General features: G+C 61.0%; 48 protein-coding genes, 1 pseudogene and 1 riboswitch (2 of these 50 only partly in view). Of the genes and pseudogenes, 36 read left to right on the top strand and 13 right to left on the bottom strand.

Translation table 11 applies throughout. The features are described from left to right. The 13 genes from FBX99_RS05575 to FBX99_RS05515 form a co-directional block, all read left to right on the top strand. Nucleotides 1–790: the 3' portion of a glycosyltransferase family 4 protein gene (locus FBX99_RS05575; RefSeq protein ID WP_145130867.1), read on the top strand. The gene continues 332 nt to the left of window position 1, outside the view; 790 of the gene's 1,122 nt are visible here — the last part of the coding sequence; the start codon falls outside the window, past its left edge; the stop codon is at nt 788–790. Then, the gene (rfaP, locus tag FBX99_RS05570) at nt 790–1,596 is read left to right on the top strand and encodes a lipopolysaccharide core heptose(I) kinase RfaP (RefSeq protein WP_144928059.1); all 807 of its coding nucleotides are present in this window, start codon (nt 790–792) and stop codon (nt 1,594–1,596) included. The genes FBX99_RS05575 and rfaP overlap by 1 nt, the downstream gene beginning before the upstream one ends. Then, nucleotides 1,596–2,330 (top strand): lipopolysaccharide kinase InaA family protein, encoded by a 735-nt coding sequence (locus FBX99_RS05565; RefSeq protein ID WP_145130865.1) that lies wholly within the window; start codon nt 1,596–1,598, stop codon nt 2,328–2,330. The genes rfaP and FBX99_RS05565 overlap by 1 nt, the downstream gene beginning before the upstream one ends. After that, the gene (locus FBX99_RS05560; protein ID WP_144928065.1) at nt 2,327–3,079 is read left to right on the top strand and encodes a lipopolysaccharide kinase InaA family protein; all 753 of its coding nucleotides are present in this window, start codon (nt 2,327–2,329) and stop codon (nt 3,077–3,079) included. Before FBX99_RS05565 ends, FBX99_RS05560 begins: the two co-directional genes overlap by 4 nt. After that, entirely contained in the window at nt 3,079–4,530 is a 1,452-nt protein-coding gene (locus FBX99_RS05555) for a lipopolysaccharide kinase InaA family protein (protein WP_145130863.1), read from the top strand. Before FBX99_RS05560 ends, FBX99_RS05555 begins: the two co-directional genes overlap by 1 nt. An 86-nt stretch (nt 4,531–4,616) precedes the next feature. Beyond that, on the top strand, nt 4,617–5,489 hold the full coding sequence (locus tag FBX99_RS05550; RefSeq protein WP_144928071.1) for a DUF3800 domain-containing protein: 873 nt from the start codon (nt 4,617–4,619) through the stop codon (nt 5,487–5,489). 246 nt (nt 5,490–5,735) lie between these two features. Next, nucleotides 5,736–7,493 carry a carbamoyltransferase gene (locus FBX99_RS05545; protein WP_144928074.1) on the top strand — a complete coding sequence of 586 codons (1,758 nt, stop codon included), beginning with the start codon at nt 5,736–5,738 and terminating at the stop codon, nt 7,491–7,493. Then, on the top strand, nt 7,477–8,607 hold the full coding sequence (locus tag FBX99_RS05540; protein WP_144928076.1) for a glycosyltransferase: 1,131 nt from the start codon (nt 7,477–7,479) through the stop codon (nt 8,605–8,607). Before FBX99_RS05545 ends, FBX99_RS05540 begins: the two co-directional genes overlap by 17 nt. Further along, nucleotides 8,607–9,503, top strand: a complete 897-nt coding sequence (locus FBX99_RS05535; RefSeq protein ID WP_144928079.1) for an antimicrobial resistance protein Mig-14 — start codon at nt 8,607–8,609, stop codon at nt 9,501–9,503. The genes FBX99_RS05540 and FBX99_RS05535 overlap by 1 nt, the downstream gene beginning before the upstream one ends. Before the next feature lie 8 nt (nt 9,504–9,511). Continuing rightward, nucleotides 9,512–10,945 carry a PIG-L deacetylase family protein gene (locus FBX99_RS05530; RefSeq protein WP_145130975.1) on the top strand — a complete coding sequence of 478 codons (1,434 nt, stop codon included), beginning with the start codon at nt 9,512–9,514 and terminating at the stop codon, nt 10,943–10,945. A 45-nt stretch (nt 10,946–10,990) separates the two neighbouring features. Next, the gene (locus tag FBX99_RS05525) at nt 10,991–11,875 is read left to right on the top strand and encodes a DUF6625 family protein (RefSeq protein ID WP_144928171.1); all 885 of its coding nucleotides are present in this window, start codon (nt 10,991–10,993) and stop codon (nt 11,873–11,875) included. Continuing rightward, nucleotides 11,872–13,026 carry a glycosyltransferase gene (locus FBX99_RS05520; RefSeq protein ID WP_144928085.1) on the top strand — a complete coding sequence of 385 codons (1,155 nt, stop codon included), beginning with the start codon at nt 11,872–11,874 and terminating at the stop codon, nt 13,024–13,026. Before FBX99_RS05525 ends, FBX99_RS05520 begins: the two co-directional genes overlap by 4 nt. After that, complete coding sequence (locus FBX99_RS05515) at nt 13,023–13,907, top strand: glycosyltransferase (RefSeq protein WP_144928088.1); 885 nt, start codon at nt 13,023–13,025, stop codon at nt 13,905–13,907. Before FBX99_RS05520 ends, FBX99_RS05515 begins: the two co-directional genes overlap by 4 nt. A 64-nt stretch (nt 13,908–13,971) precedes the next feature. Here the strand turns inward: FBX99_RS05515 and FBX99_RS05510 are convergent, their stop codons facing one another. After that, on the bottom strand, nt 13,972–15,828 hold the full coding sequence (locus tag FBX99_RS05510; protein ID WP_144928173.1) for an O-antigen ligase family protein: 1,857 nt from the start codon (nt 15,826–15,828) through the stop codon (nt 13,972–13,974). Nucleotides 15,829–15,983: 155 nt separating this feature from the next. On the opposite strand from FBX99_RS05510, the gene msbA reads away from it, so the two are divergent. From msbA to FBX99_RS05475, 6 genes and pseudogenes are all read left to right on the top strand, one after another. Beyond that, complete coding sequence (gene msbA / locus FBX99_RS05505) at nt 15,984–17,786, top strand: lipid A export permease/ATP-binding protein MsbA (RefSeq protein ID WP_144928091.1); 1,803 nt, start codon at nt 15,984–15,986, stop codon at nt 17,784–17,786. Between the two features lie 276 nt (nt 17,787–18,062). Beyond that, a pseudogene (cysC, locus tag FBX99_RS05500) lies at nt 18,063–18,620 on the top strand (adenylyl-sulfate kinase); the annotation flags it as partial. 144 nt (nt 18,621–18,764) lie between these two features. Continuing rightward, nucleotides 18,765–20,186, top strand: a complete 1,422-nt coding sequence (gene hldE / locus FBX99_RS05490; RefSeq protein ID WP_144928100.1) for a bifunctional D-glycero-beta-D-manno-heptose-7-phosphate kinase/D-glycero-beta-D-manno-heptose 1-phosphate adenylyltransferase HldE — start codon at nt 18,765–18,767, stop codon at nt 20,184–20,186. A gap of 100 nt (nt 20,187–20,286) precedes the next feature. Continuing rightward, complete coding sequence (locus FBX99_RS05485) at nt 20,287–21,261, top strand: glycosyltransferase (protein ID WP_144928103.1); 975 nt, start codon at nt 20,287–20,289, stop codon at nt 21,259–21,261. 5 nt (nt 21,262–21,266) lie between these two features. Next, nucleotides 21,267–21,968, top strand: coding sequence for a hypothetical protein (locus FBX99_RS05480; protein WP_144928106.1), 702 nt, complete (start codon nt 21,267–21,269; stop codon nt 21,966–21,968). A gap of 75 nt (nt 21,969–22,043) precedes the next feature. After that, a complete protein-coding gene (locus FBX99_RS05475; protein ID WP_144928175.1) occupies nt 22,044–22,850 on the top strand; it encodes a hypothetical protein in 807 nt (268 codons plus the stop codon). A 2-nt stretch (nt 22,851–22,852) separates the two neighbouring features. Here the strand turns inward: FBX99_RS05475 and FBX99_RS05470 are convergent, their stop codons facing one another. The 4 genes from FBX99_RS05470 to FBX99_RS05455 all read right to left on the bottom strand — a co-directional run bounded on the left by FBX99_RS05470 (nt 22,853) and on the right by FBX99_RS05455 (nt 26,289). Next, on the bottom strand, nt 22,853–23,818 hold the full coding sequence (locus FBX99_RS05470; RefSeq protein WP_144928109.1) for a metal ABC transporter ATPase: 966 nt from the start codon (nt 23,816–23,818) through the stop codon (nt 22,853–22,855). A 33-nt stretch (nt 23,819–23,851) separates the two neighbouring features. Beyond that, entirely contained in the window at nt 23,852–24,664 is an 813-nt protein-coding gene (locus FBX99_RS05465; protein ID WP_144928112.1) for an aldo/keto reductase, read from the bottom strand. Further along, nucleotides 24,661–25,836 (bottom strand): FAD-binding oxidoreductase, encoded by a 1,176-nt coding sequence (locus FBX99_RS05460; protein ID WP_144928115.1) that lies wholly within the window; start codon nt 25,834–25,836, stop codon nt 24,661–24,663. Before FBX99_RS05460 ends, FBX99_RS05465 begins: the two co-directional genes overlap by 4 nt. Before the next feature lie 120 nt (nt 25,837–25,956). Continuing rightward, on the bottom strand, nt 25,957–26,289 hold the full coding sequence (locus FBX99_RS05455) for a multidrug efflux SMR transporter (protein WP_144928118.1): 333 nt from the start codon (nt 26,287–26,289) through the stop codon (nt 25,957–25,959). Between the two features lie 103 nt (nt 26,290–26,392). Here FBX99_RS05455 and FBX99_RS05450 point away from each other — a divergent pair, with 103 nt between their 5' ends. Together FBX99_RS05450 and waaA are read left to right on the top strand one after the other, a co-directional pair. Beyond that, complete coding sequence (locus tag FBX99_RS05450; protein WP_144928120.1) at nt 26,393–27,283, top strand: LysR family transcriptional regulator; 891 nt, start codon at nt 26,393–26,395, stop codon at nt 27,281–27,283. A 22-nt stretch (nt 27,284–27,305) separates the two neighbouring features. Further along, nucleotides 27,306–28,580 (top strand): lipid IV(A) 3-deoxy-D-manno-octulosonic acid transferase, encoded by a 1,275-nt coding sequence (gene waaA, locus FBX99_RS05445; RefSeq protein WP_145130861.1) that lies wholly within the window; start codon nt 27,306–27,308, stop codon nt 28,578–28,580. 219 nt (nt 28,581–28,799) lie between these two features. Here the strand turns inward: waaA and FBX99_RS05440 are convergent, their stop codons facing one another. Further along, entirely contained in the window at nt 28,800–30,239 is a 1,440-nt protein-coding gene (locus FBX99_RS05440; RefSeq protein WP_144928127.1) for a TolC family outer membrane protein, read from the bottom strand. A 154-nt stretch (nt 30,240–30,393) separates the two neighbouring features. Further along, nucleotides 30,394–30,499: riboswitch (TPP riboswitch) on the top strand. 159 nt (nt 30,500–30,658) lie between these two features. Between FBX99_RS05440 and thiC the strand changes: the two genes are divergently transcribed. Both thiC and cytX read left to right on the top strand, forming a co-directional pair. Next, complete coding sequence (gene thiC / locus FBX99_RS05435; protein ID WP_144928130.1) at nt 30,659–32,548, top strand: phosphomethylpyrimidine synthase ThiC; 1,890 nt, start codon at nt 30,659–30,661, stop codon at nt 32,546–32,548. Nucleotides 32,549–32,719: 171 nt separating this feature from the next. After that, entirely contained in the window at nt 32,720–34,012 is a 1,293-nt protein-coding gene (gene cytX, locus FBX99_RS05430; protein ID WP_145130859.1) for a putative hydroxymethylpyrimidine transporter CytX, read from the top strand. On the opposite strand, the gene FBX99_RS05425 is transcribed toward cytX, so the two are convergent. Further along, a complete protein-coding gene (locus tag FBX99_RS05425; protein ID WP_145130857.1) occupies nt 33,981–34,727 on the bottom strand; it encodes a DUF3298 domain-containing protein in 747 nt (248 codons plus the stop codon). The genes cytX and FBX99_RS05425 overlap by 32 nt on opposite strands. Before the next feature lie 213 nt (nt 34,728–34,940). On the opposite strand from FBX99_RS05425, the gene FBX99_RS05420 reads away from it, so the two are divergent. The 9 genes from FBX99_RS05420 to FBX99_RS05375 all read left to right on the top strand — a co-directional run bounded on the left by FBX99_RS05420 (nt 34,941) and on the right by FBX99_RS05375 (nt 45,464). Next, nucleotides 34,941–35,558 carry an NUDIX domain-containing protein gene (locus FBX99_RS05420; protein WP_144928139.1) on the top strand — a complete coding sequence of 206 codons (618 nt, stop codon included), beginning with the start codon at nt 34,941–34,943 and terminating at the stop codon, nt 35,556–35,558. Then, nucleotides 35,549–36,001: a DUF1249 domain-containing protein gene (locus FBX99_RS05415; RefSeq protein WP_024781420.1), complete on the top strand. Its 453-nt coding sequence runs from the start codon at nt 35,549–35,551 to the stop codon at nt 35,999–36,001. Before FBX99_RS05420 ends, FBX99_RS05415 begins: the two co-directional genes overlap by 10 nt. A 111-nt stretch (nt 36,002–36,112) precedes the next feature. After that, on the top strand, nt 36,113–36,928 hold the full coding sequence (gene cpdA / locus FBX99_RS05410) for a 3',5'-cyclic-AMP phosphodiesterase (protein ID WP_145130855.1): 816 nt from the start codon (nt 36,113–36,115) through the stop codon (nt 36,926–36,928). 881 nt (nt 36,929–37,809) lie between these two features. Further along, the gene (locus tag FBX99_RS05400; RefSeq protein ID WP_144928148.1) at nt 37,810–38,166 is read left to right on the top strand and encodes a DUF6124 family protein; all 357 of its coding nucleotides are present in this window, start codon (nt 37,810–37,812) and stop codon (nt 38,164–38,166) included. A gap of 518 nt (nt 38,167–38,684) precedes the next feature. Next, nucleotides 38,685–39,293 (top strand): YqiA/YcfP family alpha/beta fold hydrolase, encoded by a 609-nt coding sequence (locus FBX99_RS05395; RefSeq protein ID WP_144928151.1) that lies wholly within the window; start codon nt 38,685–38,687, stop codon nt 39,291–39,293. Nucleotides 39,294–39,334: 41 nt separating this feature from the next. After that, entirely contained in the window at nt 39,335–41,239 is a 1,905-nt protein-coding gene (gene parE / locus FBX99_RS05390) for a DNA topoisomerase IV subunit B (protein ID WP_144928155.1), read from the top strand. Continuing rightward, entirely contained in the window at nt 41,239–42,225 is a 987-nt protein-coding gene (locus FBX99_RS05385; RefSeq protein ID WP_145130851.1) for an esterase-like activity of phytase family protein, read from the top strand. Before parE ends, FBX99_RS05385 begins: the two co-directional genes overlap by 1 nt. 84 nt (nt 42,226–42,309) lie before the next feature. After that, nucleotides 42,310–44,574, top strand: a complete 2,265-nt coding sequence (gene parC / locus FBX99_RS05380) for a DNA topoisomerase IV subunit A (RefSeq protein ID WP_145130849.1) — start codon at nt 42,310–42,312, stop codon at nt 44,572–44,574. Between the two features lie 179 nt (nt 44,575–44,753). Next, nucleotides 44,754–45,464, top strand: coding sequence for a membrane integrity-associated transporter subunit PqiC (locus tag FBX99_RS05375; RefSeq protein ID WP_144928161.1), 711 nt, complete (start codon nt 44,754–44,756; stop codon nt 45,462–45,464). Nucleotides 45,465–45,692: 228 nt separating this feature from the next. Here FBX99_RS05375 and FBX99_RS05370 read toward each other — a convergent pair whose 3' ends face one another. Beyond that, nucleotides 45,693–47,207, bottom strand: coding sequence for an AhpA/YtjB family protein (locus FBX99_RS05370; RefSeq protein WP_144928375.1), 1,515 nt, complete (start codon nt 47,205–47,207; stop codon nt 45,693–45,695). Between the two features lie 133 nt (nt 47,208–47,340). On the opposite strand from FBX99_RS05370, the gene serB reads away from it, so the two are divergent. Beyond that, nucleotides 47,341–48,555: a phosphoserine phosphatase SerB gene (serB, locus tag FBX99_RS05365; protein ID WP_144928377.1), complete on the top strand. Its 1,215-nt coding sequence runs from the start codon at nt 47,341–47,343 to the stop codon at nt 48,553–48,555. A gap of 240 nt (nt 48,556–48,795) precedes the next feature. On the opposite strand, the gene FBX99_RS05360 is transcribed toward serB, so the two are convergent. The 4 genes from FBX99_RS05360 to FBX99_RS05345 all read right to left on the bottom strand — a co-directional run bounded on the left by FBX99_RS05360 (nt 48,796) and on the right by FBX99_RS05345 (nt 53,969). Then, nucleotides 48,796–50,556 (bottom strand): molecular chaperone, encoded by a 1,761-nt coding sequence (locus tag FBX99_RS05360; protein WP_145130847.1) that lies wholly within the window; start codon nt 50,554–50,556, stop codon nt 48,796–48,798. A 136-nt stretch (nt 50,557–50,692) separates the two neighbouring features. Beyond that, on the bottom strand, nt 50,693–51,553 hold the full coding sequence (asd, locus tag FBX99_RS05355; protein ID WP_145130845.1) for an archaetidylserine decarboxylase: 861 nt from the start codon (nt 51,551–51,553) through the stop codon (nt 50,693–50,695). Nucleotides 51,554–51,572: 19 nt separating this feature from the next. After that, a complete protein-coding gene (rhdA, locus tag FBX99_RS05350) occupies nt 51,573–52,388 on the bottom strand; it encodes a thiosulfate sulfurtransferase (protein WP_144928383.1) in 816 nt (271 codons plus the stop codon). 42 nt (nt 52,389–52,430) lie between these two features. Then, nucleotides 52,431–53,969: an HDOD domain-containing protein gene (locus tag FBX99_RS05345; RefSeq protein WP_145130843.1), complete on the bottom strand. Its 1,539-nt coding sequence runs from the start codon at nt 53,967–53,969 to the stop codon at nt 52,431–52,433. A gap of 154 nt (nt 53,970–54,123) precedes the next feature. Between FBX99_RS05345 and motA the strand changes: the two genes are divergently transcribed. Next, nucleotides 54,124–54,975, top strand: a complete 852-nt coding sequence (motA, locus tag FBX99_RS05340; protein WP_024780812.1) for a flagellar motor stator protein MotA — start codon at nt 54,124–54,126, stop codon at nt 54,973–54,975. 3 nt (nt 54,976–54,978) lie between these two features. Further along, nucleotides 54,979–56,019, top strand: a complete 1,041-nt coding sequence (motB, locus tag FBX99_RS05335) for a flagellar motor protein MotB (protein ID WP_144928387.1) — start codon at nt 54,979–54,981, stop codon at nt 56,017–56,019. A gap of 73 nt (nt 56,020–56,092) precedes the next feature. On the opposite strand, the gene rsgA is transcribed toward motB, so the two are convergent. Further along, nucleotides 56,093–57,124, bottom strand: coding sequence for a small ribosomal subunit biogenesis GTPase RsgA (rsgA, locus tag FBX99_RS05330; RefSeq protein ID WP_041020802.1), 1,032 nt, complete (start codon nt 57,122–57,124; stop codon nt 56,093–56,095). A 107-nt stretch (nt 57,125–57,231) separates the two neighbouring features. Here rsgA and orn point away from each other — a divergent pair, with 107 nt between their 5' ends. Beyond that, nucleotides 57,232–57,671, top strand: the 5' portion of a protein-coding gene (gene orn / locus FBX99_RS05325; RefSeq protein ID WP_047227302.1) for an oligoribonuclease. 103 nt of this gene lie beyond the right edge of the window; the window shows 440 of its 543 coding nt (coding positions 1–440); it begins with the start codon at nt 57,232–57,234; its stop codon lies off the right edge, out of view.

Here is a 57,671-nt window from a genome sequence, read left to right as displayed (position 1 = left end):
CAATTCCCTGTATCGGCGCTGGGGTCGCTACCGGCATTTCGCCGAGTACGAGCGAGCGGTGTTCGCCAGGGATGCCAAGACCGACGTGCTGATGATTTCCGAAGTCCAGCAGCCGCTGTTCATCAAGCATTACGGCACGCCGCTGGAGCGCTTCCACCTGTTGCCGCCGGGCATCGCCCAGGACCGTCGCCGACCCGCCGATGCCGATGCGATCCGTGCCGCGTTCCGTGCCGAGTTCGAGCTGGCCGATGACGATCTGTTATTGGTGCAGATCGGCTCCGGGTTCAAGACCAAGGGCGTGGATCGCAGCCTGAAGGCGCTCGCCGCACTGCCTGCCGAACTGAAGAAACGTACCCGGCTGTTTGTAATCGGTCAGGATGACCCCAAGGTATTCCAATTGCAGAGCGCCGCGTTGGGGCTCGGTGACAACGTGCGGTTCCTCAAGGGGCGCAGCGATATCCCGCGGTTCCTCCTGGGCGCCGACCTGTTGATCCATCCGGCGTACAACGAGAATACCGGCACCGTGCTGCTCGAAGCGCTGGTGGCCGGGCTGCCGGTCCTGGTCAGCGCGGTGTGCGGGTACGCTCATTACATTGCCGAGGCTGACAGTGGGCTGGTGCTGGACGAACCGTTCGAACAGGCGCAGCTCACCGAGTACCTGGAGCGAATGCTGGGGGATGCCGATGCGCGGGCGGCCTGGAGCCGCAATGGTCTGGCCTTCGCTGAAGCGGCCGACCTCTACAGCATGCCGCAGCACGCGGCCGATGTGATATTGGCGGAGCACCCGTAATGAAATTGATGCTGGCCGAACCGTTCAAGAGCCTTTGGGCCGGGCGCGATGCGTTCGCTGAAGTCGAAGCGCTCAAGGGCGAGGTCTATCGTGAACTGGAAGCCCGGCGCACCTTGCGCACGGAGGTGGACGGGCGCGGCTTTTTCGTGAAGATCCACCGGGGCATCGGTTGGGGCGAGATCGTCAAGAACCTGGTCACCGCCAAGCTGCCTGTCCTCGGTGCGGGGCAGGAGTGGAAAGCCATCCAGCGCCTGCAGGAAGTCGGCGTGCCGACCATGACCGCCGTTGCGTATGGCGAAAAGGGCCAGAATCCGGCGGACCAGCATTCTTTCATCGTCACCGAAGAACTGGCGCCGACCATCAGCCTTGAAGACTTCAGCATCGACTGGGTCAAGCATCCGCCGCAACCGGCACTCAAGCGGGCTCTGATCGCCGAAGTAGCACGCATGACCGGCATGATGCACCGCGCCGGGGTCAACCATCGCGACTGCTACATCTGCCATTTTCTGCTGCACACCGACAAACCGGTGACCCCAGAGGATTTCAAGCTCTCGGTGATCGACCTGCACCGCGCCCAGACCCGTCCGGCCATCACCACCCGCTGGCGCAACAAAGACTTGGCTGCGCTGTATTTCTCGGCACTGGATATCGGTCTGACCCGTCGCGACAAGCTGCGCTTCCTGAAGGGCTATTTCCAGCAGCCGCTGCGCCGGATCCTGGTGCAGGAGGCCACCTTGTTGAGCTGGCTCGAAGCCAAGGCCAACAAGCTCTATGCCCGCAAACAACGATACGGGGATGCGCTCTGATGTCGGGCTGGACACTGGAACCGGCCTACGCCGAGCTGGCGCAGGATTTCGGCAGTCTCGACGCGGTGTTTGCCCTGCAAGGGGAGCGCCTGACCCGTGACCCATTGTCGGAGGTGATCCGGGTACAGCGCAATGGTGTGAACTATTACGTCAAGCGCTACGTCGGGGCTGGCAAAGGCTTGCGCCGTTACCTGGGCAAGCCGCGGGTCAAGTCCGAATGGCAGAACCTCAAGCGTTTCGCCAAGTGGGGCATTCCCACGGCCGAGGTCGTGGCATGGGGCCTGGAACGTCACGGCGCGGCCTATGCACGGGGAGCGTTGATCACCCGCGAACTGCCCCATACCGAAGACCTCTCGGCCCTGGCCGAGCATCACGACCTGCGGCTGGCTGACCGCGCCTGGGTCGATGGAGTGAGTCGGCAACTGGCCGGCTATACCCGGACCATGCACGAACACCGTTTCACCCATAACGACCTGAAATGGCGAAATCTACTGGTCGACGACCAGTCGCGGCTGTTCCTGATCGACTGCCCGAACGGTGATTTCTGGCGTGGCCTCTGGCTCAAGTACCGCATCACCAAGGACCTGGCGTGCCTGGACAAAGTCGCCAAGTATCACTTGTCGGCCACCCAGCGCCTGCGTTTCTACCTGCAATACCGCCAGCGCGACCGACTCGATACGTGCGACAAGAAACGCATTCGTCACGTGGTGAGATTTTTCGAGGGACGTGAATGACTGATTTCCTGGCCGCTGAAGACCGGCCATTGCTGGAGCGCCACGGGCTGGACAGTTTCGACGCCTTGTGGGCTCGGCAACTGGACGCGGTGGACGAACCCAATACCTCGGGAGACGGCTGGAGCAGCGTGTTCCGGCTGGAACTGGAAGGGCGGGGCTATTACCTCAAGCGCCAGAGCAATTACCTGACGCGAACCTTATCCCACCCCTTCGGTGAGCCGAGTTTTTCCCGGGAGTTTCGCAACATCAGCCGTTATCGCCAGTTGGGGATTCCGGCCCTGCAAGCGGTGTTCTACGGCCAGCGCAAGATCGACGGCGAAGTGCGGGCGATCCTGCTGACGCGGGCCCTGGATGGCTGGGATGACCTGGACTCGCTGTTGCAAGACTGGCCGCAGCTGACGGTGGCACAGCGTTCTACCGTCCTGGAAGCCTGCGGTCTATTGGCGCGGCGCCTGCACGGCATGCATCAGGTTCATGGTTGCTTTTACCCCAAGCACATCTTTCTGCAAGCAACTGCCAAGGGTTATCAGGCGCAGTTGATCGACCTGGAGAAGACCCGCCCGCTGCTGTTCGGTCAGCGCGACAGGGTCAAGGATCTTGAGCCTTTGCTGCGTCGCGCGTCAGTCTGGAATGAAAGCGAGGTTCGCCAGTTGCTGGCTATCTATCTGGACCAGCCACCGGACGCCGTTCTGGTCGATCGCTGGTTGACCCGCCTGGTCGCCCGGCGCAGTCACAAGGAAGCTCGTTGATGCATTTGTCCGAATTGAAAAATGCCGGCCGAAGCCCCAGCCTGCCATTGAGCCTGGAGCTGGCCGACGCCGCCGGCCCGGCGCAATTGCAGTTGCTGTCGCTGTTACGGGTGTTGCCGGGGCAGCGCTATGTCGGGGCGGGCATCTGGCGTGGTCGGCCGGTGCTGGCCAAATTGCTGGTCGGTAGCAAGGCAGCCCGGCATTTCCAGCGCGAGCTGCAAGGCGTGCGCCTGCTGGCGGAGCAGGGTTTGACGACGCCGATGTTGTTGGCCGACGGCCTGAAAGATGGCGAGGGCGGCTGGTTGCTGTTCGAGTTTCTCGAAGGCGCCGAAAGCCTGGGAGATGCCTGGAAACAGGTTGAGCACCTGCCTCTGCTGGCCGATGAGCAAACGGCGGTGCTGGCCGAGGCCTTGGGGGCCGTCGCGCAACTGCATGGCAAAGGCTTGTGGCAGGAAGACTTGCACTTGGACAACCTGCTTCGCCACGACGGTGAACTCTATTTGATCGACGGTGCCGGCATCCGTGCCGAGACGCCGGGGCAACCATTGTCGCGACAGAAAGTGCTGGAAAATCTTGGGGTGTTTTTCGCCCAGTTACCCAAGTCCATAGCCCCGTTCACCGAAGAGTTGCTGGTGCATTATCTGCTGGCCAACTCCGAGCACGCGCTGCCCATGGAGGCGCTGCAAAAGCAGATCGACAAGGTGCACACCTGGCGTTTGAAGGACTTCATGGAGAAGGTCGGGCGCGAATGCAGCCTGTTCAGTGTGCAACGTGGGCCGTTCGGCTTGCGGGCGATCCGGCGTGACGAAGAAGCGGCCATGGTGCCGGTGCTGGCGCGAGCGGATGCCTTGCTGGACCACGGCCACTTGTACAAGACCGGTGGCGCGGCGAGTGTCGGCAAAGTCGAGGTGGACGACCGTACCCTGGTCATCAAACGCTACAACATCAAAAACATCGCCCATTGGCTCAAGCGCTTCTGGCGTCCCAGTCGTGCCTGGCATTCCTGGCGCGAAGGTCATCGCCTGGCGTTTCTCGGCATTGCCACCCCCAAGCCCCTGGCGTTGCTGGAAAAGCGTTTCCTGTGGCTGCGTCGGGGTGCCTACCTGGTGACCGAGCATCTGTCGGGCCCCGACATCATCGAGCGCTTCGCCCCTTACGTGGAAAGCGGCGAGGCGCCCGAACCCGAGTTACTGGCGTTGGAGCGATTGTTCGCCGACCTGCTCCGCGAGCGCATCAGCCACGGCGATTTGAAGGGCCACAACCTGTTCTGGCAGCACGACCGCTGGGCGCTGATCGATCTGGACGCCATGTGCCAGCACCGCACCCATGCCAGCTTCGCCCCGGCCTACGTCCGTGATCGCGCGCGGTTCATGCGCAATTGGCCGCAGGACAGTGCGTTGTATCGGGTGATTGATCAGCGGCTGCCTAAAGAGGTCCGGGCATCAGCGTGATGCCTATGCGACACGTCTTTTAACGGATCAAAATGTAGGTGTTCTGATTCTTGTGTTCAGTACGCCTCGAGAGGGAGTCGTGGCCCATGCCAGATCATTCAGTGCCTGCTCAGCAATTTTCACTTTTTGAGATTGAGGCTGAAAAGCCCAGCAGCGAGGATAAACCTGCCATCCCGGGCGGGAAATTTAGCGATTTCATCGTGTACGTGGATGAGAGTGGCGATCATGGAATGCAGACGCTGGATCCCAACTATCCCATGTTTGTACTGGCTTTTTGCGTTTTTCATAAGCGCCACTACTGTGAGAAGGTCATCCCTGCATTGCAGAAGTTCAAGTTCAATCATATGGGGCATGATCTAATCGGGCTGCATGCGCTGGAAATCCGTAAGGAGAAAGGCGCTTTTACCAGTCTGTTTGTATCCAGGCAGCACAAACACGCCTTTCTTGATGAGCTGACCAGCATCATTGAGGCGAGCAATTTTATTCTAATCAGTTGCGTTATAGATAAGACGAGGCTGCGTGAGAGGCAAGGCGGTGCGGATAATCCGTACCACGTCGCTTTGGGTTTCTGTCTGGAAACGCTTTACGAGTTTCTGAAGGAGAAGGCCCAGCACGATGCGTTGACTCATGTGATCGTCGAACGAAGAGGGAAAAAAGAAGATAACGAACTTGAACTGGAGTTCCGCCGGATGTGTGACGGTGCTAATCGTATGGGGATTCAACTTCCGTTTGATGTTGTCTTTGCGACTAAGCAGGTTAACTCTACTGGCTTGCAGCTAGCAGATCTCGTTGCGAGACCTATTGGTATGAGTGTCTTGCGTGCCGGTCAGGAAAACCGGGCTTTTGATGTGCTCAAGCGCAAATTCTATTGCAGCGGCGGGCGTGACAAAGCCGGAGAAGGTTTTGAAAACTGGGGATTGAAAATATTCCCGCTTCCAGAAAGCGAAAAGCCCCGGTGAAACTCACCGAGGCTTAGACGCCGACCGGGATCCCCCAGTCCATTTGCGCGAAGTCTATGTTGGTAGCCATCAGCTGTCAATGGACATGGTAGTCGATAACTCGCCACAAGCTTGCCGCTTGTCGCTAGAGGCTTAAGACCGCTTTTAAGCTATAATCCCGCCCTTTCTGCCCCGCGCCCCGGCGAGCGGCACATCAATTTTTCGCGGCGCTTGTCGCCCGTACACAGACATAAGAGGCTAGACCCTGTGGCATTGACGATTCTTGGCCTGTCCGGCGCCCTTAGCCATGATCCTTCCGCAGCGCTGTACATAGACGGCAAGCTGATCGCGGCGGCCGAGGAAGAGCGCTTCGTACGCGATAAACATGCAAAGAACCGCATGCCCTACGAGTCGGCGAAGTTCTGTCTGGAACAGGCCGGCATCAAGCCGTCCGACGTCGATGTGGTGGCGATCCCGTTCGCACCGATCAGCCTGTTCGGTGAGGCTCGCTGGCACTACGCCAAACGCTACTGGTACGCCCCGGACCGTGCCCTCGACGCGATCCTGATGGGCAACCGTCGTTACAAGCGCTATCGCCGCAAGATCGTCTGGTGCCTGGAACAACTGGGCTTCGATCCTAAAAAGATCAAAATCGAGCCGGTCGAGCACCACCTGGCCCACGCTTCCAGTGCGTATCACTGCTCGGGTTTCCAGGAAAAAACCGCGATCCTGGGTATCGATGGCAAAGGCGAGTACGCCACGACTTTCTTCGGCTACGGCGAAAACGGCAAGATCCACAAGATCAAGGAATTCTACGACCCGGACTCCCTGGGCGGCTTGTACGGGGCGATCACCGAATTTCTCGGCTTTGAAATGCTCGACGGCGAATTCAAGGTCATGGGCATGGCGCCCTACGGCGATGCCAGCAAGTACGACTTCTCTCGCCTGGCCTCGTTCGAAAACGGTCAGTTGGTGATCAACACCGAATACGCCAACGTGATCGGCCTGCGCCGCTATAAAGAGAAGGGCAAGGGCTTCTACTTCTCGCCGAAGCTGATCGAATGGCTCGGCCCCAAGCGTGAAGGCGATATCGCCGACGAGCCGTACATCCATTATGCGGCCAGTATGCAGGCGCTGTTCGAGAAGCTTGCGCTGCAAATGATCGACCACTACCTGGGCGACGTGCTCAAGGAAACCGGCAAGCTGGCTTTCGCCGGCGGTTGCGCGTTGAACGTCAAGCTGAACCAGAAGATCATCGCCCGTGACGACGTCAAGGAGCTGTTCGTGCAGCCGGCTTCCGGCGACGCCGGTACCGCGGTGGGCGCGGCCGCCTATGTGTCCCATGCCCGTGGCGTGCCCGTGGAGAAGATGGAACACGTCTACCTCGGCCCGGCCTACAGCAACGAAGACGTGATCGCCGCCTGTGCCCGTCATCCGAGCAAACCGGCGTGGCGCAAGATCGACAACACTCCCGAGCGCATTGCCAGGATCATGGTCGACGGTAACCCGGTGGCCTGGTTCCAGGGGCGCATGGAGTTTGGCCCGCGCGCCTTGGGCGGTCGCTCGATCATCGGCTGTCCGAGCGCCAGCGGCGTGGCGGATCGCATCAACGAACAGATCAAGTTCCGCGAGCGCTGGAGGCCTTTCTGCCCGTCGATGCTCGACACCGTCGCGCCGCAGATGATCAAGGTCGATCATCCCGCACCCTTCATGACCTTCACGTTCGAAGTGGCCGAAGAGTGGAAAACCCGCGTGCCGGAAGTCGTCCATGAAGACGGTACTTCCCGGGCCCAGGTGCTCAAGCGCGAATACAATCCGCGCTACTACGACATGATGAAGGCCCTCGAAGTCCTGACGGGCAACGGCGTGTCCCTGAATACCTCGCTCAACCGCCGCGGCGAACCGATGATCTGCTCGCCGACCGACGCGCTGAACATGTTCTATGGCTCCGATCTGCAATACCTGATCATGGAAGACATTCTGGTGGTCAAAGACGGCGTGGACGCTTATGACACGCTCGGCTGAGCGACATGTGCTGCAGTTCTGCCACGGTTATGACGGGCCGTTCCTCGACTGTGCCCGTCAATACGCCAGCCTGTTCGCGGGCACCGGCTATCGCGTGACCACGGTGTTCCTCACCGGGGCGGCCGATGCCGAGGTTGCTGCTGGTTGCGCCTCGGATGAGGTGTTGTTCATGGAGTACAGCTCCAGTGCCGTGAGAGGCCTGAAGCTGGGCGCCATTGGTGATCTGCGCAAGATCGCCGCTTCGCGTAATTTCAGTTTCTGCATTGCCCACCGTTTCAAACCTATCTATATCGCCTTGCTCGGTACCGGGCTGCCGGTGATTGGCGTGCACCATGCCTTTGGTGACTACCAGCGGCCTACTCGCCGGCTGTTCGCTCATGTTTTCCGCAAGCGCCTGAGCTTGCTAGGGGTCTCTGATGCGGTGCGTGACGACATGCGCCGCTGCCTGCCGAAATGGCCCGCGGGCCGGATCCAGACTCTCTACAACCGCATCGACCTGGAGGCCGCGCAGGCTGGCCTGGTGTCCCGGGACGAGGCGCGGAATGCCATGGGGCTGGAAGCAAACGCCTGGATCGTCGGCAACGTCGGCCGTCTGCATCCGGACAAGGACCAAGCCACATTGTTGCGAGGTTTTGCCGCGGCACTGGCGTATCTGCCCGGTCACAGTCAGCTGGCAATTCTCGGCAAGGGGCGCCTGGAACAGGACCTGCGGGAGCTGGCGCTGGAACTGGGAATCGCAGACCGCGTGCTGTTCCTTGGCCAGGTGCCTGAGGCGCGCCGTTACTTTCGGGCCTTCGACGTGTTCGCCTTGAGTTCCGATCACGAGCCGTTCGGTATGGTGTTGCTCGAAGCCATGGTCGCCGGCGTGCCATTGCTGGCCACGGCCTGTGGCGGGGCGAAGGAAGTGGTCGAAGGCGTGGGTATTCTGTTTCCCTTGGGCGACGCCGAACACCTGGCCCAGGGGCTGCAACACCTGGCGGTCATGGACGATCTGCAGCGTCGTCAATGCGCCGAGCTGATGCTTGATCGCTTGCGTGAACGCTTTTCGGATCGTGCGGTACGCGAGGCATTCTGGCGTTTGCCCCAAGTCACCGAACTGGCACCGAGGGCCTGATGCTCAATCGATTCCAAGGCTGGCGCGAGCGCGGCTGGACGGCTATAGAGGCCCCGGTTTATGCCCAGGCCTGGCAGCGTTTTGGTGGCAGTGTGGCGACCCATCCCCTGGTGGTCGAACGCCTGGCGGCCCTGGCCGGCATTCCCGTGCGTTATCTGGCATATGAACACCAGGGGGAGTTGACCGCCGCAATTGCGACCTGGGGTCGGGATCTGGCGCTGTCCAAGGACGTGCTCAAGCGCAGCGGCAAGAAAGGCCTGTTCGACCTGGGCAATGCCGAGCTGATCCTGCCGGCAGCGCCCGATACCCAGGCGCCGTTGCGCCATCGCGGACGTTACCTTTCGGGGCTTAATGAAGGGCGTTTCAGCGGCCTGAAGATGCAGCAGGAACAGCTGGCCATGGCGCGTACACCGGAAGAACTGTCCAAGAAGTTTCGCTATAACCAGCGTCGCGAGTTGCGTTTGCTGGAGGAGGCCGGTGGGCAGGTACGGCCGGTCCATGAGTTTTCCAGCGCAGAGCTGGCGTCGATCTACTGCGACCTGTTCCTGCGCCGTTGGGGATTTGCGGCGACCGGCGCCGAGCGCATGGGCGAGGTGATCGAGCTGCTGCGCGAACTGCTGATCGGTTCGGTGATTTTTCTCAACGATGCGCCCATCGCCATTCAACTGGTGTATCGGGTCGAAGCGCCGGAGTGGATCAGCGTCGAATACATCAATGGCGGCGTGGACCCGCAAACCCGCGAATTCAGCCCCGGCAGCGTGCTGAGTTTCCTCAACACCCAAAGCGCCTGGGAGCATGCCCGTGCCGCCGGCAAGCCGTTGCGTTTTTCCTTCGGCCGTGCGGACCGGGAGTACAAGGATCGTTGGTGCAACCCTGTACCGGTGTTTACCGTATGAATCCTCCCGTGAGCCGCAAACAGCAATTGCTCAAGCGCCATCGTCGCAACAAGCGGGTAGGGTTGTTGCTCGCCCTGATGGTGCTGGTCCTGTTCGGCGTGCTGGTAGCCTGGTGGTTGCCGCTGGTCCTCTCGGTATTGGGTTGGGTCGCCCACGAAGCCTGGTTCGCAGATCATCTGTTCTACTCGCCCAAGGACGACTATCAGTACAGCTTCCCGCCTTTCACCCTGCAACCGAAGGTGCATCTGGATGCCGGTCGGCTGCGGCTGGATGAAGGGGTAATTCTGGATGATGGCGCGACGCTGGTTCTCGCGTTGCAGGTCAAGAGCCGATGGTTGGGGCGTTTCATCGACCCGTTCGTCGAGCTATTGGGCGGAGACTGCCCGGATCGACAAACCTTCGAGCGCGGCGTCAACGGTCTGCGCTACCTGAACCTCAGCGAACAGGGGGCGACGCTGTCGCGGGGCGAGCTGCGGCTGCGCGGGCGCTTCTGCCGTTTGCTGGGCGAGCCGACGCTCTGGTCCTTCAGCTCGCCGCAGGTGCAACAACAACGCGTGATGGTCATCGCTCCCCATGCCGACGATGCAGAACTGGCGGCTTATGGGTTGTACAGCCAGGCCGAGGAAGCGTGGATCGTGACACTGACCGCCGGCGAAATCGAAGCTGAACATTATCAGCAGATGGGGCTGGATCGCGTCGAGGCGGCGCGGCTCAAGGGCCGTCTGCGGGCTTGGGACAGCATCGCCGTACCGCGCTGGGCTGGGGTGGCGCAAGGCCAATGCGTGCAATTGGGGTACTTCTGCCTCCAGTTGGCGGCCATGCAAGCCGCGCCCACCCAGCCTCAGGGGTCTCGTGAGGCAGACCTGAGCGATACACGGCCGTTCCGCCGGTTAAATCCTTTTGCCCTGCCCGGTGATGTCGACGGCGCGCCGACCTGGAACAACCTAGTGGCCGACTTGCGCGCTCTGCTGCTGATGGCGCGTCCTGAAGTCATCGTGTTGCCGCATCCGACCCTGGATCCGCACCCTGACCATCTCTGCGCCCATCATGCCGTCCTGCAAGCCCTTGAAGGCCTGCAGTGGCAACCCGGCACATTGCTGGGCTACGCCAATCACCTGCACGATAACGACCGCTGGCCCATGGGCGATGCCGGTACGGGCATTGCGTTGCCACCGTGTTTCGACCCGGACCGGCCGATGCATCCTGTAAGCCTGCCTTTGCCGCTGGTCGGCCAGCGCGACAAGGCCATGGCGTTGGGCATGATGCATGATCTGCAGCCGCGAGCGCCCTTCAAGCGACGCCTGCGCCGTGGCATCCAGCGGCTGTTGGCGGGGCGCAAGGGCGCCGTGTATGGCGAGAATGAATTCTTTCGTAAAGCGGTCAGGTGCCACGAGCTTTTCTGGCTTTTGAAGCGTTCTGAAGTACATATAAAACCGAAATGACTCAAGTGGACTCCAGTGTCCTCGCCCGATGAATGTGAGCTTGTTGTGATCAATTCTTGCCCGAGTATTCTTTTTATCATTCCGTATTTCGGGCGTTGGCCTTTCTGGATGCCTTTATTTCTGGAAAGTTGCCGGCGTAACCCCGATATTGACTGGCTGTTATTCAGTGATTGTGGCGTGCCGCAGGATCTCCCTTCGAATGTGACTGTCGAGATCATCACATTCGAGGCGTACTGTCAGTTGGTTTCCGAGCGGCTACATATCGAGTTCAGGCCAACGCAGGCCTATAAGCTGTGTGATATCAAGCCTGCCCTTGGCCATATCCATGTGGATCGCCTCGAAGGTTACGATTTCTGGGGCTTTGGTGACATCGACCTGGTGTACGGTGATCTTCGGCAATACTTTACTGCCGAGCGCCTGGCTGCCCATGACTTGTTTTCAACCCATGAGCGCCGCGTTGCGGGGCATCTGTGCCTGATACGCAACGTTGCGAGCATGCGGGAAGCGTTCAAGCTGATTAAGAATTGGCGACATCGCTTTATGGATGATCAACATCATGCCTTGGACGAAGGGGCATTCAGCCGTATTTTCATGTGGAGAAAAAACTTTCCCGAACCGCTGTTTTCCTTGGTTGGCAAGTTCAATCCGTGGCGTCGACGCAGTGAGTTCACCGAGGCCTTCAGCACGCCGGGCGGGTGCATAAAATGGCACGACGGCACTGAGGATTTTCCCCTTCGTTGGTTCTGGCGCAATGGTCGCCTGACCAATGATCGGGATGAGGACCGTGCGTTCCCCTATTTTCATTTCGTCTGCTGGAAGCGTAACGAATGGTCGGCATTGGCCGAGCCAGATCCTGTTTGGGTACGAAGTCTGGCGACAGAGTCTGCCTGGATGATCGACGCGACAGGTTTCCATCAAGGAGCACTATGAGCCCGCGTTTGAAAGTGCTGCAGCTGCAGCCGGACTACAACGTCAAGCAGCATGATTTCGCCGATCTGGCTGAGCAGATCGTCAAGGCCTTGCCGCGTGAGCGCTACGAGGTAACGGCGGCTTTTCTGCGCGGTCGCCCAGGGCCTGGCGAGGCGGTCAGTCGGGCTGATCGATCGGTTTACTTCGAGTTTTCGGACAGGTCGCTCAAGGGAGTACGCCTTCGTGCGATGTGGCGGTTGTACCAATTCTGCCGCGCGGAAAAATTCGATGTCGTGGTGTGCAACCGCTTCAAGCCCGTCAACATGATGTTGCTGCTCAATCGATGGTTGAAAATCCCGTTGTGTATCGGCATTGCCCACGGGTTCGGAGAGTATGATCGCTTCTATCGCCGCCGCCAGACACAGCGACAGGTGGACCGGCATTGGCGGTTCGTCGGCGTATCGCCGGCCGTCAAGCAGTATCTCCTGGATTGTCATTGTGGGTTCACCGAGTCCAACACTTGCGCCATCACCAATGCCATCGATATCCAGCAGGCGGAAGCCTTGCAGCATTCGCGCGAGCGCGCTCGCGAGATGCTGGGTATCGGCCCATCGGTGAGACTGGTTGGCGCCTTGGGGCGATTGGTGCCGGTCAAGGGACATACCTACTTGCTGCAGGCTTTTGCTGCACTCAAGGACAAATACCCCGAGGCGCAGCTGGCAATCATCGGTGCCGGGCGTGAAGAGTCCCGTCTGGCCGCGCAGATAAAGCAATTGGGCCTGGCCGATCGCGCCCATCTGCTCGGTTTCAAGGAAAACGCCCTGCAATATGTCAGGGCCTTCGATATCTGGACCATGCCCTCCCTGGCCGAGGGCCTGGGCCTGGCGCTGCTGGAGGGAATGAGCGGACATCTACCGGTGATCGCTTCGGATGTGCCTGCAATGTTGCCATTGATTCAAGGTGCCGGAGGCTTGGCGGTAAAGCCTGGCGATGTGCCGAGCCTGATAACCGCGCTCGATTCCTATCTGGGGCTGTCGGATGCCGAACTCCAGGCCTGTGGCGAGCGAGCTTATCGCTATCTTGTCGAGCAGCACGATATTGAAGTGTTCCGTCGGCAATACCTTGAGTTGATCGAGACCGGCCTGAATGAAACCTGTAAGGAGCAGCCATGAGTGCCGCGCAACCTGTCGTCACCGTGATCATCGCGTCCTACAACCATGGTCGCTACATTGAAGAATGCATTCTCAGTGTGCTGGGGCAGACCTATCCGAACATCGAATTGATGGTCATCGATGACGGCTCCACCGATGACAGCGTTGAACGTATCCAGCGTCTGCAGGCGGCCCATGGCTTCGACTTCCGGGTCCAGCAGAACCAGGGATTGACCAATACGCTTAATGGAGCGATTGCCCGTGCCACCGGCAGTCTGATTGTGCCATTTGGTTCCGACGACATCATGCTGCCCGAGCGGATCGCCACTCAAGTGGCCTACATGGATGGCAAGCCTGAAGTCGGCATTTGTGCGGGCAATATCGAGCTGATCGATGCCGAAGGGAACCTGTACCCCGAGAGCCGCCAGAACCGTGACGTACCTTTTCGACGGCTCGATTTCGAAGATATGTTCATGGAGCGCAAACCTTATCCGCCAGCACCGACGCTGATGATACGTCGCGAGGCGCTGGAGAAAGTTGGAGGGTTCGATCCGGAGATTCGCCTGGAAGATCTGTTGATCGAGCTGAAGGTGACCCGGGCCGGGTATTACATTGATGGCCTGAGCGTATTGATGGCGCGCTATCGCAAGCACGCAACCAACTCCTACAAGAATCATCGGTTCATGACCGATAGCATTCTGCGTACCTACGCCTTGTTCGCTGATCATCCGCTCTACGAACAGGTGCGTTACAAATTTCTCAATTCCATGTTCCTGAAAACGTCCAACCGTGACCATCAGTTCGCTCGTGAACTCCTTGCGCAGATTCCCTTCAAGGCATGGAACAAAAAAACCTGGCGAGGCCTGGGACGCATGTTTTTCTGTCCGCTGGAAAAACACTGAGCCGCGTCCAGGGACACCGGGACCGCCGCTTCAACGCTGAACGACGGTCCCGGCAGGTCGGTCATCATGCCCGGGCTGGATTACTCTGCGATAGAATGCGTTTTTGCAGGTCATCGACTGCCGGTTTCGAGGCAATCGTGGCATAGCCATCAAGCAGTGCTTCAAGGTGTTGCTCGAAAAGCCATTTGTGATCTTCCGGGTAGCGTTGCATGTGGCGCAGGTTGCGCTGGCGAAGTGCGAGCCTGAGGGACGACGGATAAACGTACAGGTCGGCTATATCGATCAGACCGAATTCGCCGTTTTCCAGAACCAGCACATTGCCCAGGTGCAAGGAGCGGAAGTAAACGCCTCGCTCATGTAGCTGCGCCATGAACTTGCCAAAGCCCAGCACCAGGGAGTGGCGTTGCGCATCTGTAGCCGCGTCTTGCAGTGCCTGACGCAAGGTTATCCCTGGCAAGGGCGCATAGCGCACCGCGCTGCTGCCATCCTCCAGATAGTACAGGGCGAGTATCGTCGGGCTCTGGATGCCCAGGTTTTGCAGTTGTTGGCCGTTGACGGCGAAGCGTTCGGAATATGGGTTGAAGCCCCCTGAGGTGTACCAGCGACGTGCTCGAAACAGCTTGAGGAAGTCCCCCCCGGACAAGCGCAGGACTTTTGGGCCGAGCCCGTCCGACTCGATGACCTGGGCCTGCGATGAGATGGTTTCCAAGGCTTGTGGGGACAATTTCTCCACGGGCAGATTCAGAAGGCGCCTGGCTCGATAGTTGATGCTCAAGGCGGCGATCAGAGCCAGTGGAATCCATAGCAGGAACCAGTGCTCCTTGGGTCTGGAAAGGATGCCGCCGCCTTCCGTCAGGCCCGCTCCTATGCCATATATCAACCATGTGGAAGCCATGACCAGGAAGGGTTGAACACGATAACGCCAGCTACTGAGCAATCCCCAGAGCTGGAAAAACAGCCACGGGAGAAAGCCGATGATTCCCACGTAGTACAACACGCCGAGGGCAAAGCTATGAGGTTCCGCCAACATGAAACCTATGCCCGGATCAACGCTGAGGTCGGCACCATAACCGTGCCCGAGCCAGGGACGTTGGGCAATTTCTTGCAGGACGATCTGCCAGATCTCGAAGCGGTATGAATTCCCACGGGCAAGTATCATCCCGCTGAACAAGATGCCTACAGCGACTCCACCACCGATCAGTAGTCCGAACAGGACTATCGAGCGGCGGTTCCAGCACAGGATGCCAACCCAGATGGCGGCGGCGACCAAGGCCACCAACGGGGTTCTTGAACCGGTGGCGACGACGGCCGCGAACATGACCAGACCGGCGGGTATCGTCAACCAGAGGATCTGGCGATTCTTCCAGAGCATGCTCAGGCTCAGCCAGTAGACACAGAAGAATCCAAACAGATGAGAGCTGAGCAACGGATTATCGAAGGCCCCTGCGCCGATCAGGCGCATTTCCGGCTGGTATGCCTGGGCAAACATGAACAAGTTATACAGCGAGGCGAGCAGGGCGACGCCCGCGGCGCCGAAGAGCAATGGGTGAAGAAGGTCGCTGCGATAGCGTACCAGCAGATAGCCCCCGGCAAACAAGAGCGAGGTGTGCAGAACGATTTTGACCTGGCGCGAGAAGTTTTCGACTTCGGGCACCCACGAGACGCTGATCAGGGCCCAGCCGGCGAACAGTGCGAAAGCAATGAAAATCGGCTCGCGGATCAGTTCCTTCAGCACGCTCGGCCTCAGGCACAGGGCGATCAAGGTGGGTACGCTGAGCAGAGCGTAAAACAGTTTATGGTGCTGGCTGCGCCCTGGCAGGAAGAACAAGCCACACAGCAGCAGCAAGAAGCCGAGCGGAAGAATCCACTGACAAATGAAGTCAAAAACCCTGTTGGGTGTGACGGAGGGCCTGGATAGCATGCTTGGGAATTCGTTCCTGGTGTTGGTGGACCATTCCCTGGGGAATGGCTTTTCAGCTTTTTGGAGCGGCGTAACAATAACAGCCTTACAGGTTTGCCAGAACACCGAGGAAGCTGTGTTAAAGTCATCGACCTTTTTATCGATATTCGCGTGATATGGCCGACTCCAGTCTTCCAGCAAGCCCTTCGAGCTTGAAAATCTATTTCCGCCTGCTGAGCTACGTGAAGCCCTATATCGGCTTGTTCGGGTTGAGTATCGTCGGGTTCCTGATTTTCGCGTCTACCCAGCCCATGCTTGGCTATATCCTCAAGTATTTCGTCGACGGGCTATCCAATCCGAACGCGGTACTGTTTCCGACGGTGCCTTACCTGCGCGACCTGCAGTTATTGCAAGCCGTGCCGTTGCTGATCATTGTCATTGCCGCCTGGCAAGGATTGGGGTCGTATCTGGGCAATTATTTCCTGGCCAAGGTTTCGCTGGGGTTGGTCCACGATCTGCGGGTGCAGTTGTTCAATAATCTCCTGACCCTGCCCAACCGCTATTTCGACAAACATAACTCAGGTCACCTGATTTCCCGTATCACCTTTAACGTAACCATGGTGACGGGGGCGGCGACGGATGCGATCAAGGTCGTTATTCGAGAAGGCATGACCGTGGTCTTCCTGTTCGCCTCCCTGTTGTTCATGAATTGGCGCCTGACCCTGGTAATGGTGGCAATCTTGCCACTTATCGCGCTTATGGTCCGCACGGCAAGCAAGAAATTTCGCAAGCAAAGCAAAAAAATCCAGGCTGCAATGGGGGATGTGACCCATGTCGCCTCCGAGACCATCCAGAGTTATCGCGTGGTACGCAGTTTTGGCGGCGAAGTCTATGAACAGAAGCGCTTCCTTGACGCCAGCCTGGGGAATACCGACAAGCAGTTGCGGATGACACGTACCGGGGCCATTTACACACCGTTGTTGCAGTTGGTGATCTACACCGCGATGGCCGTATTGATGTTCCTTGTCCTGTTCCTGCGTGGTGATGCTTCGGCGGGTGACATGGTGGCCTATATTACGTTGGCCGGCCTGTTGCCCAAGCCTATCCGCCAGTTGTCCGAAGTCAGCTCCACCATCCAGAAAGGAGTGGCCGGGGCAGAAAGTATCTTCGAGCAGTTGGATGTGAAACCGGAAGTAGACACGGGTACGATCGAGCGTGACGTTGTCAGTGGACGGTTGGACGTCCGTCACCTGAGTTTCACCTATCCGGATACTGAAAGGCAGGTGCTGAACGACATCAGCTTTTCGGTCGAACCTGGCCAGATGGTTGCCCTTGTCGGTCGGTCGGGTAGCGGGAAGTCCACCCTGGCAAATCTGATCCCCCGTTTTTATCATCATGATGACGGCGAGATTTTGCTCGATGGTGTCGAAATCGAGCAGTACAAGCTTTTGAATCTACGCCGTCATATCGCGCAAGTGACTCAGCACGTGACGTTGTTCAGTGACACGGTAGCCAATAACATCGCTTATGGCGATCTGGCCGGTGCGCCGAGAGCTGATGTCGAGAAGGCGGCCCAGGACGCCTATGCCATGGACTTCATCAAGCAATTGCCCCAGGGTCTGGACACCCAGGTCGGTGAGAACGGGGTGCTGTTGTCGGGCGGCCAGCGCCAGCGCCTGGCCATTGCCAGGGCCCTGTTGAAAAACGCGCCCTTGTTGATTCTCGACGAGGCAACCTCGGCGCTGGATACCGAGTCAGAACGGCATATCCAGGCCGCGCTGGATCAGGTGATGCAAGGCCGTACGACCCTGGTTATTGCCCACCGCTTATCGACCATCGAAAAAGCCGATCTGATCCTGGTCATGGACCAGGGGTGCATCGTAGAGCGCGGTACCCACAGTGAGCTTCTGGCCCAGAACGGTTATTACGCGCGCCTGAACGCCATGGGGCTGGACGCTCCGGAGCAGGATATTGCCTGAGTTGCGGCAGAGCCTGTGGGGCCGGGAGCGTTCGGCCTCCACAGGTATTTGCAACGCACGAGTCGCCTGTGAGGAGCCTCTGCATCTTGATGACCAGAGGGCGAGAATCAGGGAGGGTTGCAATCTTGCTTGATGCGAATTTTGGTGTCGGTATGGAAGCATGCCGGTGCGGAGCCCGTCGACGGGTGCGGTGGGTGTACCAATGTGGCTACGAGATGCTCGGTTATGAATGAAACCTCAACGGTGTCGCAGCACCAGGCTCAGATTCAACCCGGTGCGCCAGTGGTCACGCCCCAGGACCGAGCGGCTATCAAGGCCCAGCGTCCACGTTGCATCTGGCTGACCGGTTTGTCGGGGGCGGGCAAGTCGACGCTGGCCAATGCCCTGGAAGTGCAGCTCAATCAGCGGGGGCTGCACACGGCCCTGCTCGATGGCGACAACCTGCGCCAAGGATTGTGTCGAGATCTGGGTATGGACGCCGAGTCGCGCAAGGAAAATATCCGTCGTATCGGCGAGGTCGCACGGTTGATGGTCGATGCCGGTCTGATCGTCATCGTGGCGGTAATCTCCCCGTTTCGAGCTGACCGAGAGGCTGCGCGGCAATTATTTGCCAAGGGGGCTTTTCTCGAAATTTATGTAAGCACCCCTTTTGAAGCCTGCGCCCAACGCGACCCCAAAGGATTGTACCGGGAAGCACGCGCGGGCCGGATCAAGAATTTCACCGGTCTTGACAGCCCCTACGAAGCGCCCCTTGCGCCGGACGGTCAGATCAATACTTGCGAGGTCGAGCTGGCTGAAGCCTGCAAGCGGTTATTGGCATTGCTGGAAAGCTGATAGGGGGGGGGCGGGCATCGTGTCGCCATGAGCATAAGGAGGGAATAGTTTGCCGTCGAAGATGGTGGCAAACAGCTATGAACGAGCCTTTGCAAACCCTGTGCTAATATCGCGCCCCTGTTCATTTTGTATGTGGGATGCTCCATGAAGTTGTCCATGCCGCGATTCGATCAAGCCCCTGTACTGGTCGTTGGCGATGTCATGCTCGACCGCTATTGGCATGGCGGTACCTCGCGGATCTCTCCTGAGGCGCCGGTGCCGGTGGTCAAGGTCGAGCACATCGAGGATCGCCCTGGCGGCGCCGCCAACGTCGCGTTGAACATTGCTGCCCTTGGCGCACCGGCCTCCCTGGTGGGCGTGACCGGCGACGATGAGGCCGCCGACACCCTTAGCAACAGCCTCAAGGGGGCCGGGGTGCGGGCGATCTTCCAGCGCATCGCGCATCAGCCGACCATCGTCAAGCTGCGGGTCATGAGTCGTCACCAGCAACTGTTGCGCATCGACTTCGAAGAGCCTTTCGCCACCGATCCCCTGGCCCTTGGCACCGAGGTCGATCAATTGCTTGAGGGTGTCAAGGTCCTGGTGCTGTCTGACTACGGCAAGGGCGCGTTGAAAAACAACCAGTCGCTGATCCAGGCCGCCCGTGCCCGTGGTATTCCGGTAGTGGCCGACCCTAAGGGCAAGGATTTTTCCATTTACCGGGGTGCGAGCCTGATCACGCCGAACCTCAGCGAGTTCGAAACCATCGTTGGTGGGTGCGTCGACGAACATGAGCTGGTGAGCAAAGGCGCCCAGTTGATGCACGACCTCGACCTCGGTGCCTTGCTGGTGACCCGTGGCGAGCATGGCATGACGTTGCTGCGTCCCGGTCACCCGGCGTTGCATTTGCCGGCCCGCGCCCGTGAAGTGTTCGACGTGACGGGTGCCGGCGATACCGTGATTTCCACCCTGGCCGCGGCGATTGCCGCCGGTGAGGACCTGCCCCATGCGGTGGCTCTGGCGAACCTGGCGGCGGGCATCGTCGTCGGCAAGCTCGGTACGGCGGCCATCAGTGCCCCGGAACTGCGTCGCGCCATCCAGCGCGAGGAAGGCTCCGAGCGCGGCGTGCTAGGGCTGGAGCAATTGCTGCTGGCCGTCGATGACGCCCGTGCCCACAACGAAAGAATCGTTTTCACCAATGGCTGTTTCGACATCCTGCACGCGGGCCACGTGACGTACCTGGAGCAGGCTCGTGCCCAGGGTGATCGCCTGATCGTCGCGGTCAATGACGATGCTTCGGTGAGCCGTCTCAAAGGTCCGGGGCGCCCGATCAACAGCGTTGATCGGCGCATGGCGGTCCTGGCCGGTCTTGGCGCGGTGGATTGGGTGATCAGCTTCAGTGAAGGCACGCCGGAGAATCTGTTGCGCCAGGTCAAGCCGGATGTGCTGGTCAAGGGCGGTGATTATGGAATTGACCAGGTCGTGGGCGCCGATATCGTCGCGGCCTATGGCGGCACCGTGAAGGTGTTGGGCCTTGTGGAGAACAGTTCGACGACGGCAATTGTCGAAAAGATCCGTAATCGTTGACGGACTGCTACACGCCGATAAGCTCCGGCAGAACAACTTTGTTTGGGATGATGGATCTTCCCATGAATTCAGGCTTTTTCGCCCTCTGGTTGATTAATTTATGAAAGTCATGCTGCTGGTGATGGATGAACAGCGAGTGATCCTTGATCGCCTCTATGAAGTCGTGCAAGAGAACTGCGACGACTGCATCATCTATCGCCTGAATAAGCAGCAGCAGATGAACCTTGGCCGATTCCTGGCCTCGGTCAATCACGAGAACTTCGACCGGGTTGTGATTTTTTTCCGGGTAAAGCGCTTGGTTCGGCAACTGAAGGTATTGAAGTGCGTGCCCGGGTTGATCTTCCTTGAGCACGACGCTTATCAGAACTACATGAACGAGAGTAAATACAAGGGCGTTTACTCGCGTCTGTACCGCCGCCTGCCGAGTTGCCGAGCCCTGGTGTCGGGGGCTTTGCTGGCTCGTCGGATGCAAGCCGAGGACATCGATGCCGTGTTCGTTTCCAAGGGTTATGACGAGCGGATGTTGCGTAATACCGGCAAGGAGCGTGACATTCCCATTGGTTTCCTCGGCAGTCTCAAGAGTACCGAATACGCTCAACGCAAGGCACTGCTTGAGTCCCTGGCCCGGCGGACCGGGATGCTGGTAGCTCGAACGAATTCAGGTAGCGAGTATCTGGAAACGCTTAATCGAATCAAGATATTCGTCAGTGCTGACCTGGGCATGGGGGAGTTCATGATCAAGAACTTCGAAGCCATGGCGTGCGGTTGCGTGTTATTGGCCTGGAGCCAAGGCGAGGAGGATGAATTACTCGGCTTCAGGGACATGGAGAATGTCGTTTTCTACCGTTCAGAGGAAGAGGCGGTGCAAAAGCTGGAACTGCTGCAGCGGGATCTAGAACTGGCGACGCGAATTGCCCATAACGGCCAGGCCTTTGCCGAAAGCCAATATTCTTTTGCCCGGGTAGGGCAGACCTTGGCGGCCGAGATTCAGCGTGAAATGCGGACTTGGCAATCACCTTCGGCGCTTGTCCGCTGGTGGGTCAAGTTGCGTTACGGCATGAACGTACCGGGGTAGAGACCATGGATCAAACCGTTCGCACGCGTGACGAAATGTCGCTCGACGAATTGCCGGGCGGCCATCAATCGGTTTTGGGGGCGTTGCCCCAGGCATTGAAGGATTGCCTGGCCAAAGCTTCTCGGGTGGTGCTAGTAGCGAATAATCCGGCAATCACCGAAGCCGACTTCCGGGCGCTCGATATCGGCAGCGATGATGTGGTCGTGTCATTCAACACTTGCATGAAGGCGGCGTTTCTCACTCCGCAGAGCGTCAATGTATTCGTACACGGCTTCAATGCGCCTGACGCGTATTTTTTCGGCTTGCCCTACAAACTCCAGGTGCAGCGATTGTTCGAGCTACCCGGAGCGCGTTGCTTCACGATGCTGGTGGGGTGCACCGGAGCCATGTCTCCACTGCCAGGCGTCGCGTTTTATCAGGAGCGCATTCCGCTGCCACCTTTGTGGAACTACCCCGTCGACAGGGTGGACGGTAAGCGCTATGTCGGTCCGTCTACCGGTTTCAATGCGTTGGTGGTGTTCGATTGGCTTCGTGGGCATTCGGGCTATACCTACCGATTGATGACCCTGGGGTTTTCCAACGAAGCGGGAAAGTTCTGGAGCGGGCATGCCTGGGAATATGAGCGGCAATGGCTCCTCGAAGCCGATGTGGCCGTCGTGCCGTTGCAGCACAGGCGTTGGTGGCAAGGTTGGTTTCGTCGCCGTTGAGTAGCATCGGGTCAGGTTGCAAGGCCCATTGGGGCACTATTGGGCAAGTTCTATTCTTACGACAGGGCAGAACGCGTGTTGAAAGTTGCGGTAGCATTTTTTGGTATCCCGAGAAACTCGGAGATTTGCTTTCCCTCCATCCGGGAGAACGTCCTGGGGCAGATCCCCGCGGGAAGCGAAGTGCAGTGCTTCTACCACCTGTACAAAATCGATGAAGTGCATAACTCGCGTTCTGGCGAGCGGGGTAAGCTGAGTACCGACAATTACGCGCCGTTCAGCACGATGACCGGCCAGCTCCATTCCACCGAGGGCGTTCTGGAGCGTTGGGACTTCGAACGGGTCAAGGCCTTGGGCGACACCTGGGCAGACGAGTACGCTTCGCTCAGGAATCTGATTTATCAGCTCAACTCCTTGTACAACGTGACGGAAATGATCGAACCGTTCGATCCGGATTTTGTCGTGTTCGTACGTCCCGATAATTTCTACCACACTGTACTTCCAACTTACGTGTTCGGGCATGCCAACGAGCGCCGATCGAATGCCTACATCCCGGATTGGCAATGGTGGGGCGGGTTGAACGATCGTTTTGCGATCTGTGGGCGTGATGCCTACGTGGCCTATGGCAAGCGTATCGAGCGCATTTTTGACTTCTGCAAGGCGACAGGTAGAAAACTGCATTCCGAGCGGTTGCTCAAATATGCGTTACAGCAGGCTCGAGTCAGGGTATGTACGCTGCCTACTACCGCTTCACGGGTGCGAATCAATGGCGCCTTTGCCGAGGAATCGTTTTCATCCAAGCGCGGGATGGGGAAACGTGAGAATCGTTTTTTTCATTTGTTTGCTCAATGTCGCACTTACATTGATAAGCGGCGTCTGACTTGATGTCATTTTTGTAGCGTACCGCGGACCATGCGCATCAGGCCCATGGCTTTTGTGCGGAGCTTGGTCAGGCTTGGTCGGCGAGGGGAGGTTGTTGCAAGTCCTTGGTTCGCGATCCAATCCTTCCAGCGAATGCGCTCTTCGCGAACCACCCATCCCTCCTGGGTAGCAAAGCTTTCTGCCAAGTGCAGGCCGCGTGTGCTGGCCGGGACGAGCTGGTCACGTTTGAGCGTATACAGTTCTCCAGTCGGTTGGCCCTCGTGCAGCGGCATCAGGTAGAGATCGGGACGCTTGCGGTCCAGGCGCGCCACCAACTGGTCGCCCTCCAGGCGCTCATCGACGTGAAACAGGCTCAGGGACTTGGCTTCCTTGGGCACTTCCAGGCGCAAATCGTAGATCAACTGCAGCGACGCCGTCGGCAGATGCACGTAGGCCCGTGGCCGCTCAATCAACTGCAGGTTGGCGCTGCGCACCGGACGGGCCGAGCCGGACAGCGGTGTCAGCCGAAATGGCAATGCCTCGCGATAGTGCAAGGCTGTGGCATAGGGCGCTGGCAGCCAGGTGTCGTTGAATCGTCCGCCGAGCCAGCCTTCAGGGGTTTCCAGCAGGCATTCTTCGGCAATTTCACTGATTGCGGTAAGTAATGGCAGGTTCAGTTCATGGGCCGGGACGTAACCGGAAATCAGCTTGAGCACTACGTCGCCGCGATCCTGCCGACGCTGGCGCACCAACACCCAATAGTCGCGGTTTTGCCACTGCAGGGTCAGGCGCACCGAGACCCCCAGGTTCGCCAGCTCCAGCGAAAAACGTTCGGCATCGGCCACCGTCACGGGGCGGCGGCGCTGCAAGGTCTGGGCAAAGTTCAGCGGCATCCCGACGCTCTGGTAAGTCAGGCCTTCGGGCGTTGCTTCGACGAACAGCGGCAGGGTCTTGAAGTTGCTTGGGTTCTTCCTGATGAGCGTGCGCGGCATATCGGCTCCTGCTAAAAAACGCGTGAAGCGGCGTCAGTTTTTACGTAGGACCTTGGCTACGGTCGCGACGTTATGGGCGAGGTGCAGCGGATTGATGGTGCCGACAATAGCACTGGCGATCCCCGGGTGCTCAAACAACAGTTCGAAGCTGGCCTGGACCGGATCAACCCCGGGACTCAGGCAGGCGTGACCGCTGGCAAGGGCTTTCTTCACCAGGATGGCTTTGCCGTGCTCGGTAGCGTAGTCAATGACAGCGGTTTCGCTTCGTTCGTTCAGATTGTAGGTAACCATGGCGCAGTCGCCCTGTTCGAGGGCCTTCAGGCCACCCTCGACGGTCTTGCCGGAGAAGCCGAAGCCACCGATCTTGCCTTCGCGCTTGAGCGCCGCCAGGGTCGGGTAGACCTCGCTGTCGTTGAGTATCGCCAGGTCATTGCCGTCGGAGTGCACCAGTACCAGGTCGATATAGTCGGTCTCCAGGCGCTTGAGGCTGCGCTCCACCGAGAGGCGAGTGTGGGCGGCACTGAAATCGTGGCGCGACTGCCCGTCGCTGAATTCTTCGCCTACCTTGCTGACAATCACCCAGTCCCCGCGTTGACCGCGCAACAGCGGGCCGAGGCGTTCCTCGCTACGGCCATAGGCCGGCGCGGTGTCGATGAGGTTGATACCCAGGTCACGGGCCAGCTTGAGCAGCATGCGCGCTTCGTCGTCATCGGGAATCCGGAAACCGTTGGGGTACTTGACCCCCTGGTCGCGCCCGAGCTTGACGGTGCCCAGGCCCAGGGGCGAAACCTTCGGGCCGAGGTTGCCCAGGGGACGATAGAAATCGTGCAGGGTCGGTTGGCTCATGGCAGCAGTTGCTCCCAGGCGGGTACGCCCATGGGCGGTTTCGGCAGGTCCGGCAAAGGGGCCGGATGGCTGGGCGTGATACCGCCTTGTTGCAATGCGGCAATCACCCGGTCGGAATAGTCCGGGGCCAGGGCCAGCTTGGTCGGCCAGCCCACCAGGAGGCGGTTCTGCTCGGCAAGGAAAGCGTTGTCCGGACGGCTCAGGCCCGATTGCAGCGGTTCGGCGCGATCGACCCGCAGGGTGGCCCATTGCGCGGTGGTCAGGTCGACCCAGGGCAGCAACTGCCCGAGTTCCTTTTGCGCGGCGGCGATCTGCGCGGCGGGTTCGCGGGCTACGCCCTCGGCTTCGGCAATGTCGCCGCCCAGGTACCAGACCCATTGACCATCGGCGGCCGGGTGAGTGGTGACGGTGATACGCGGTTTCGGCCCGCCTCCCAGGCAATGGGCATATAGCGGCTTGAGACTCGGTCCCTTGACCAGCACCATGTGCAGCGGACGGCGCTGCATCGCCGGCTGGTCCAGGCCCAGGGTTGCGAGTAGCTCGGCGGTGCCGGCCCCGGCACTGAGGACAATGCGCTGGGCGCGGATCTCGCGACCATCAACCTTCAGGCCCACCAGTTCGCCGGCTTCGCGCAGCGGCTCGATGTGCTGGCCGGCGAGCAGGCTGTCGCCGGCCAGTTCCGCCAGGCGTGCGATCAGGCTGGGGACATCCACCACCAGTTCGGCCAGGCGATAGACCTTGCCTTTGAAACGCTTGTCCTGCAGGGCCGGTGGCAGTTGGTCGCCCTTGACCTGATCGACCCGTCCGCGCACGGCCTTGCTGGCGAAAAAACTGGTGAGATTGCCGGCCAGGGTGCCGGGAGACCACAGGTAATGGGCTTCGGACAGCAGGCGCACACCGGACAGGTCCAGCTCACCGTTGCCAGCGAGCGCTTCGCGCCAACGGCGCGGCATGTCGGCAATGGCTTCCGAGGCACCGGTCAGGGCACCATGCAGCGCATATTTGGCACCGCCATGGATGATGCCCTGGGACTTGACGCTCTGCCCACCGCCGAGGCTGGCACTTTCCACCAGCACGGTCGAATAGCCCTGGCGACGCAGGCGCGCATTCAGCCAGAGGCCGGCGACTCCGGCGCCGACAATCAGCACGTCGGTGGAAATAACGGATGGCATGCAGCGACCTCGGAGGAAATGAAGCTGCAAGTTTCAAGCTTCAAGCTTCAAGTTACAAGCGAGAGGCTGTTCCTGGCTTGCAGCTTGCAGCTTGCAGCTTGCAGCTTGCAGCTTGCAGCTTCAGTGCCCTGCCGTCTTGGAGAACAGCTGGATCACCACCACCCCCAGCACAATCAACGCCATCCCCAGCATCGCCGGCACGTCCAGCTTCTGCCCGTAGATGAACAGCGCCGCGACGCTGACCATGACGATTCCCATCCCGGCCCAGACCGCATACGCCACGCCCACCGGGACGGTGCGTACCACCAGGGTCAACAGCCAGAAAGCGATGCCATAGCCTGCGATCACCAGCATCAGGGGCAGGGGTGTGCTCAGGCCTTTTACTGCTTTCATCGAAACGGTAGCGATCACTTCGGCGCAGATGGCAATAGCGAGGTAGTAGTAAGCGTTCATGGGCGAAACCTCATTGGCTGGTGCGTCTTTCGATGTCGCCATTCTAGTGCGTGGCTAGATGCGGTAAAGTCATTACCTATCTGTTAAAGAGATAGGTTGGGGCATGAACGTTGAATGGAACCTTGAGCAATTGCGCCTGTTCGTGGGGGTCGCCGAAAAGCGTTCTTTTTCCGCGGTGGCCCGGGATCAGCGCAAGGCCCAATCGGCCGTCAGCAGTGCGATTGCATTGCTGGAAACCGATTTGGGCGTGAGCCTGTTCGAGCGCAGCAGCGGCCGCCAACCGCAGCTCACCGATGCTGGCGAGGCATTGCTGGAGGAAGCGCGGGAGGTGTTGCGCCAATGTGAGCGCCTCAATGGCCGGGCCCTGGCCTTGATGCGCGGTCAGGAAGCGTCGCTGCGCCTGGCCCAGGACGAGGCCATGCCCTATCAACCGGTTATCGACAGCCTGGCGGCGTTGGCCGAGCAATTCCCCACCCTTGAGGTGCAACTGGCCAGTGCCGCCCAGGGCGATGTGGCGCGCAAACTGGTGGAGCGTCGCGCTGACCTGGGCTTGTTGTTCTACCACGACCAGATCCCTGAAGCACTGGAGCGCCGAGTGTTGGGCAGCGTCGAGATGGTTACGGTGTGCAGCAAGGGGCATCCACTGGCCAGCCACGACTATGTGTCCTGCCGGGAAATGGCCCGGCACCGGCAGTTGTTGATGGCGACCCAGTCCAGCGTCTACCCCGGCAGCGAGCAGGCCAGCCCGCAGGTCTGGCGCGCCGACAGTTTCTATGTCCTGGCCGAATGGCTGAGAAGTGGCCTGGGCTGGGCCTGGCTGCCGAGGCACGTAGTGCAGTATCCGGCGTACCTGGGCGATATGGTCGAACTCAACAGTGAATGGACCCCACCGGCGCTCGTGGTAGAGCTGGTCTGGCGCCGTGACGAACCCCTTGGCCCGGCCGCGCGCTGGCTGGCGGAACGTTTTGCCGTGCAGTTGCAGGCGATCGGCTGAAAAACCGATAAACTCCGCCGCCATGAACAGAACTCTCTATAGCGCATTGTTTTACCTGGGGCTGCCATTGGTAGCGATTCGACTGTGGTTGCGCGCACGCAAGGCGCCGGCGTATGCCCGGCGCATCGGCGAGCGGTTTTCCTGGGGGTTGCCGGTCATGGCCCAGGGAGGCATATGGGTCCATTCGGTATCGGTGGGCGAAAGCATCGCCGCCGCGCCGATGATTCGCGCCCTGTTGCAGCGCTATCCACAGTTGCCGATCACGGTAACCTGCATGACGCCCACGGGCTCGGAGCGGATCCAGGCGTTATTCGCCAATGAGCCGCGCATTCAGCATTGTTATTTGCCTTACGACCTGCCGTGCGCTGCCAGGCGTTTTCTTGATCGGGTTCGACCGACGCTGGCCGTGATCATGGAAACCGAGCTGTGGCCCAACCACATCCATCAATGCGCCAAGCGCGGTATTCCGGTGGCCTTGGCGAATGCGCGTTTGTCGGAGCGTTCGGCCCGGGGCTATGCCCGCTTCCCCAAACTCACCCGGCCGATGCTGGCCGAGATGAGCCTGTTTGCCGTCCAGACCGAAGCCGAGACCGAACGTTTCCGCCAGTTGGGCGCTCGGGCCGAGACCGTCGAGGTTACCGGTTCCATCAAGTACGACCTGACCATCGACCCGCAACTGCTCGAACGCGCCAGTGCCCTGCGTAGCCAATGGCAGGCGACGGATCGCCCGGTCTGGATCGCTGCGAGCACCCATGAGGGCGAAGACGAGGTGGTGCTGGCCGCGCACCGTCGGCTACTCGACAGTTACCCCGATGCGTTGCTGATCCTGGTGCCGCGTCATCCCGAGCGTTTCGACACGGTGCACCGGTTGTGTGAAAGCGAAGGCTTTGCCACGGTCAGGCGTTCCAGCGCGCAGCCCGTTACCGCGCAAACTTCGGTGTTGCTGGGCGACACCATGGGCGAGCTGCTGTTCCTCTACGCGCTGGCCGATAGCGCTTTCGTGGGCGGCAGCCTGGTGCCCAACGGCGGCCACAATCTGCTGGAACCGGCGGCGCTGTCGAAACCGGTGCTCAGCGGGCCGCACCTGTTCAACTTCCTCGAAATCGCCGCGCAACTGCGCAGTGCCGGGGCGTTGCAGGAAGTCGAAGATGCCCAGAGTCTGGCCTGGGCGATACAGCGCCTGTTCGAACTGCCTCGGGATGCACAGCGCATGGCTGAGGCAGGGCTTGCGGTGATGCGCCGCAACCAGGGGGCGTTGCAGCGGTTGTTGGATGGGTTGGGGCGGTTGATCGGCTGATCAGCCTGTATCTGACGAACGCTGTTGTGGCGATTATCGATGGCCGGAGATCTACCTGTGGCGGTTTAGCGAAACGTCGCACCGCCCCGTTGGGTGCGAAGCATCCCCCATCTAAACCATCTGACACACCGCGCCGTCAGGCTTTGGGGCTGCTGCGCAGCCCAGCGGGGCGGTGCGACGTTTCGCTAAATCCCCTCGCCACAAAATTCAACTGCCGTTTTACTGATTCGGCCGCGAACGCAACTGCTCCGCGGCAGCCTGCGCCAGGTCCGGCGGCAGGAAGTCCCGGTCGGGGTTGTAGTCAGGCTTGAGGTAGCGCGACAGGTCCTGCAAGTCGGCCGGGCTGAGGGTGCCGGCGGCCTGCTTGAGGCGCAGGTTGTCGAGGATGTAGTCGTAGCGGGCGTTGTTGTAGTTGCGCACCGAGGTGTACAGCTGGCGCTGGGCATCCAGCACATCGACGATGTTGCGCGTGCCCACCTGGTAACCGATCTCTGTGGCCTCTACCGCACTCTGGTTGGAAATGATCGACTGGCGCCGGGCCTGGACCTGTTCCACGTCGGTGTTCACCGCGCGGTGCAGGTTGCGAGTGTTTTCCACCACCTGCCGGCGCAGGCCTTCGCGCTGCTGTTCGGTCTGGGTGAGTTGCGAGTAGGACTCGCGCACCTGGGAGCTGGTCAGCCCGCCGCTGTAGATCGGAATACTCAACTGCAGGCCGATGGTGCGCTGCTCGGCATCGCCACCGTAACGCTGGCCGGTCAGGCTCGGGTTGGTAAAGCCGAAGCCATCGTTGTCGCCTTTTTTGTACTGGGCTATCGCGTCGAGCGTGGGCGCATGACCGGCCTTGCGTTGACGCAGGGTGTCTTCGGCGGCGTCGACGGCGTAGTTGCTGGCCAGCAGGTTGAGGTTCTGCCTGGCTGCGGTGTCGACCCAGGCCTTGGCGTCATTCGGCACCGGCGGCAGGATCGGCAGCGTGTGGACGATGCCTTGGATCGAGTTGTACTGGCGGTTGGTCAGGGTGATCAGTGCTTCGAACGCATCCTCGACCTGGCGCTGGGCCAGAATCCGGTTGGCGCGGGCAGTGTCGTAGCTGGCCTGGGATTGCAGCACGTCGGTCTTGTCCGACAGGCCGACGTCGAAGCGTTCGTTGGACTGGTCGAGCTGACGCTTGAAGGCCGCTTCTTCAGCCTTGGTCGAGGCCAGGTTGTCCTGGCTGCGCAGCACGTTGAAATAACTCTCGGCGCTTTGCAGGATCATGTTCTGCTCGGTGGCCGACAGTTGCAGCGACGCTTGTTCGTTGACGGACTTTGCCGCCTGTAGTTGGAACCAGCGGTCGGCCCGGAAAATCGGCTGCGACAGCGTGGCCTGGTATACCGTGGCGCTGCGAGTAGCGTTCATTGACGGCTCGTCGAGCTGGGTCCGGGTGTTGTTCAGGTCGGCACCGGCCGACAGGTTGGGCAGCAACCCGGCGCGCGCCTGAGGTACCACTTCCTTCTGGGCGCCATATTGGGCACGGGCGGCGGCGAGATCGGCGTTGTTGTCCACTGCCTCCTGATACACGCTTACCAGATCGGTCTTGGTGGTGAGGGGCGCTTCGGCAGCCCAGGCCATTCCATTGGACGCACAAGACACGGCGAGGGCCAGTGAGAGTTTGCGCAGCATGAGGCGATCCCTATTTTACGATGAGTAGCGCACAAGAGGCGCGGCGTAGCGAGTGTAGTTGCGCATGCGCACGGCAACAATCCTGTATATGCGCCATTCATCACGCCTTTTGCTGCGGCGATGGCGTTCTCTCGTGGTTGTGTCTAGACTGGCCGGGTTCTTGTCGGGGTGCCTTGCTATGAGGCTGAGATCGAATAATTTCGGATCCCGTTGAACCTGATCAGGTTAGCGCCTGCGTAGGGAACAAGATTTCTCGTCACCCGGCGAGTCCTCTTGTGCTTCGTCCGGGATGTTGTTCGACAATCGAACCGTCTTGCATCAAGCACAGCATCCACACAACCGTGATGGGATGCGTCCATTCGTTACAGGTTCGCTCCGACAAAAATCCACTGCCTGGATGTGTGTCTGGAGAGCCCGTGATGACGACAAAATCAAAAAACGCGACCAACCTCAGTGATTCGGCCCAGGTCGATCAGCAATCGGTTCAGCCTTTTACCCGCTCGCAAAAAATCTATATCCAGGGCAGCCGCCCGGATATTCGCGTGCCCATGCGCGAGATCAGCCTCGACGTGACCCCCACCGACTTTGGCGGTGAAATCAACGCGCCGGTGACGGTCTACGACACCTCGGGGCCCTACACCGACCCGAACGTGATCATCGACGTGCGCAAGGGCTTGGCCGACGTGCGTTCGCCGTGGATCGAGGCCCGTGGCGACACCGAGCGCCTGGCCGGCCTGAGCTCCAACTTCGGCCAGGAGCGCCTGGTTGACCCGGAGCTGACCAAGCTGCGCTTCGCCCACGTGAACAACCCGCGTCGCGCCAAGCCGGGCGCCAACGTCAGCCAGATGCACTACGCGCGCAAAGGCATCATCACCGCCGAGATGGAATATGTCGCCATCCGCGAGAACATGAAGCTGGAAGTGGCCCGCGCCGCCGGCCTGTTGGACCAGCAACACGCCGGCCACAGCTTCGGCGCCAGCATCCCGAAGGTCATCACCCCGGAATTCGTCCGTGAGGAAATCGCCCGTGGCCGCGCGATCATCCCGGCCAACATCAACCACACCGAACTGGAACCGATGATCATCGGCCGTAACTTCCTGGTGAAGATCAACGGCAACATCGGTAACAGCGCCCTGGGTTCGTCCATCGAAGAAGAAGTGGCGAAGCTGACCTGGGGCATTCGCTGGGGCTCGGACACGGTGATGGACCTGTCCACCGGCAAGCACATCCACGAAACCCGCGAGTGGATCATCCGCAATTCGCCAGTGCCTATCGGCACCGTGCCAATCTACCAGGCCCTGGAGAAAGTCGGCGGCGTGGCCGAAGACCTCACCTGGGAGCTGTTCCGTGACACGCTGATCGAACAGGCCGAGCAGGGCGTCGACTACTTCACCATCCACGCCGGCGTGCTGCTGCGCTATGTGCCGATGACCGCCAAGCGCGTCACCGGCATCGTCAGTCGTGGCGGTTCGATCATGGCCAAGTGGTGCCTGGCGCACCACAAGGAAAACTTCCTCTACACCCACTTCGAAGACATCTGCGAAATCATGAAGGCCTACGACGTCAGCTTCTCGCTGGGCGATGGCCTGCGTCCGGGCTCGATTGCCGACGCCAACGACGAAGCGCAGTTCGGCGAGCTGGAAACCCTCGGCGAGCTGACCAAGATCGCCTGGAAGCACGACGTACAGTGCATGATCGAAGGCCCGGGTCACGTGCCGATGCAGTTGATCAAGGAGAACATGGACAAGCAGCTGGAGTGCTGCGACGAGGCGCCGTTCTACACCCTCGGCCCGCTGACCACCGACATCGCGCCGGGCTACGACCACATCACCTCCGGCATCGGCGCGGCGATGATCGGCTGGTTCGGCTGCGCCATGCTCTGCTACGTGACCCCGAAAGAACACCTGGGGTTGCCGAACAAGGATGACGTGAAAACCGGGATCATCACCTACAAGATCGCCGCCCACGCGGCCGACCTTGCCAAAGGTCACCCGGGCGCGCAGATCCGCGACAACGCCCTGAGCAAGGCGCGTTTCGAGTTCCGCTGGGAAGACCAGTTCAACCTCGGCCTGGACCCGGACACCGCTCGCGCGTACCACGACGAAACCCTGCCGAAGGACTCGGCCAAGGTGGCGCATTTCTGCTCGATGTGCGGGCCGAAGTTCTGCTCGATGAAGATTACCCAGGAAGTGCGCGAATACGCGGCCAACCAGCGCATTGAGGCGGTGGATGTGGACGTCGCCCAAGGGATGGCGGAACAGGCTGAGCGGTTCAAGCAGGAAGGCAGTCAGCTTTACAAGAAAGTGTGATGTGAGCCTAAGGTGGCGGTGACTTCACCGCCGCCTTCGCGAGCAAGCCCGCTCCCACAGTAGATCATTGGTGTACGCAGCTTTTGTGTTCACAGCAGGTCCACTGTGGGAGCGGGCTTGCTCGCGAAGGCGATTATCAGAACAACAAATACTCCTCTGAGATAACAACCCTTGAACATCCAACCCAGCACCTACTCCCCAGACATCGCCGTGCCCCTGGACAAACGCGTCTTCGGCGCCCGCGATCTCTTCTCTCTGTGGTTTTCCCTCGGCATCGGCCTGATGGTCTTGCAGGTCGGTGCCTTGCTGGCGCCGGGCCTGGGCCTGAGCGGTTCGTTGCTGGCGATCTTCCTCGGCACGCTGGTGGGCGTCCTGCTGTTGGCGGCCGTCGGGGTGATCGGCAGCGATACCGGCCTGTCGGCCATGGCTGCCCTCAAGCTCAGCCTGGGCAGCAAGGGCGCAAGCGTACCGGCGGTGTTGAACCTGCTGCAGTTGATCGGCTGGGGCTCGTTCGAAATCATCGTCATGCGCGACGCCGCCAGCCTGCTGGGCGCCCGGGCCTTCAGCGAAGGCAGTCTCGGGGCGAACCCGCTGCTGTGGACCTTGTTCTTCGGTGCCCTGGCCACCTTGCTCGCGGTGAGCGGGCCGCTGACCTTCGTGCGTAAAGTGCTGCGCAAGTGGGGCATCTGGCTGCTGCTGGCGGCGTGCACCTGGCTGACCTGGAACCTGTTCGCCAAGGCCGACCTGACGGCACTGTGGGCTCAGGCCGGCGACGGCTCGATGCCCTTGGCCGTGGGCTTCGATATCGCGATTGCCATGCCGTTGTCCTGGCTACCGCTGATCGCCGACTACTCACGCTTCGGCAAACGCGCCAGGAATGTCTTCGGTGGCACGGCGCTGGGATTCTTCATCGGTAATTTCTGGCTGATGAGCCTGGGCGTCGCCTACACCCTGGCGTTCGCACCGAGCGGCGAAGTCAACGCGCTGTTGCTGGCCCTGGCGGGCGCTGGATTGGGCATTCCACTGCTGCTGATTCTGCTGGACGAGTCGGAAAACGCGTTTGCCGATATCCACTCGGCGGCGGTGTCCAGCGGCATGTTGTCAGGGTTGAAGGTCGAGCACCTGGCGTTGGCGATTGGCGTCATCTGCACCCTGATCGCCTGCTTCGCGCCGTTGGCGCAGTACCAGAACTTCCTGTTGCTGATCGGCTCGGTGTTCGCGCCGCTGTTCGGCGTGGTGCTGGTGGACCATTTCATCCTGCGTAAACGCGGCAGCCAGGTGGTGTCAGCCGCGTTGCGCTGGCCGGCACTGCTGGCCTGGCTGGGTGGAGTGAGCACTTATCACGTGTTGGCCAATTTCTACCCGGATGTTGGCGCAACCCTGCCGTCGCTGGTCCTGGCAGGGCTGCTGCAGCTGTTGCTGGGTCGGGCTTTCAACTACGGCCGGGAAACAGCTCGGGCTTGAGAATGCCATTGAGGCGCGGGTAAGCGATCTTCAGTTCGATGTGGCCCAGAGCGTAAGGCGCAATAGTGCTGGTTTCGTACTTGAGGATCACCCCGCCGTAGGTCAGCGCCACGTTCTGGGTTTTCTGGAAGTGCCACTGCTTCAGGAACTCCGGCTCCTGATCCAGCTTGGTGCTGATCAGCCAGCTGTTATGCGCCACCTGGGCCGCTTTCCAGAAGGCTTCTTCCTGGCCCGGCAGCAGCATGTCCGACAGCGCCAGTACCTTGTGTTGCTGGCGCGAATAATTGATGAAACCGCGCCCCGGTGTGCCATGGGCGCCGCCGGTGTCCAGGTAACTGGACAACTCGACGATCACCAGGCCGTCATGTTGTTCACGTACCTTGGCCTGCAAGTAGCTGCTGGTGCGCGGTGGCGCGCTGCGCAAGAACTGCTCGCGGTAGGCTGCCAGGGTAGGCGCCGCCGGGGTGTCGGGTGTGGTGCGGGTCATTTGCAGCAGGCGTTTTTCGACGATCCCGTCCAGGGCCGGTTCGGCAGGAAAGTGCACGGTGTCGATGTTCACCAATGGGCAGTCGGCACTGGCGCAGCCTGGTTGCAATTGTTCCGAGGCATCGCGGGTGGTTTCCAGTGGCGTGCGGTAGTTGGGTTGGAACAGGCTTTGGCAAGCACCCAGTGTCAGGGCAATGGCGGCCAGCGAAGCGATTCTGAAAAGCGACATGGGCGTCCTTCATGAAACAGGGAAAGGCAAAAAGTTACCCGCTTCGACTGTCAGCAGGGCAATCAGTTCGCCACTAAGCTCATTAGAATTCTTTCATGTTCAGCCGTCCATCCCGATGAGAGGAAAGGGGCTGCATCAAAAGGTATCGGCGCGTTAGGATGGCGCGAAGCCGAGGTAGGAACCTCGCATCGATTGCTCCAGACGAGGACTGCCATGACTGATTTCGCCAACGCCACACCGACCACCGTGGACATTGTCAAACGCGACAGCTGCTATCAGGGTTTCTACAAGCTCGATCGCGTCCAACTGCGCCATGAGTTGTTCGCTGGCGGTATGAGCCGTGTCATCAGTCGCGAATTGTTCGTGCGCCATGATGCAGTGTGCGTTTTGCCCTACGACCCGCAGCGCGATGAGGTGGTGCTGATCGAACAGTTTCGTGTCGGCGCCATGGGCAAGAGTCCCAATCCTTGGCTGGTGGAGCTGGTGGCGGGCCTGATCGACAAGGACGAACAACCGGAAGAAGTTGCTCATCGTGAAGCGCAGGAGGAAGCTGGGCTGGACTTCGCTGCGCTTTGGCCGATGACCAAGTATTTTCCATCGCCGGGCGGCAGCGACGAGTTTGTCCATCTTTACCTGGGGCGTTGCGACAGCACGGGGGCCGGAGGCCTGCACGGGCTTGTAGAGGAAGCCGAAGACATTCGCGTGAAGGCCTGGGCTTTCGAGGATGCCTTGCAGGCGGTGCGCGACGGGCGTATCTGCAACGCGGCCAGCATCATTGCCTTGCAATGGCTGGCCTTGAATCGCGATGAAGTGAGGGGGCTATGGTCTTAAGCAAGCTGCGCGATCGCTATCGCGTCGATCTGGTCGGGCTGCAAGCCGCCTGCGAGGCCAACTACGCCCGCCTGATGCGCTTGTTGCCGGACATGCGCAACGACCCGGCGCCGCGGCGCATCGCCGTGACTCATGGTGATCAGATGCTCGGCGTGCTGGCGCTCGAAGTGCTGCAGACCTGCCCATACACCACCACCTTGCAAGTGCGCCAGGAACACAGCCTGCCCTGGCTGCCGGTGCCGCAACTGGAGGTTCAGGTCTATCACGATGCGCGCATGGCCGAAGTGGTGAGCGCCGAGCATGCAAGACGCTTTCGTGGCATCTATCCTTACCCCAATGCCTCGATGCACCAGCCGGACGAAAAGGCCCAGTTGAATCTGTTCCTGGGTGAATGGCTGAGTCATTGCCTGGCGCTGGGTCACGAGTTCGAAGTGGTTCGCTAGTGCAGTGCGCTGTCTGTGAACCGGTTCCGGTTCGCGGGTTTCCCCTTTTGATCATCCCCAGCATAATTGCGACTTCATCCAATGGCGTGATCGCGCCTGGGAGCGAGCGATTTGCCGAGCGTATCCACCCTGACCACCGCCGATCCGGTGTTGCTGGTCCAACTGTCCGACAGCCACCTGTTCGCCGAGGCCGACGCTTCGTTGCTGGGCATGAACACCCGCGACAGCCTGCGGGCGGTCATTGACCTGGTCCTGGAGCAACAGCCGAACATCGACCTGATGCTTGCCACCGGGGATTTATCCCAGGACGGGACGCTGCAATCCTATGAGGCTTTCCGGCAGATGAGCGCGCGGATCGACGCGCCGGCGCGTTGGATTCCGGGTAACCATGACGAGCCGCAGGTCATGCTCGAGGCGGCGGTCAAGAGCATGCTGCTCGATCCGGTGGTGGACATCGGGAATTGGCGTATCACGCTGCTGGATTCTGCGGTGCCCGGCTCGGTGCCGGGGTTTCTCGCGCAGGAGCAGTTGATCCTGTTGGCCAATGCCTTGAGCGAGGCGCCGGAGCGGCATCATCTGGTGTGTCTGCATCATCATCCTGTTTCGATTGGCTGCGTGTGGATGGAGCCCATCGGGTTGCGCAATCCGGAGGCGCTGTTTGCGGTGCTGGATCGCTTTCCCCAGGTGCGGGCGGTGTTGTGGGGGCATGTGCATCAGGAGGTGGATCAGCAGCGCAATGGGGTGCGGTTGTTGGCTTCGCCTTCGACGTGCATTCAGTTCGAGCCGGGGAGTGAGGATTTTGCGGTGGGGGAGCAGGCGCCGGGGTATCGGTGGTTGCGGCTTTGGCCGGATGGGCGGTTGGAGACGGGGGTTGAGCGGGTGGTTGGGTTTGCTTTTGCGGTTGACTATGGGGCTGAGGGGTACTGAGTTTTCCCGTTTCACCTGTGGGAGCGGGCTTGCTCGCGAAGGCGGCCTGGATTTATCGGTACATATCCATTTCTGCGGTAACGGCCACTTACGGTTCCGCTCTTACAGCGGGTTACTTTTGGCAAACGCCGGAATGCCGGCCCAGCCCAAAGTAACCAAAAAGGCTTGGCCCCACCACTCGGCACCTCGCCAAGGCGAGGTGTACCCTCACTCCGGCATTGCTCCGTGGGCCCGCCGCGAAGGGCCATCCATGGCCCAGCGCGGCTAACCCGGCATCCATGCCGGGTTGCCCACTACGCAATGCCTGCGTTCGGCCGTCGTGGTTAATGGGGCCCAAAGATCAAAAGCAAAAGCAAAAGCAAAAGCAAAAGCAAAAGCAAAAGCAACGGCGAGGCGGCCTTATGGCCGGCCTGTTCTTGCGGCTGACCTTGGTCCCCTGTGGGAGCGGGCTTGCCCGCGAAGGCGTCCTAAAGACCGACCTGTCTCTTGGGCCATACCTCGTCCCACTGTGGGAGCGAGCCTGCTCGCGATGGCGGCTTAACAGTCGACCTAAATCTGTGGGAATGGTCGGACGTCCAGGCAGATTTTTCCGACGATCTCTGGCGGTTGCCGGGTGGGAAGGGGACTCGCTAACCTTTTTCGGTCGCTGCAATTCAGCGACCGGGCCTGGAAAACCCGAAGAGTAAAAGGCGTAACAGCGCACCACGTGAGATACTGCCGTGCTTTATCTGTGCAGTTCTGCGTTATGGCGGCTGTGCGTGGGAGACTTTCGAGTCTGCCGGGTTTGCCTTTTACCTCGGTTTTTCCAGCCCTCGCATAGCTGCCACCTCTCGACTGGAAAACGAGACGTGGCGGTTCCACTTGGTAAAAGGAATCTCACCATGTTCAAAGTTACCCCCAATCCCCCAAAAACCGATCCCACCTCACCCCACACCGGCCTCGACACCAAAAAACTCGACGAAGCCGCCGAACGCGCCCTCAACTTCTACCTCGCCCCAGAACCCCAGGCCAAAAAGAAACCATCCCCCGGTCAGCTATTCACCGTCGTCGAAGACCTGGACAGCGAAACCCTCCTGGCCAACCTCAGCGAAACCCTGGCCTCGGCCAATGCGATGCTCAGCGACCTGGCCTTCAACCTGGAAGGCTCCAACCGGCATATAGCTTTCGGCGTCCAGCAGATGGTCGAACTCAGTGAGCTGCTGGCAAACCGAGCGCTGGACGTCGTCGACCCCCGATAGGCCAGACAACCTTTTTGCTTTTGCTTTTGCTTTTGCTTTTGCTCTTGCTCTTGCTCTTGCTTTGGCTTTTGATCTTGGACGCCCCGTTAACCACAAGGGCCGAACGCAGGCATTGCGTAGTGGGTAACCCGGCATGGATGCCGGGTTAGCCGCGCTGGGCCATGGATGGCCCTTCGCGGCGGGCCCACGGAGCAATGCCGGAGTGAGGGAACGCCGAGCCTTGGCGAGGTGCCCAGTGGTGGGGCGAAGCCTTTTTTGCTTACTTTTTTTGGCGTCTGAAAAAAAGTGAGCCGCCGTCAGGGCGGAACCCTAAGTAGCCGTTACCGCAGCAATGGATATGTACCCGGTCAAAAAAACCACACAGACTGACACACAGCCATCGCGAGCAGGCTCGCTCCCACCATTGGATCGACGTACAACCGACAGAGATGAGGCAGCTATAAGAAGGCAAATCCCCCCAAACCGCCACAAACTCCCTGTAAACTCCGACCTTTGCCTCTCACACATAGGAAGTTGGCATGTCGGCCTCGATCCTCTACATCCACGGCTTCAACAGCGCCCCAGCCTCGACCAAGGCCCGTCAACTCATCGACGTGATGACCCGCCTGGGCCTGGCCGACCGACTGCAAGTGCCAGCCCTGCACCACCACCCCCGCGAAGCCATGGCCCAGCTGGAACAGGCGATTACACAACTGGGCCGTCCGCTGCTGGTCGGCAGCTCGCTCGGCGGCTACTATGCGACTCACTTGGCCGAGCGCCACGGCCTCAAGGCACTGTTGATCAACCCTGCGGTCAGCCCCCATCGGATGTTCGACGGTTACCTGGGCACGCAAAAGAATCTGTACACCGATGAAACCTGGGAATTGACCCACGACCACGTCACGGCCCTGGCCACGTTGGAAGTGCCGGCGCCCCAGGATCCGCAGCGGTATCAGGTATGGTTGCAAACCGGTGACGAAACGCTGGATTATCGCCACGCCCAGCAGTACTACCGTGCCTGTGCCTTGCGCATCCAGGCCGGCGGCGATCACAGTTTCCAGGGGTTTGCCCAACAGTTGCCGGCCCTATTGAATTTTGCCGGTATTGGCGCCGATTTGTACCAGGCGATCGACTTCACCTCGCTGTGAGCCATCGCCCCTTTTTATTCGAACACTGACGACGAGACCCCATGGCCACTCCCAGCGCTAGCTCTTATAACGCAGACGCCATCGAAGTCCTCTCGGGCCTCGACCCGGTGCGCAAGCGCCCCGGCATGTACACCGACACCAGTCGGCCGAACCACCTCGCCCAGGAAGTCATCGACAACAGTGTCGACGAAGCCTTGGCCGGCCACGCCAAATCGGTGCAGGTCATCCTGCACGCCGACCATTCGCTGGAGGTCAGCGATGACGGCCGTGGCATGCCGGTGGACATCCACCCCGAAGAGGGGGTGTCGGGCGTCGAGCTGATCCTCACCAAGCTCCATGCGGGCGGCAAGTTTTCCAACAAGAATTACCAGTTCTCCGGCGGTCTGCACGGGGTGGGTATTTCCGTGGTCAACGCCTTGTCGACCCAGGTCCGGGTGCGGGTCAAGCGTGACGGCAACGAATACCAGATGACCTTTGCCGACGGCTACAAGGCCACCGAGCTGGAGGTGATCGGCAGCGTCGGCAAGCGCAACACCGGCACCAGCGTGTACTTCGCACCGGATCCGAAGTATTTCGACTCACCGAAGTTTTCCGTCAGCCGCCTCAAGCATGTGCTCAAGGCCAAGGCCGTGTTGTGCCCGGGGCTGTTGGTCAGCTTCGAGGACAAGGCCACCGGCGAGAAAGTCGAGTGGCATTACGAAGATGGCTTGCGCTCTTACCTGGTGGACGCGGTCAGTGGTTTTGAGCGGCTGCCCGACGAACCGTTCTGCGGCAGCCTGGCCGGTAACAAGGAAGCCGTGGACTGGGCGTTGTTATGGCTGCCCGAAGGTGGCGAAAGCGTCCAGGAAAGCTACGTCAACCTGATCCCCACGGCCCAGGGCGGTACCCACGTCAACGGCTTGCGCCAGGGCCTGCTCGACGCGATGCGTGAGTTCTGCGAGTTCCGCAACCTGCTGCCCCGTGGGGTGAAGCTGGCGCCGGAGGACGTATGGGAGCGCATTGCCTTCGTGCTGTCGATGAAGATGCAGGAGCCCCAGTTCTCCGGGCAGACCAAGGAACGCCTGTCGTCCCGTGAAGCGGCGGCCTTCGTGTCCGGTGTGGTCAAGGATGCGTTCAGCCTGTGGCTCAACGCCAACCCGGAAACCGGCCTGGCCCTGGCGGAGCTGGCGATCAGCAACGCCGGCCGTCGCCTCAAGGCCAGCAAGAAGGTCGAGCGCAAGCGCATCACCCAGGGGCCGGCGTTGCCGGGCAAGCTCGCCGATTGCGCCGGGCAGGACCCGATGCGTTCCGAGCTGTTCCTGGTGGAAGGTGACTCCGCCGGTGGCTCGGCCAAGCAGGCGCGGGACAAGGAGTTCCAGGCGATCCTGCCGCTGCGGGGCAAGATCCTCAACACCTGGGAAGTGGACGGCAGCGAAGTACTGGCCAGCCAGGAAGTGCATAACATCGCCGTGGCCATCGGAGTCGATCCGGGTGCCGAGGACATGAGCCAGCTGCGCTACGGCAAGATCTGCATCCTCGCTGACGCCGACTCCGACGGCCTGCACATCGCAACCTTGCTGTGCGCCTTGTTCGTCCAGCATTTCCGTCCGCTGGTGGACGCCGGTCATGTCTACGTCGCCATGCCGCCGCTGTACCGCATCGATCTGGGCAAGGATATTTACTACGCCCTGGACGAAGCCGAGCGTGACGGCATCCTCGACCGGCTGGTGGCCGAGAAGAAGCGCGGCAAACCGCAGGTCACCCGATTCAAAGGCCTGGGCGAGATGAACCCGCCGCAGTTGCGCGAAACCACCATGGACCCGAACACCCGTCGCCTGGTGCAACTGACCCTCGACGATTTCGCCGCGACCTCGGAAATCATGGACATGCTGCTGGCGAAGAAACGCGCCGGTGATCGCAAGTCCTGGCTCGAATCCAAGGGCGACCTGGCCGAGGTACTGGCCTGATGCGCAACGGTTTCGCCCTGGCGTTGTTGCTGTGGGCGGGGGCCATCTTCGCGGGGCCTGCACCGGAACTGAAATTGCTGTCCGAGCACGCTGTCGACGGCATGCGCGGCGGCAATCTGTCCGGCCTGGCCCTTTGCGGCGATGAGATGTGGACAGTGTCGGATCGCGACGATGATCGCATTTATCGCCTGGATACTTCCGGTGATGGGGCCTGGCCTGCCCAGGCGTTGATCATCGACGTGCCGCAGGCGCCGGACAGCGGCTTGCCCTGGGGGCTGCGATCACGTACCTGGGCGGCGTCGTTCCTGCGCGGTGGCGAACTGGATTTCGAAGGCATCAGTTGCGACAGCGCCGGCAATCGTTATGTGGTCAGCGAGTCCCATGCCGCCGTGTTGCAGGTGCCGCCGTTGGGCGAAGTCTCCTGGTTGAAGATTGCACCGACGATGATCCGCGAGGCCCGTGCCAGCGGCATGTTGTTGCATTTCAATGCGCTGTTCGAAGGACTGGCGGTGAACCCGGCCGGGGACCGCTTGTGGCTGGCGGCGGAGCGGGAGCGACGTGGCTTGCTGTTGATCAAGCGTCGGCAAACAGTATGGGACTGTGATGGTCATTGTGTGCTGTTGAGCGAAGCGGGGCAGGAAATGCAGCCGGCGCAGTTTCCCAACGCCAAGGCCGTGTCCCGGGACTTTGCCGACCTGTCACTGTTCAATGGCAAGCTTTTCACCCTGGAACGCAACGCCTATCAGATCTGCCGACGCGACCTCCAGAGCGCCGAAGTCGAGCGCTGCTGGTCATTCGCCGCCGAAGCCCTGCAGGACAATCGCCGTTATTCCCAGGCCTACGGGCTGGCCGAGGCCCTGGTGGTGGATGCCACCGGCGCCTGGGTTGGCCTGGACAACAATGACGGGCCGCGGGCCGACGGCGAGGAGCGGCCGATCATCTGGCGTTTCGCCGCACCCGATGGCGGCTGGAGTGCCTCGCCATGAACCGGCCGTCCCTGAATCTATTTGAATCTACCCAGCGCGACGGCACCATGTCGTTGCGCCAGACAATGAACTGATGAGGCCCGCATGAGCGACATTCTTGCAGACAGCTTGGACGGCGTAGAGCGCCGATCGCTGGCTGACTTCACCGAAAATGCCTACCTCAATTACTCCATGTACGTGATCATGGACCGCGCCTTGCCGCACATCGGCGACGGCTTGAAGCCGGTTCAACGGCGCATCGTCTATGCCATGAGCGAGTTGGGGCTGGACGCCGATTCCAAGCACAAGAAGTCGGCGCGGACCGTCGGTGACGTGCTCGGCAAGTTCCACCCTCACGGTGATTCGGCCTGCTACGAAGCCATGGTGTTGATGGCCCAGCCGTTCAGCTACCGCTACACCTTGGTGGATGGCCAGGGTAACTGGGGCGCACCGGACGATCCCAAGTCGTTCGCGGCCATGCGTTACACCGAGGCGCGGTTGTCGCGTTATTCCGAAGTGCTGCTCAGCGAGCTGGGCCAGGGCACGGCGGACTGGGGGCCCAACTTCGACGGCACCCTCGATGAACCCCTGGTATTGCCGGCACGTTTGCCGAATATCCTGCTCAATGGCACCACCGGCATTGCCGTGGGCATGGCCACTGACGTGCCGCCCCACAACCTGCGGGAAGTGGCCACGGCGTGTGTGCGCCTGCTGGACGATCCGAAAGCCACGGTGGAGCAGCTCTGCGAGCACATCCAGGGCCCGGACTATCCGACCGAGGCGGAAATCATCACCCCGCGCGCCGACCTGCTGAAAATCTACGAAAGCGGCCGCGGTTCGGTGCGTATGCGCGCCGTGTATCACATCGAAGACGGCGACATCATCGTCACCGCGCTGCCACATCAGGTCTCCGGGGCCAAGGTGCTGGAGCAGATTGCCGCGATGATGCAGGCAAAACCGTCGAAAGCGCCACAAGTGGCCGACTTGCGTGACGAGTCGGACCATGAGAACCCATGCCGCATCGTGATCATTCCAGTCAACAGCCGGGTCGACCACGACGCTTTGATGCAGCACCTGTTTGCCAGCACCGACCTGGAGTCCAGCTACCGGGTCAACATCAACATCATTGGCTTGGACGGCAAGCCGCAGTTGAAGAACCTGCGAGCGCTGCTGGTGGAGTGGCTGGAGTTTCGTGTCAAAACGGTGCGCAGACGTCTGCAGTTCCGCCTGGACAAGGTCGAGCGCCGCCTGCACCTGTTGGACGGTTTGCTGATTGCCTACCTCAACCTGGACGAAGTGATCCACATCATCCGCACCGAGGAGCATCCGAAGGCGAGTCTGATCGAGCGCTTTGCCTTGAGTGAAATCCAGGCCGACTACATCCTCGACACCCGCCTGCGGCAATTGGCGCGGCTGGAAGAGATGAAGTTGCGGGCCGAGCAGGATGAATTGCTCAAGGAGCAGGCCAAGCTGCTGGCCTTGCTGGGTAGCGAGGCCAAGCTCAAGAAGCTGGTACGCACCGAGCTGCTCAAGGACGCCGAAACCTATGGCGACGACCGTCGTTCGCCGATTGTCGAACGCGCCGAAGCCAAGGCCCTGAGCGAGCACGATCTGCTGCCGAACGAGAAAGTGACCGTCGTGCTTTCCGAAAAAGGCTGGGTGCGCTCTGCAAAGGGGCACGACATCGACGCGGCGGGGCTTTCCTACAAGGCCGGGGACGGTTTCAAGGCCCTGGCGCCTGGGCGCTCGAACCAGTTCGCGGTGTTTATCGATTCCACGGGGCGCAGTTATTCGGTGGCAGCCCATACCCTGCCATCGGCTCGCGGCCAGGGCGAGCCGCTGACCGGTCGTCTGACGCCACCACCGGGTGCAACTTTTGAGTGCGTGCTGATGCCTGATGATGACGGGCTATACGTTATTGCGTCGGACGCCGGCTACGGGTTCGTCGTCAAGGGTGAGGACCTGCAAGCCAAGAACAAGGCGGGCAAGGCGCTGTTGAGCCTGCCAAACAACGCCAAGGTCATCGCGCCGCGCCCGGTCGTCGACCGGGATAACAATTGGCTGGCTTCGGTGACGACCGAAGGCAGGCTGTTGGTCTTCAAAATCAGCGACCTGCCACAATTAGGTAAAGGTAAAGGGAATAAGATCATCGGGATTTCCGGCGAACGGGTGGCCAGCCGTGAAGAATATGTCACGGATATTGCAGTGCTACCGGAGGGTGCCACGCTTGTGCTACAGGCTGGAAAGCGTACGCTCTCACTCAAAGCAGACGATCTTGAGCATTACAAAGGTGAACGTGGTCGGCGGGGCAACAAGCTTCCAAGAGGTTTCCAACGGGTCGATGCACTGCTCGTCGAAAACCTGAATTAAGCGTGCTAGACGGCTCGGTCTGCGATTAAAAGCCGCAGATCGATGCTTTCGCGCTGGAGTCGGGACGCATATTCACGGATGATAGGCCCTTTCAAGCGCCGGCGTGGCTGAGCGTTCTTCATAATGACCGAGTATTTTTTCACTGTGGTAAGCCTTGTGGCCGCCACCTGGATGGAACGATGACTGCTCTGCGCCTTCCTATTCTATGGCTCGCCGGCTTGCTTGGCCTGGCGGGTTGCAGCGTCCATCAGCCGGTGTCGCTGTATCAGCTCGATAGTGGTAACCCGGCCCAGCCTGCGCAGAGCGCGGGCATGGCTGTATTGCTGGGCCCGGTGTCGATCGCCGACTACCTGCAACGCGAAACCCTGCTACAACGCCAACCCGACGGTAGCCTGCAGGCCGCCACTGACGGTCGCTGGGCCGGCAGTCTCTCCTCGGACATCGACCAGTTGCTGCTGCGCCAGGTAGCCGGGCACCTGGACAGCCAGCGCGTGGTATTGGCGCCGGCCACCCAGGGCTTTACCCCGGATGTCCAGGTATTGCTGTCGATCACCCGCCTGGATTCGGGCGAATCGCAACCGGCGGTGCTCGATGCCCAATGGCGGTTGATCGACCGTCGCGGTAAAGTCCGGGAGAACCGCATCGTTCATCTGCAAGAACAACATACCGGCGGTACCGCTGCGCAGGTCCAGGCTCAGGGCGTTCTCCTGCAACGGCTGGCCGAGCAGTTGTCCGTGGCGCTCAAGCCATTGGCTAACCAGCCTCCATTGGTCGAGGCCGCACCGCGCAAGGCGGCTCCTTCCCAGGCCAAGCCTGCTGAACCGGAGAAGTCGCCAAAGATCCCGATGGCCTTGCCGATTCGTACCGACATGGAAGTGTTCAGGTTCTGATCGCTGGATTGGATGCAAGACAAAGCCCGCGTTGATGCGGGCTTTGTTGTTTCTGGGGGGATGGATCTTCGGCCCCTGTGCTGGCCTCATCGCGAGCAGGGCTCGCTCCCACGGGTTCAGCGCGGTTCTTGTGGGAGCGAGCCTGCTCGCGATGAGGCCAGTGAAGGCCACAAAAAAGCCCACAGACAATCACTCATCTGCGGGCTTCGTCATTCCGGCGACCGGGACTCAGGCCTGGCGCTCATGCATCCGCGCCAGTTGCCGCTCCAGCATCGACGGGTACGGCTCCATCAGGCGCTCCACGCAGCACGCGCCTTCGGGGCTGGCGATAGGGCGGATGCGAGCGCGCTGGCGGATCAGGGCATCGTCGTTGATCTTGCGCTCCACCAGCAGCAGGTTGCGGCTGTGTTGCGACAGCGCCAGGGCGTCCTGGGCGGTTTCGGTCAGCAACAGGTCGATCTGGCTCAGGCCGAACAGGTCGTCGCCGAGGGTCAGGCCGAGTTGCAGTTGCAGGGTAATGCCGCTGTCGGCGACTTCGATCTGTAACTGATGACCCAGGGCCCGCAGCAATTCACCGCAGCAAATGGCATTGGTCAGGTAATCGTCACCGCTGTCTTCGGTATGGAACAGCATCAGGGTGCTGCCGTCGTTCAGGGTGTGCAATTCACCCTGGTAGAGCGAGGCGGCCTGGTCGAGGCAATCGCGGTAGCGTTCGAGCAGTTCCTTCAGGCGGGCCTGGGGCAGGCGACGCAGTTGGTCCTGGGCGCCCAATTGCACGGCCAGCACGGCGCTGTGCTGTGGCAGGTTCGAGACGGCGGGCCTGGCGAGTGGTTGCGGTTGCCCGGCAATCGACTCGTCCCGCAGGTCGGCGAAGGCCTCGTCGTCTTCTTCGTCTTCGACCGCCCGTACCACATGGCGAGGCGCGGGCCTGGAGGTCGGCATCGGCTGGCTTTCGTCGAAGCCGGGATCGCGCAGGTTGCGCACCTCGAATTCCGGTTCGGCCTCATCGTCGATGTAGTCGATGTCCTCGGGCTCCGGCACGGGTGCAGGTTCCGGCGCGAAACTGGCGTGCAGTTGCCGCGCCAGATCGCCGATTTCGTCCTGGCGCTGGGTGGCCGGGGTGTGTTCGTCGATGTCTCGTAGCCAGACGCGCAACTGCAGCAGTGGCGTGGAGAGATGCCGCCCCAGGCGCAGGCTCAAGGCCAGCGCCAGGGCCAGCAATATTGCGCTGAGGATGCCCATGCTTTGCAGGCTGATGGTCATCGGTTGCTGGAACTGGTCCATGTCCAGGCTGATGCGCAGTTGCCCGGCGGTCACGTCCTGGAAGGTGATCTTGCTCTGGTACATGCCGCCGGACTCGCCCAGCAGGCCGGGCTTGGGCCGCTGCCCCGCCTCGGCGAGGATGCGGTTGTCGACGCTGTAGATGGCGGCGTGGGCCACCAGCTTGTTCTTGGTCAGGTTGTTGAGCAGCACGTTGAGGCTGAGGATGTCGTTGGACACCAGCAGCTCGGTGGCGGACGTGGCGGTCTGGGTGGTCAGGCTTTCACCCAGGGCATCGGCCTGCTCGTGCATGGCTTGTTTGAACTGCAGGCCCATTACGCAGGCATAGATGACCAGGGCCAATGCGACCAGAATCACGTTATGGCTGGCAATGCGCAATGCAATCGGCACACGACGGTGGCGCAGTGCACGGAAGATCAGCAGGAAGAAGTTGTCGGTTTTGACTGGCGTGGGCCGGTTCACTGAGCTCGGCTCTTTGTCCGTGAAATTGACGCGCAGTATAGCGACAGCCCCATGACCGGCAAAGCACTGGCGGTGCCCGATGGTCACTGAATATGGGTAGAATGCGGTTTTTTTCCACCTGCGGGGGTGCGCCTTGCGCGAAATCGTCCTGATAAACATCACTGGCAGCGACCGTCCGGGTCTGACTGCGGCCATTACCGGCGTTCTGGCCCAAGGTGGTGTGAACATTCTCGATATCGGTCAGGCGGTGATCCACGACACGCTATCGTTTGGCATCCTGGTTGAAATTCCGGATGCCGAACAGAGCAAATCGGTGCTCAAGGACATCCTGTTCACCGCTTACAAGCTCGATCAACAGGTACGCTTCACGCCGGTGTCCGAAGCGGACTACCAGCACTGGGTAGCCGGCCAGGGCAAGAAACGGCACATCGTCACCTTGTTGACCCGCAAGGTCAGCGCCGAGCAGTTGCAGCGCGTCAGTTCGATCACCGCCCAATACGGCCTGAACATCGATCACATCGACCGCTTGTCCGGGCGCATGCCGCTGGACACCCCGGCGGACAAGGGCAAGGGCTGCATCGAATTTTCCGTGCGCGGCGAGCCGGCCGATCCCCAGGCGTTGCGTGCCGAGTTCCTGAGCGTGGCCCAGGAGCTGAACGTCGACATCGCGTTCCAGGAAGACTCGCTGTTCCGGCGTAACCGTCGCCTGGCGGTGTTCGACATGGATTCGACCCTGATCGAAGCCGAAGTCATCGACGAACTGGCCAAGGCTGCCGGCGTGGGCGACAAGGTCTCGGCCATCACCGAGCGGGCCATGGCCGGCGAGCTGGATTTCCGTGCCAGCTTCAAGGAGCGCCTGGCCCTGCTTAAAGGTCTGGACGTCGGCGTGCTGGATTCCATTGGTGCTTCCCTGCGCCTGACCGAAGGCGCCGAGACCCTGTTCGCCGAGCTCAAGCGCCTGGGCTACAAGACCGCCATCCTGTCCGGCGGTTTTACCTACTTCGCCAAGCAGTTGCAGACCAGGCTCGGCATCGACTACGTATTCGCCAATGAGCTGGAAGTAGTGGACGGTAAAGTGACCGGCGTGGCCGTCGAGCCTATCGTCGATGCCCAGCGCAAAGCAGACCTGCTGCGGGAACTGGCCGAGAAAGAAGGCCTGCGCCTGGAGCAGACCATCGCCGTGGGCGACGGTGCCAATGACCTGCCGATGCTGGCGATAGCGGGCCTGGGCGTGGCGTTCCGGGCCAAGCCGCTGGTCAAGCAATCGGCCAGGCAAGCGATCTCGACCCTGGGGCTGGATGGGGTGTTGTACCTGCTCGGTTTCAGGGATCGTGACGGGCAGCTCTAACACGCAGCTACCCCTATTGCTTGTGGCTGAGGAATTTATCCTTGTGCTGAGGTATTTATCTGTGGCGAGGGGATTCAGCAAAACGTCGCACCGCCCCGCTGGGCTGCGCAGCAGCCCCAATACAGCCCACCCCTCACCAACCTGACACAGCGAAGTGTCAGGATTCAGGGCTGCTTTGCAGCCCAGCGGGGCGGTGCGACGTTTCGATAAATCCCCTCGCCACAAGGTATCTGTTGCCCGTTAAAGCGACTTCCACAACGAATCGAAATCCCCATCCCGGTCATCGCCACCCTCGGCGGGGCCGGCATCCTCCTGGTGATAGGCAAACTGGTTGAAGCTGTGGGTGCTGGTCACTCGTCGGTCCAGGCCGGCCCGGAGTTCCTGGCCGTTGGTGTTGATCAGGACCTGTTGTCCCTCCTGGAACGGCAGACGCGGGGCGATCATGGTCGCGGGGAGTTCGATGGCGCTGATCTCGGGCAATAACAACCCCCGCAGATAATGACTGGGTTCATTCTTCTCCCGGAGCAATTGCACGCCGCAAGGCTGGGCATAGGGCGCGACCAGCTCGATGCCCATCTGCATGGTGCCACCGCGAACCTGGCGGATCCAGCGCACCACCGCGACGCTCCAGGCTTGATCATCGGTGTCCCGAATGCCGATCATTTCCCCGGCCTGCAGTTGTTCCGGTACTTCTTTCGGCCAGCCGAGGCAGTAACCCCCGGGGCTGTGGTTGACGATCGGCAATTGGTAGGTGGGGAAGTGGTGTTGGTTGTCCGACCCGCTACCCTCTTCATCGGCCGGGTTGACCGGGTACTCGATCTCTTCGTAGGGCAGCATGTCGCTGTCCCCCGTGGGGGCGGCGTCGAAGGCTTGCTTCCAGGTATCGTTGGTCTTGCTGGGCGAGGCTTCGAAGCGGGCCTTGCGGGTAGCGGGGGTCTTCAGGATTTCGCTGAAGGAGCGTTCACCGCCAAGGTAATAGTGCAAGGCGCTCATGCCTACGCATAGGGTCAGCGTGCCATTGCCTTCGGTGCGCTGGAAGCTGCGTTCGACGGCTTCACCCCAGGCGGCCTGCAGGTGCTGCAAGGTATCGGTGTTCATGCCGCCAGGTACCGGCAGGGTATGTTCGGCAGGTCGCTCCAGGTGGATGGCAATAGCGCGCACCAGCGGCTCAAGGTCGACGCCCAGGAGGCCCGGCTGTTGCTCGGTCCTGAACTTGGAGCGGTAGCGCGGCCCGATATCCAGCTCCGGCGCGACGGCGAACAGGCTGGTGGCCGTGCCGGTCGGGTCCAGCTTGATCCGTTGGCTCCAGGCTTCCAGCACTTCGGCCAGTCGTGCAATCTGCCCCTGGCGCAGCTGATTGCTGCGTGATGCGCCCAGCAGCAGGGCTACGACGTAGGTTTGCTCGGCACTCAGCTGCTGGACCTGGCTGACCAGGTCATCGTTGACACTTTGATGTTGCAACCGGTACTGGCAAGCGATCCGGTACAGCTGGTGCAGATCGAGCCATAGCCCTTCAGGCACCGGGCTGTACAACTCGGTGGCGCGCAGCAGGGGACCGTTGAGGGCATGCATCGCCCTTTGCAGCGCGGTACTCAGCAGGCGGGCCCGGTCCTTGGTGAACTTCGGTACGATGCGCGCCACAATCTGTTTGTAGCCCATCGCCAGGTGATTTTGCAGGGCCTGGCACAGGTTGACGATCTTGCGCGAGCGGTCATCGAGCACGATGGCCTGCTGCAGGAAATGCCGCTCCAGGTGCTTGCAGACGTAGTACACCTCGGGCCGCAGCAATTCGAGCAGCTGCAGGCGGTTCTCGCTGGGTGTGAGCAGCAGATTGAGTTCGCCGATGGCCTGGTACAGCAGGCGAGCCGTTTCGCCGATGTTGGCCTTGGGCAGGTTGGCGATCCAGCGCTTGAGGTCGCGCGGCGTGGCATCGCAGAACGTCAGGCGTGACTGTGTCGGGGTCGAGACACGCAATAGCTGGAGAGGGCTGGTCTCATTCATGCCGTGGACGGCTCCGGCTGGAAATGAAGGGGATGCCTTCAACTCTAGCAGGTGTTGCCCAAAGCAGCGTCCGATCTGTTCCGAAGGCAACCGTGGGAGCGAGCAGGGCTCACCCCCACAGGGAGGGGTAGTGGCCTTAGGCTTTGGGAAGCGCCAGCCCCTGGCCCATCCGCACCGGCGAGCCGGCCACCAGATCCTCGGCCCATTTCACCTGGCCTGGTCCGAACAGCACGATGGCGGTCGAGCCCAGTTTGAAGCGGCCCAGCTCGGCGCCTTTTTCCAGGTGGATCGGCGCGCGGGCGGCTTCGTCGTAGCGGAAGGTCTTCAGTTCGCGCTTGGGTGGCGTGACCAGCCCGGCCCAGACGGTTTCGATGGAGGCCACGATCATCGCGCCCACCAGCACCACGGCCATCGGCCCGCGCTCGGTGTCGAAAATGCACGCCACCCGTTCGTTGCGGGCGAACAGCTCCGGAACGTTTTCGGCGGTGGTCTGGTTGACCGAGAAGATGCGGCCCGGAATGTAGACCATTTCCCGCAAGGTGCCGGCCAGCGGCATGTGCACGCGGTGATAATCCTTGGGCGACAGGTAGATGGTGGCGAAATCGCCACCCATGAATGGCGCGGCGTTGGCCGAGTCGCCACCCAGCAGTTCCAGCACGCTGAAGCTGTGGCCCTTGGCCTGGAAGACCCGGCCATGCTCGATCGGGCCGAGCTGGCTGACGGCGCCGTCGGCAGGGCTGAGGACCGCGCCCGGCGTTTCATCCAGCGGCCGCGCGCCTTCTTTCAAGGCGCGGGTAAAGAACGCGTTGAAGTGCTCATAGGCGGTCAGGTCTTCCACCAGAGCCTGGGACATGTCCACTTGATAACGCTTGGCGAACCACTGGGTGAACGCGTTCTTGAACCAGCGCACGCGGCATTCGGCAATGCAGCCGGCCAGGCGTGACAGCAAGTGGTGGGGCAGCAGGTACTGAGTGATGATGAACAAACGGTTTTTCATTAAATGTCCTTAGGAACCTTCAAAGCTCGATCGGGGTGTCGGGGTGGTTGCCCCATTCGCCCCAGGAACCGGCGTAGCCCTTGACCCGTGGGTAACCGAGCGCCTTGGCCACCAGATAGGTGAAGCCGGAACGGTGGTGAGTCTGACAGTGGGTGATGACCTCTTTGTCCGGCGTGATGCCCAGTTGTTCGAGGATCTGCGGCATGTCCTGGCGGATGCGCAGGCTGCGCGCCTTGTCCATGCCCGCGGTCCATTCGAAATTGATCGCGCCGGGAATGTGACCACCCCTGGCCGCCACGACTTTCTCGCCCGAATATTCCAGCGGGCCGCGCGCGTCCCAGATCGCCAGGTCGGCGGCGCCGAGACGGCTTTGCAGGTATTCGCGGGTGGCGGTGGGTTCGTCGCGCAGCGTCAGTTGCACCGGGGCGCCGACGGAGGCCGGTACATCGGTGCTGACCGGCAGGCTTTCGTCCAGCCACGCCAGGAGGCCGCCGTCGAGGTAGTGGTACTTCGAATGGCCGATCACGTCCAGCAGCCAGATAAAGCGTCCGGCCCAGCCGCCACCTTCGTCGTCATAGACCACGTAGACCGCATCCGGGTTGTGCCCGAGCTCGCCGAACAGTGTCTCGAGATCGGCTTTGGCCGGCAACAGCCCCGGAGCTGGCGGCTGGCCCAATTGGGTGCGCTTGGGATCGACGAAGCGTGCGCCGGGAATGTGACCGGTGCTGTAGCGCGCGGCGCTGGTCAGGTCCACCAGAATCAGTTCGCGGGCTTCGAGACGCGGGAGCAGATCGCTTGGCTCGATCACCAGCGGCAAGCCAGAGAAGTCAGGCATGTCAGGTCTCCAGGGGCACAAAAGGAAGCGATTGTAGCAAGTTCAGCGACCGCGGTTGGTAAAGGTGTGCAGGGCTCGCTCGATGCACTGCACGGTCCTGCCGAAGGCTTGCACCGTTACATCCGTGAAGGGGCCGCCGCCCTGGTCCACGGCCACCAGCATGATCACCCGGCCATTGCAGGTCAAAGAGCGCAACAGCATGTGCTCGCCCTTGAACAGGGCGCGCAGGCCCGGTGGCAGCAGGGCCGAGAACTGCGCATTGTTCTCCGGGTTCAGGCGGACCTGGGCCTGCTGTGCCAGCAACCGTTGCAATACCTTGCTCTGGTCGATGGAGAAACTCATGGCCGCCGCCTCGGGGGGCAGGCCGGCAGTCTGGTGCACGCGCACGCTGGTCTGGCTGCGGTCGGCCATCAGGATCAACACCCTGCGCATGCCGCACGCCACCAGCGCATCCCGGGCCGAGGTGGTCAGGTGCATGGCGTTGCTGAACGGGCTCGGTTCCACCAGCAACGCCGCGCATCGCTTGCGCCACAGGGCCAGGTCTTCGGCGCTGGGTTGGACGACGGAAGGCCCTGCGACCTGGACGCGACGGCTGCCGGGCGGCCAGAGCAGTGCCTCGGCCGGGTGCCAGAGGTCCGGCATGGCGTGGTGGCGGGCACTGTTGGCGGCCTGCTGGTGCATCTGTTGCTGAAGCTCATCCATGGGCATCTGCAGGTACAGGCTGGTGAGGTATTGCCAGCGGAGGTTGTGGGGACAGTCCCAGGCCTGATGCGCTGAAAGTGCCAGGCCGTTCGCCAGCAGCACGGTATTGGCCGGCTGGTTGAGCCAACGTCGCAGGGTCGGATCATCGTCCAGGCGATTCTGCTGGCGCAACGGGTGTTCGCTGTCCCGGGCGATGCGTAACACCTTCACCAGTTCACGACGTTCGTTGAGCAGCAGGCGATAGCCTTGGGCCACCCAGATCGGCAAGCGCCAGGCTTCCACCACCGCGAGACAGATCTCCAGCAGGCCGACACCGAACAGTTCGCGTTCCACCTTGCTGGCCGACTGGCCTCTATGCATCATCCGCATCTCCCATTCCCCCAGCAACCGCGGGTGCGTCAGGGCCAGGGGCCAGAGCGGTGACAGGAACAGCAGACTACCCCAGTGGATGTCTTGCCACAGCCGCGCCAGGCGGCTGGCAAAGAAGCCATTGGCCTGTTGCGTGGCGTGCTGGCTGATCAATTGCAACTGGCGCAGGGTGACGGGGATCTCCTGCTCCGGCAGCGAGGGCAGGCGGGCGAGCAACTCCTCGGTACGTTTGAGGCCGAGGCGGTTGATGGCGACTTCGAGGTTTTCCGCCGGCTCAGTGAGGCTGCCGTGGGTATGATGGTTGGCTTCGCGGATGACGCTCAGGGCCAGGGCAGGACTGTCCTGCATGAGCTCGGCGATGTCACGTAGCGAGCGGCGGCTATCGGCGACGGCCTTGCAGACCTGGTCATGACTGGCCTGGGGCACCGGCAAATGCACGCCCTCGAGCAGTTTTACCCAGCCTTCGAGGGTGGTCGGTCGTGGGGTTGGAACCTTCGTTTCGTTAGCCATGGCTGGACGTGATCATCGCATGCTGCAACGTGGCAAACTGGCTTTTCGCCAGAACTGGCTATAGTCTGGCGCAGTTTTGCCGATAAGTAGAAGAAGAGATTTTCCAGCTTCCGAATATGACCTTGAACCCGACTTAAATAAGTACTTTCAATCTATGGCTAAAATTATCGGCATCATAGTCGTGTTCGCGAGCGTGCTCGGCGGATACGTGCTCTCCCATGGCAAGATTGCCGCCCTGATCCAACCCTTCGAGGTCATGATCATCGGTGGTGCGGCCCTTGGCGCATTCCTGCAGGCCAACCCCGGCTACATGACGATGCACGTGCTCAAGAAATCCTTGGGCATGTTCAGTTCGCGCTTCAGCCACACCTTCTATCTCGAGGTGCTGGGGCTGATCTACGAGATCCTCAACAAAAGCCGCCGCGAAGGCATGATGGCGATCGAGGGCGATATCGAAGACGCCGCCGCCAGCCCGATCTTTGCCAAGTACCCGGCAGTGCTCAAGGACGCCCGCATGACGGCGTTCATCTGTGATTACCTGCGCATCATGTCGTCCGGCAACATGGCCCCCCATGAGCTCGAAGGCCTGTTCGACATGGAGCTGTACAGCCTCAAGGAAGACCTTGAGCATCCGTCCCACGCCGTGACCGGCATCGCTGACGCCATGCCCGGCTTCGGTATCGTCGCGGCGGTACTGGGTATCGTGGTGACCATGGCTTCCCTGGGCGATGGCGACCAGAAGTCCATCGGCCTGCACGTGGGTGCGGCGCTGGTCGGTACCTTCTTCGGTATCCTGGCCGCTTATGGTTTCTTCGGTCCCCTGGCCCATTCCCTGGCCCATGATGCCAAGGAAGAACTCAACACCTACGAGGCCATCAAGGCCTCCCTGGTGGCCTCGGCCTCGGGCATGCCTCCTTCGCTGGCCGTGGAATTCGGCCGCAAGGTCCTGTACCCGGCGCACCGTCCAAGCTTTGCCGAGCTGGAACAAGCGGTTCGCGGTCGCTAAGCCATGGAGAACAACCAGCCGATCATCATCAAGCGTGTCAAGCGCATAGCCGCTGGACACCACGGGGGCGCCTGGAAAATCGCCTTCGCCGACTTCGCGACGGCGATGATGGCGTTCTTCCTGGTGCTATGGCTGCTGTCCACCGCGACCCCGGAACAGAAGATCGCCATCGCCGGTTACTTCAAGGACCCGGTCGGCTTCTCCGAAAGCGGCACGCCCTACATCATCGACCTGGGCGGATCGCCGACCCTCGCGCCGGAAAATACGCTCAACCCCGAGGTCAAGTCCCAGCCGCAGCCCGACAAGGTGACGGTGGATTCCGAGCAGGTCGAGGGTATGGCCGAGCAGGTCGAGCGCGAACGTCTGGAATTGTTGTTGCAGGAGTTGCAGAACAAGGTCGACGAGAACCCGCAACTGCAGAAATTCAAGGACCAGATCCTGTTCGAGATCACGCCGAACGGCTTGCGCATCCAGATCACGGATGCCGAGAACCGGCCGATGTTCGATTCCGGCAGCGCACGCCTGAAGCCTTATTTCGAGGACATCCTGCTGGCCATGGCCGACACCATCAAGGCGGTGCCGAACAAGATCAGCATCAGCGGCCACACCGACGCCAAGCCGTACGTCGGCAAGGGCGACTTCGGCAACTGGGAACTCTCCGCCAACCGCGCCAACGCGGCACGTCGTGCCCTGGTGGCCGGCAGCTATCCGGATGAGCAGGTGGCGCGGGTGGTCGGATATGCCTCTTCGGCGTTGTTCGACCGCAAGGATCCGTTCAATCCGGTCAACCGGCGTATCGATATCGTGGTGTTGACCAAGAAGGCCCAGAAGGCCATCGAAGGTTCGCAGACCGACGATCCGGCACCCGACCCGGCCCAGGGCGAGAGGGCCCCGGGCGAAGCACCGGCGGCGACGCCGGGGGCTGCGGCCGATCCGAACGCCTTGCCGGCCGATCAGCAACCGGTGCCGGCCCATGAGTTGCGCGAGCGTCTGAATCTGTTCGACGATGCCGCGCCGAAACCGCCGGGAACGCCTGCACAATAATCCAGCCGCCGATACCTGTGGCGAGGGGACAAGTCCCCTCGCCACAATTGTGTCTGGCTTACATCCCTTTGGGTCAGTAGCTGCTTTCCGGCAAGCTGGCGATGATCGAGCGATAGCTGTTCATCCGTTGCTGCTGCACGCGACCGTCTTCCAGTGCCTTGAGCAGGGCGCAGCCGGGTTCGCGGTCGTGCTTGCAGTCACGGAAGCGGCAGGTGCCGATCAGGTCGTTGAACTCGATGAACCCGGCCTCTACATCGGCCCGGCTGACATGGCCCAGGCCGAACTCGCGGATGCCTGGCGAGTCGATCAGCTCACCGCCGCCGGGAAAGTGGAACAGCCGCGCGGTAGTGGTGGTGTGGGTGCCCTGGCCCGACAGTTCGGACAGCGGCCCGACCCGGGTTTCGACCTCCGGCAGCAAGCTGTTGACCAACGAAGACTTGCCGACACCGGACTGGCCGACGAACACGCTGATGCGCCCGTCCAACTGCCGTTGCAATTGTTCCATGCCATTGCCGTGGTGGGCCGAGACTTCCAGCACCGGGTAACCCAGTTGCCGATAGACCGCCAGCAAGGCGTTCAACGCCGGGGCATTCTGCTCGTCGATCAGGTCGAACTTGTTGAGCAGCAACAACGGACGGATGCCGGCGTGTTCGGCCGCCACCAGATAGCGGTCGATCAGGTTGGCATGGGGCTCCGGCAGCGGGGCGAAGACGATGACGATCATGTCGACGTTGGCCGCCACCGGCTTGAGCTGGCCTCGGCTGTCCGGGCGACACAGTTCAGTGTGGCGCGGCAATTGTGCCACGATCACGCCAATACCCTGGTTGCCGGCACGCCAGACCACCTGGTCGCCGGTGACCAGCGCCGGCAGGTTCGCCCGCAGGTGGCAACGGAATACCTGGCCGGCCAACTCGCCTTCACGGGCCTCGACCTCGACCTGCACGCCGAAGTGGGCGATCACCAGGCCGGTCTGTTCGGGGCCGAGGTCGCCGCCTTCCAGGGCTTGCACCGCACTGGACTCGCGTTTGGCGGCGCGGGCTGCGCGTTCGCCCTGGATCTTTTCGATGCGCCAGTTCTGACGACGATTGAGTTGGCGTTTGGCCATGGGTGTTCCGTATGAAAATGCAGCGATTAGGTAAAACGGCGGCGAGTTTAGCACGCCCGCAGGCTTGCCTAGGCTAAACTGCGCAGCTACTCCGAGGAGCCCTTCCTATGCAAAACCCGCAGAACCTGATCTGGATCGACCTGGAAATGACCGGTCTGAACCCCGACACCGACGTCATCATCGAAATGGCCACCATCGTCACCGACAGTGATCTCAACACCCTGGCCGAGGGCCCGGTGATCGCGATCCATCATAGCGACGAGGTCCTGGCCGGCATGGACGAATGGAATACCCGCCAGCACGGCGGCTCGGGCCTGACCCAGCGGGTACGCGAGAGCAAAATCAGCATGGCCGAGGCCGAGGCCCAGACCATCGCCTTCCTGGAGCAGTGGGTGCCGAAGGGCAAGTCACCGATCTGTGGCAACAGCATCTGCCAGGACCGGCGCTTCCTCTATACCCATATGAAGTCCCTGGAAAGCTATTTCCATTACCGCAACCTGGACGTCTCCACCCTCAAGGAACTGGCCGCCCGCTGGGCACCTGAAGT

The organism is Pseudomonas sp. SJZ074, from assembly GCF_007828215.1.
Classification (GTDB): domain Bacteria; phylum Pseudomonadota; class Gammaproteobacteria; order Pseudomonadales; family Pseudomonadaceae; genus Aquipseudomonas.
This window is presented reverse-complemented; position numbering and strand designations above follow the sequence as displayed.

Excerpts from the sequence above, each read along its gene's own strand:
- FBX99_RS05555 (WP_145130863.1), top strand. The coding sequence starts at position 3,079 with ATGCATTTGTCCGAATTGAAAAATGCCGGCCGAAGCCCCAGCCTGCCA.
- parC (WP_145130849.1), top strand. The coding sequence starts at position 42,310 with ATGAGCGACATTCTTGCAGACAGCTTGGACGGCGTAGAGCGCCGATCG.
- FBX99_RS05415 (WP_024781420.1), top strand. The coding sequence starts at position 35,549 with ATGGTCTTAAGCAAGCTGCGCGATCGCTATCGCGTCGATCTGGTCGGG.
- FBX99_RS05375 (WP_144928161.1), top strand. The coding sequence starts at position 44,754 with ATGACTGCTCTGCGCCTTCCTATTCTATGGCTCGCCGGCTTGCTTGGC.
- motB (WP_144928387.1), top strand. The coding sequence starts at position 54,979 with ATGGAGAACAACCAGCCGATCATCATCAAGCGTGTCAAGCGCATAGCC.
- waaA (WP_145130861.1), top strand. The coding sequence starts at position 27,306 with ATGAACAGAACTCTCTATAGCGCATTGTTTTACCTGGGGCTGCCATTG.
- FBX99_RS05440 (WP_144928127.1), bottom strand. The coding sequence starts at position 30,239 with ATGCTGCGCAAACTCTCACTGGCCCTCGCCGTGTCTTGTGCGTCCAAT.
- FBX99_RS05510 (WP_144928173.1), bottom strand. The coding sequence starts at position 15,828 with ATGCTATCCAGGCCCTCCGTCACACCCAACAGGGTTTTTGACTTCATT.
- FBX99_RS05455 (WP_144928118.1), bottom strand. The coding sequence starts at position 26,289 with ATGAACGCTTACTACTACCTCGCTATTGCCATCTGCGCCGAAGTGATC.
- FBX99_RS05460 (WP_144928115.1), bottom strand. The coding sequence starts at position 25,836 with ATGCCATCCGTTATTTCCACCGACGTGCTGATTGTCGGCGCCGGAGTC.
- FBX99_RS05515 (WP_144928088.1), top strand. The coding sequence starts at position 13,023 with ATGAGTGCCGCGCAACCTGTCGTCACCGTGATCATCGCGTCCTACAAC.
- FBX99_RS05470 (WP_144928109.1), bottom strand. The coding sequence starts at position 23,818 with ATGCCGCGCACGCTCATCAGGAAGAACCCAAGCAACTTCAAGACCCTG.
- parE (WP_144928155.1), top strand. The coding sequence starts at position 39,335 with ATGGCCACTCCCAGCGCTAGCTCTTATAACGCAGACGCCATCGAAGTC.
- rsgA (WP_041020802.1), bottom strand. The coding sequence starts at position 57,124 with ATGGCCAAACGCCAACTCAATCGTCGTCAGAACTGGCGCATCGAAAAG.
- FBX99_RS05520 (WP_144928085.1), top strand. The coding sequence starts at position 11,872 with ATGAGCCCGCGTTTGAAAGTGCTGCAGCTGCAGCCGGACTACAACGTC.
- rhdA (WP_144928383.1), bottom strand. The coding sequence starts at position 52,388 with ATGCCTGACTTCTCTGGCTTGCCGCTGGTGATCGAGCCAAGCGATCTG.
- motA (WP_024780812.1), top strand. The coding sequence starts at position 54,124 with ATGGCTAAAATTATCGGCATCATAGTCGTGTTCGCGAGCGTGCTCGGC.
- FBX99_RS05540 (WP_144928076.1), top strand. The coding sequence starts at position 7,477 with ATGACACGCTCGGCTGAGCGACATGTGCTGCAGTTCTGCCACGGTTAT.
- FBX99_RS05550 (WP_144928071.1), top strand. The coding sequence starts at position 4,617 with ATGCCAGATCATTCAGTGCCTGCTCAGCAATTTTCACTTTTTGAGATT.
- rfaP (WP_144928059.1), top strand. The coding sequence starts at position 790 with ATGAAATTGATGCTGGCCGAACCGTTCAAGAGCCTTTGGGCCGGGCGC.
- FBX99_RS05345 (WP_145130843.1), bottom strand. The coding sequence starts at position 53,969 with ATGGCTAACGAAACGAAGGTTCCAACCCCACGACCGACCACCCTCGAA.
- FBX99_RS05425 (WP_145130857.1), bottom strand. The coding sequence starts at position 34,727 with ATGTCGCTTTTCAGAATCGCTTCGCTGGCCGCCATTGCCCTGACACTG.
- FBX99_RS05400 (WP_144928148.1), top strand. The coding sequence starts at position 37,810 with ATGTTCAAAGTTACCCCCAATCCCCCAAAAACCGATCCCACCTCACCC.
- FBX99_RS05420 (WP_144928139.1), top strand. The coding sequence starts at position 34,941 with ATGACTGATTTCGCCAACGCCACACCGACCACCGTGGACATTGTCAAA.
- FBX99_RS05450 (WP_144928120.1), top strand. The coding sequence starts at position 26,393 with ATGAACGTTGAATGGAACCTTGAGCAATTGCGCCTGTTCGTGGGGGTC.
- FBX99_RS05535 (WP_144928079.1), top strand. The coding sequence starts at position 8,607 with ATGCTCAATCGATTCCAAGGCTGGCGCGAGCGCGGCTGGACGGCTATA.
- FBX99_RS05465 (WP_144928112.1), bottom strand. The coding sequence starts at position 24,664 with ATGAGCCAACCGACCCTGCACGATTTCTATCGTCCCCTGGGCAACCTC.
- thiC (WP_144928130.1), top strand. The coding sequence starts at position 30,659 with ATGACGACAAAATCAAAAAACGCGACCAACCTCAGTGATTCGGCCCAG.
- FBX99_RS05395 (WP_144928151.1), top strand. The coding sequence starts at position 38,685 with ATGTCGGCCTCGATCCTCTACATCCACGGCTTCAACAGCGCCCCAGCC.
- asd (WP_145130845.1), bottom strand. The coding sequence starts at position 51,553 with ATGAAAAACCGTTTGTTCATCATCACTCAGTACCTGCTGCCCCACCAC.
- FBX99_RS05485 (WP_144928103.1), top strand. The coding sequence starts at position 20,287 with ATGAAAGTCATGCTGCTGGTGATGGATGAACAGCGAGTGATCCTTGAT.
- FBX99_RS05565 (WP_145130865.1), top strand. The coding sequence starts at position 1,596 with ATGTCGGGCTGGACACTGGAACCGGCCTACGCCGAGCTGGCGCAGGAT.
- hldE (WP_144928100.1), top strand. The coding sequence starts at position 18,765 with ATGAAGTTGTCCATGCCGCGATTCGATCAAGCCCCTGTACTGGTCGTT.
- msbA (WP_144928091.1), top strand. The coding sequence starts at position 15,984 with ATGGCCGACTCCAGTCTTCCAGCAAGCCCTTCGAGCTTGAAAATCTAT.
- FBX99_RS05560 (WP_144928065.1), top strand. The coding sequence starts at position 2,327 with ATGACTGATTTCCTGGCCGCTGAAGACCGGCCATTGCTGGAGCGCCAC.
- FBX99_RS05480 (WP_144928106.1), top strand. The coding sequence starts at position 21,267 with ATGGATCAAACCGTTCGCACGCGTGACGAAATGTCGCTCGACGAATTG.
- FBX99_RS05385 (WP_145130851.1), top strand. The coding sequence starts at position 41,239 with ATGCGCAACGGTTTCGCCCTGGCGTTGTTGCTGTGGGCGGGGGCCATC.
- FBX99_RS05360 (WP_145130847.1), bottom strand. The coding sequence starts at position 50,556 with ATGAATGAGACCAGCCCTCTCCAGCTATTGCGTGTCTCGACCCCGACA.